Source organism: Liquorilactobacillus aquaticus DSM 21051, assembly GCF_001436755.1.
GTDB lineage: Bacteria > Bacillota > Bacilli > Lactobacillales > Lactobacillaceae > Liquorilactobacillus > Liquorilactobacillus aquaticus.
In genome coordinates, this window is record NZ_AYZD01000016.1 from 1 (window position 1) to 45,592 (window position 45,592).

Consider the following 45,592-nt stretch of genomic DNA (forward strand, 5'->3'; position numbering starts at 1 on the left):
AATCTTTGTCCCATCAATAAAAGATACATCGTCAACCATGCCATTTTGACGGAGATATTGGGTCAGTTGTGATAAACTATCAGCTGTTAAAGTAGTCAGTTCTTCAGAAATTCTAAACCGACAAATTGTTCGGTAAGACGGTACTTGATCGGAGATCAACCAACTAGCTGGCTTGTTTTCACGGGCAAAGCGTTCAATTTTTCGGCTGCTGAAAATACCATAACTGTACGCCAAAAGAACCAGCTTTAACATGGCACCGAGATTGTATTCCCGTGGGCGGCCAAACTGGTAATCATATTTTATTTTTAAGCTTTCAACCAACTGATTGATGTAACGAGCTGGATGGTTTTCTTCTGGCAGATAATCTAAAGCAATACTCAAGGTAGTTTGATTTATGTTATAATAGTCTTGCATATTAGGAATGTCCTTTCGGGGATAATTTCGTAGAGTATCGGGTGTGACCGATACTCTTTTTTATTTTCTATTATAACAAAGGCCAGTCTGGAAGAAACCAAAGATTTTTCCAGACTGGCCTTTGTTATGGAGACTTATGTCACAGCCTCTTTTTTGTGTATGCTAAGACTTAGCTTTATCATAATTCTTTATTCTTATACATGTTTGTGTTTTAGACCGGTACTTTATTATATATTTTATGGCTCATCAAAACGTGAAGAAAGTTTATTTCTGCTTTGAGCTATTGAACGATTAACCTTGATTATAGGTAAGTGTAAATCTGAAGAAATACGCTCAGGTGTATATTGTTCAAAAACAAGTAAATTAAAAATAGAGTATTCAAATTCGTTCATATCTTCCGCCATAGATAGAATTGTTTCTTTCGCTAAAATTACTGCTAATGTACTAGAAACCAATAAATCTGTTTCATGCGCAGATTCACCCTGTGTCTCTAAAAGTTGATTGTAAGACTCAGCATATATGTCTCCTCTTCTTTTTTTGGCTGTTTCTCGGCGTAACAAGCTGCAAAAACAATTAAGCAGACTTTGCTGAAAGAACCGTCCAAATGAAACGTTGTTTGAAACATCATAAGCTAAAGCTGTTCGATAACAAACTATGCGAGCTTCCTGGATCAAGTCTTCAGTTTCTAAAAGTCTGAAGTTATAGCGATTAATAACCTTATTAACCATAGGGTAGTATTTATGAAAGAGCTTATCGAAAGAAGCGCTCTCATTTCTAGTGCAAATAGCATCAATTAATAAATTGTCTTGCTTGGATGACTCTTTATTCATGTTTTAATCCTCCATTTATTATAATTTATGTTTCCATCAATTAATATACAGAGTTCCACATAAAAAAAAGAGAAGTAGGTTATGAAAACTAAAAAATATGCTAAAAAATTAGTTAAAAATTACAATTTTTTCTGAAATATATTTCAACAACATAAAAAGCACAAAGCAGAAGTTCAGATGCTTTGTGCTAAATAATAAGCCACTTACCGGATTTGAACCGGTGACCCCCACCTTACCATGGTGGTGCTCTACCTGCTGAGCTAAAGTGGCATGAATTGTTACCTTAGATAGTATATTATATCGTAGTTTTAAAATCAATAACAATTCAAAAAAAGTTAATTTCACCTGTGTATTTTTTAATTTTTATGTGGCAGAGTTACTTGATGTTCAATTGAAAAAAGTTTACTGGGAATGCTTTGAATTAAAGGAGATGTTTCACCGATACTCAATAGAACGAGTTCATGCATAGCACGTGAGCAAATCGTATATAGTGTCCCGAGCGAGTGCTCGTCTTGATAATTATTCGAAGATACATTATATGCAATCACAGCATCGAATTCGAGACCTTTTGCCAAATAAACTGGAAGCACTAAAACACCTTGAGGTAGTGAACGTGCAGTATTGTCGATCAGCGTTAAGGGACGCTTTGAATGGAGCTTGCGGTAAATTGTTTTGCATTCATTCATATTGTTGGTGATAATCGCAACTGTGGTGTTGGAATTGAGCAACTGCGATATTTGTACGTTAATCTTACTGAGAGCATCTGAATGATCAGTGGCAATCAGTACTTTCGGCTTTTTACCTGAGCGTGTAAACGCATGAATCTTGTTACCATCAGGAAGCAGAGCTTTGATAAAATTTGTGATGTTGCTTGTTGAACGATAACTTTTATTCAATTGAATAATGCGAGCTCTTTTTACAGTGAGCGTCTTTTTCAGATTATCCAGAAATACAGTGGGTTCTTGAACATCTGAAAAAAGTGCTTGTTCACTATCACCAAGTAATGTTAGTTTTGCTTGCGGAAAAGCAAATTTAAGATATTTTAACTGGGCTAATGAGTAATCTTGGATTTCATCAATAAACAAATGCTGAATTTTTTGATTTTGACCACCGCCGGTCAATAAATCTCTTAGATAAAGCAATGGCGCACAATCAGCTAGTGAAAGGCGATGAAATTCGACCTGAGTATTGAATAAAGTTTCTGAACCGCTTAAATTTTCCGTAAGAAAAGCGGAGTATTGACGATAAATATCCAAAAAATAGTTATTGTAAATTGCGTCGTAAACTGATTTGAATCTATCTTTTACTATTTTCAAAGCTAAATAATGTTCTTCCTCAGCAAGCTCCCCAAAACGAGAACGCTTGTAATCAGAAACTAGGTCTAAATACTCTTCATCACTCAAACTAGCAATCTTGTCTAAAACCCATTTACTGCGAGTTTCTTCAGATATAAAAAGTTTCAATTTCTTTATAAGCAGATTTTTGGTTTCAAGGAAACGATGTGAGGGAGATAGGGCTTCCGGTAGAGAGGAATATGTTGATTTTATCGATTCTTTATTGAAAATAACACGGTCATCTAACATAATATCTGTAAACTGCAAGTCATCTGCAGTTAAGTTAAGAACATAACTTCTTACATTTTCCATAAATGCTGTCGTTTCTTTTTTTTGAGTATACGCGTATCTTTTTTTAGATGAAGATAATTTTTTCTCATAACTGTCAAATAATGTTTCAACGTTCAACCCTTCAAAACGTTGTGAAAAAAACTCGGCTAAAGTAACTTGACGCATGTTGCGTTCACCTAAACTAGGTAGTACTTCAGAAATATAATGACTGAAGAGGAGATTAGGCGAAAAAAGAACGATCTGATCGGCATTTAAATCACTTCGACTGTGATAAAGTAAAAAAGCGATACGCTGAAGAATAGCGGAAGTTTTTCCACTGCCAGCTACTCCTTGAACGAGCAACAAATCACTGTGTGTATCTCGAATGATAACATTTTGTTCCTGTTGAATAGTAGCGACGATGTTTTTCATATATTCGTCGCTTGCACTACCTAGTATTTCTTGTAAAATATTATCGCCAACAGTTTCATTGGTGTCAAACATATTTTTAATTTGAGCATTTTGGATTAAAAATTGGCGTTTTTTGAGCAAATCGGTTTCTTGTTCACCAATCGGAGCGTCATAACTAACTTTTCCCAAAGTACCGTTATAAAAGATACTCGAGATTGGTGCGCGCCAATCATAAATCAGAAAATCTTGTTTTTCGTCGACAAATGAAGAAATACCAATGTAAAGTGTTTCGGGTATGTCTTCACCTTCATCAAGAATATCAACTCTTCCAAAATAAGGTGATTTTTTTAAATCTTTCAATGTTGTTAATTGTCGCTTTAAAATAGTCTCATTTTCAACATTTTTAGCAACCAATTGTTTTTGCTGTTGAATCTCAGCATTAGTTTCAATTCGGTCATCAATTTCAAAGGTATTTATTTTAGCATTTTGGACATAATTTTTTTCAACAGAAGATGTTTCTTGATGGGCTTTCAAATACTCTTTTTCTTTTTTATTTAAGGATTGTTTTATTTTTGCTACAACGTTATCGACTCTTCGTTGTTCTTGCAGACGTTCTTTATCCATACTTTAAGCCCTCCTGAATATTTTTTCATAGAAAGTAATACTAACACACTCTTTATCTAACAACAATTATTTGAGAAGGGCTGTTAATCTGCAGGTTTCTATGATTTTGACTTTACGATTTTTGTTGGGTACAATGGTGTTATTGAAGTATGCAGATTGAGTAGTCAGATTATCAAAAGAGATGTGTTGTTTGCTGAAAAACACAACAATCTGATGAATTGGAACTGCAAGGATAAATTAGTTCTAATTGAATAGAAGCTCAAGTGGCAGGAGTATCCTGCAATTTAGGTGGTACCGCGGTGAAAAAATCGTCCTATTGCTAGGTGGCAATAGGATCTTTTTATTTATAATTATTGGAGGAAAATTATGAAAAAAGTTATTTTAACAGGCGACCGGCCTACAGGAAAATTGCATATTGGTCACTATGTCGGATCGCTTAAAAATCGAGTTGCGTTACAGAATACCGGTAATTATGATCCCTATATTATGATTGCAGATCAGCAGGCATTGACTGATAACGCACGTGATCCTGAAAAAATACGCAACTCATTGATTCAAGTGGCTTTAGATTATTTAGCTGTTGGAATAGATCCTGAAAAGTCCACAATTTTTGTACAGTCACAAATTCCAGCATTAACAGAATTGACAAGTTATTATTTGAACTTGGTTACGGTCTCACGTCTTGAACGAAATCCAACCGTTAAGGCTGAAATTCAGCAGAAAAATTTTGAACGCTCTATACCAGCGGGCTTTTTTGTTTATCCAGTTAGCCAAACAGCTGATATTACAGCATTTAAAGCAAATCTTGTTCCGGTAGGTGACGACCAGGAACCAATGATCGAGCAAGCACGAGAGATAGTCAGAAGTTTCAACACAATTTATGGAAAAGATATCTTGGTTGAACCAGAAGGAATATTCCCTCCTAAAGGCGAAGGACGTCTTCCAGGATTGGATGGTAACGCTAAGATGAGCAAATCATTAGGAAACTGTATCTATCTATCAGATGATGCTGATACATTGCGTAAGAAAGTTATGTCAATGTATACTGACCCAGACCATATTCATGTTGAAGATCCGGGAAAGATCGAAGGAAATATGGTTTTTACTTATCTTGATATTTTTGGAACTGATAAGTCCGAGATTGCCGAATTAAAAAAGCATTATCAAGAAGGCGGACTTGGAGACGTTAAAATCAAACGCTACTTGAATGAAATTTTAGAAGCTGAATTTGCTCCTATCCGGAAAAAAAGAGCTGAATTTGCCCAAGACATCCCTGCTGTATATGATATTTTAAAAAAGGGCAGTGAAAAAGCCAATAAGGTAGCTGAACAAACTTTGGCTGAAGTTCGGGGTGCAATAGGTGTTAATTATTTTGGTTAAGTAAGCTGCATATGATGAGTGAAACTTGAGGAGAGGTATGGAGGGAAGTACGTTGGAAAATTTGGTTATTCTTGATTTTGGGTCAAATTCAGCACGGTTGGCGATTAATCGAATTTCTACTGGGGGAGAGTTTAAAGAAATAAAAAGAATCAAAGAAACAACTCGTTTGGCTGAGGGGATGGGGCAACAAAATGGTACAAAAAAAATGCTCGAACCGAAAGCTGTTGAACGTACTTTGAACGCGGTCAAATATTTTATTAAAGTATACCAGAATTATCCTCATAGCAAAGTTTGTGCAATTGCAACGGCAGCTGTCAGAGAGGCAGAAAATAGTGCTTTCTTCTTACAGTCAGTCAAAAAGATGACAGGTGTTGATGTTAAAATCCTCTCAGGTCAAGATGAGGCTTATTATGATTATCTTGGTGTTATAAATTCATTGCCTCTTAAAGATTGCATTATAGTAGATATGGGTGGAGGAAGCTGTGAGATTATTTTAGTTAAAGATAGAAAGGCACAACACTTGGAATGCATTCCTTACGGAGCAATCAGTTTGACTGAGCGTTTTGGTGCTGAAAAAGTAATGAGCGCAAAACAACTTTTTAAGTTTGAAACTTTTGTTCAGGAACAATATCAGAAACTAGGATGGTTAAACGAAGCACATGGTGTTCCTATCGTATTACTGGGGGGCTGTAATCGGACTGTTGCACGTATCCAAAAAAGAAGGTTGCATCAAGGCAACCTCGAACAAATCCATGGTTTCAAAATAACACGGAAAGATTTTACAGATGTTTATGCCGACTTACTGGGAAAGAACAGATATGAACGGAAAGCTGTCAATGGAATGGAACAAAATCGTGCGGATATTATTTTGGGTGGAATGACACCTATTGTTATGTTGCTTCAAATTTTACAGAGTTCAAATGTCTTTTTTTCTGAAAGTGGAGCTCGGGAAGGCTTCATGCATACTTTTCTTAATGAACAGAATTGATTTTTTAGATTGAAGTACATCTTCCTGAGTGTTTAGGATTTTAATATCTTTGATGTAGCGCTATAAAGTAAATCTTTGAATAAGTTATAGGTAGGTAAAAGATTTCTAGGAACATGTGGCTGCGTTAAATGCGAGTCAAACTCAAGGAGCCGTGACAAAACTTTTGTTTTGCTACGGCTCCTTCCGTTATGTCTGTCGAATTATGTTTTCAAGTTTAGCTGCGCTTTTTATAAAAGTGGTTTATTTTTGACCAGAAGAATACTTTGAAAGCTGAAATTTTGAACTCTGCAAAATCCAAAATAGTTGTGTTTACTGTTTTGACCAATCCTGTTTGAAGAATTTTTGTGAAAGACTGGCAAGTGTACCATCTTGTTCAAATTGGTTTAGGCTAGCATTTATTTTGTGAAGGAGTGCTTTATTGACAGGCATGATTCCAAATATTTTTTGAGAAATAATTGGTGGAAAAGGATTATTTCTGGATAATTCGTTTACAAAAAGTGGCTCTTTTTGCAGAACTGAAGAATAAGTATAATCACTCATGACTGCAGCTCTGACTTTTTTCGCAAGGACATCGTGTAACATTTTTTGCGGCTGGGAATATTGGACAAACCTTATGTGTTTTCCTTGCAATGTTAGTGGCACATCTAAATGAGCTGAAATTGCAACTTTGCGGTTTGCTAGCGTGTCTAAGTTGCTTATTTTATGATTAGACACAGTAAGCAGCAGATTTGGCTGATATAAATAAGTATTAGTTTTATAATATGAATCTTTATTTAACGTAGTAGGATTCTTATTAAGAAAAAGTAGCTGAATTTTCCCATGCTTGAATTTACTGTATAATTGTTCACGGGAACCCGTAATGAATTTTGTGCGCATATCATTTCTTTGGGCAATTTTTTTGGCAAGTTCAACATTAAAGCCAACTAATTTTTTTTTATGATTGTACCAGCTATAGGGTTTGTTTTGAGGAATGACACCAACAAATAAAACGTTCTTTTTTGCTGGTTCAGATTTAAAAATAAGATTTACAGCCACTATTAATATTGTACATAAAAAAAGAGCAGCTGCGGCTATAATCAAAGATTTATATTTTTTACGCATGATCAGCACACATTTGGCAATGGTGCCTACCTCCCTTTTATACTTTAATGATCTTAATATTATTATATAATGAAAGTCGGACAATTACACCCTAATGTATTTTTAGAGGAGAGAACATAATGAAAGGCTTTGAAAAATTTTACCGTAGAAAATTACAGGAAAGATGGGATATTTTACAGGATGAAGGAATACTGACAAAGGATGACATCAAATGTTTAAGGAACACAGTATCTTCATCTGAATTGGGAAACTCAATGATCGAAAATTTCATAGCCGATTATTCGATTCCAGAAGGAGTCAGTTTTCACTACCTAATCGATGGGCAAGAATATCTTGTCCCTATGGTAACAGAAGAACCATCGGTAATTGCCGCTAGCAGTCATGGGGCAAGCATAGTAAAAAAAGCCGGTGGTTTTAAAACAAAGATCAAGCAGCGTTTAATGCTTGGACAGATAATTGTTGAAAATTTTAAAAGTTTTGAAAAGCTGAATGAAGGAATCGAAAACGAACAGCAATCACTTCTTAGAATAGCAAATAAAGCTCATTATTCTCTGATTAAACGTGGCGGTGGTGCAAGATGGATTCGCTGCAGGCCATTAGCTGATGATTTGCTATCTATTGATTTAGCAGTGGACGTACGAGAAGCAATGGGAGCAAATATGCTTAATACAATGTTAGAAGCAGTTGCGGATCACATTCGGGCAGTTTTTGATGAGAATGTCCTAATGAGTATTTTGTCCAACTATGCTACCGAATGTTTAGCAATTGCTGAATGTAGTATCCCTCTTTCGGTTTTAGGAAAAGAAAGCTTTACTGGTGAAGAAATAGGGCGTAGGATAGTCCAGGCGAGTCGAGTTGCACAAGTTGATCCATATCGTGCAGCAACACATAATAAGGGTATTATGAATGGTGTTGACGCTGTTGCTTTGGCGACCGGAAATGATTGGCGTGCAATTGAAAGCGGCGCGCACGCATTTGCTGCGCGTGATGGACAGTATCGAGGGTTAAGTCAATGGACAATTTCAGATGAGCAACTAAAAGGTCGAATTGAATTGCCTTTGCCAGTTGGAAGTGTTGGCGGATCTATCGGAATTTTACCGCTTGTAAAGATCAATCAGAGAATCTTAAAGATAAAAAATGCAGAAGAATTGGAAAAAGTAATTGCTTGTGTAGGATTAGGACAAAATCTTGCTGCACTGTATGCTTTGATCTCAGAGGGAATTCAGAAAGGGCATATGCGACTGCAGTCAAAAACGTTGGCAATAGCTGCCGGAGCTAAGCCTGATGAACTCCAACAAGTCTTAGCTGTAATGAACAAGACCAAGGAGAAAAATTCAGCAACTGCTAAAGCAGCAATAGACAAGATTAGGAGGAGTAAACGGCATGACAGAAATTGAGTTAAATGAAGCGGCAAAAAGAGTCGTTGTGGAGCTAAAAAAAATTTATCCCAATAAATTAAATATAAAATATCATGATAAAAAAATCGGTTTCTTAAGGCATGATCAAGCACAGCAGTATTTGCACAATGGTGAGATGGTAATAGAGGTAAACGACGTAACAGAACCAAATTATACAGTTTCACATGAGTTACTGCATTTGTTACTGTTATTTAAGGGAGCCCCGCAGATTTCCTTTAATATCACAACAGGTAGTAAAGAACTGGACAATAAAATAATGGCCACTGGAATGGAACTTTACGACACTATTTTGCATTTTCTGGTGTATAGTCAGCAAAAAGATCGAGGGCTAATTAATGATGGTGTTAAAGAATTATATTTTAAAGGTGTCTTAGCAACACTAAAGCCTGAGCCTCAAAATAGCACAGATGAATGGATGGTTTTAAGAACATTGACGCTACTAGACACATTAGTTTTTTTTGAAGATGAGGAAGAGAGAATCTTATCCAAGTTAAAGACGCTATATCCGCGGACCTTTGCTGCTGCTCAAAAAATATATGCAGCATTAACAGTGAAGGAGATTAGTTCAGCATTTGAGATAAGAAGGGCAGTCGTTAAAGTATTTCGTCTGTTTGATCAGCAACTAGAACAATGGAAAATGCCACCAATGAATCTGCAAAATTTTGTAACCTTGACAGCGGTTTTGAGTAAAAGGCAGAAGCGCTTGGAAGTACGACAGTTATTTTCTATTTTTCATTCTGAATTGCATGAAAATTTGCAAGATACAACTGCTTATATTGGTATTTCAAAAGCTGATCAGCAAAATACTTTTGTTTTACCAACACCTCAAAGTAAAAAAACTGAAGAAGAATTCAAACGCATCTACGCGATGCCAATCGGAGACTTTATGGATGAACTTGCTATTCCTTATTTAACACGTTAAATCGTTGTTAGGAGGTTTGTAGTAATGACAGATTTACAGAGGATGCTGGATGATGCTCATAATATTGTTTTTTTAACGGGAGCTGGTGTTTCAACCCCTTCAGGGATACCTGATTACCGGTCTAAAAGTGGGTTGTACTCACAAAACTCGAATCCGGAATACCTTTTGAGCAAAGCTTGTTTAAAAAGGGAGCCATCGGTTTTTTATAATTTTGTAACAAAGCAGATGTATTACCCATCGGCCAAGCCCAATGCTATTCATAAAAAAATAGCGGCTGCTTCGCATGTTTACCATGTGAAAGTTATTACACAAAATGTTGACGGTTTACATTTAAGTGCGGGGACTGACGATGTTTTGGAGTTTCATGGAAATTTGTATCATGTATATTGTCAAAAATGTGCTAAAAGAGTAAGTTATCGCAGCTATCTGGACAATATGATTCACCAAAAATGCGGCGGGATACTTAGACCAGATATTGTCCTTTATGGAGAATCAATTAGTTCAAAATTGCTACAGAGAGCGATCGATATATTAGAGAAAGCCGATCTGATTGTTATTTGTGGTACTTCGTTGCGTGTTTATCCCTTTGCGGGTTTAATTCAGTATCGTTCCTCTAAAGCAAAAATAGTAGCAATCAACCGTGAGAGAATTGTTCTTCCTAACAATGGAGAAATGATTCTTGAAGATGCAGAACAGGTGTTTGTAAATTTAAAGTTTAGTGAGTGAAGGGGAGACTAAGACTCTACCAGGATGATATGCGAAAGAACGTGTACTATTAGTTTTTTACGCAAGTCAATGCTAAGAAATATGATATACTTACAGTAACTAACGAAAAATTAAAAACAATTTAAAGTGCAGATAAAAATATAAGTATTATCAGGATTAAAAAATAGCTAAGCTGAAGGGAATTGATCTAATGGGTGAAAAAAAGACGTTCTATATAACTACTCCGATTTATTATCCGTCGGGGAAATTACATATTGGGAATTCTTACACGACGATTGCGTGTGATGTTATGGCACGCTATAAAAGATTACAAAATTTTGATGTTTTTTTCTTGACGGGTACTGACGAACACGGTCTTAAGATTGAACAGAAGGCTGAAGAGCTTGGAACAACACCCAAAGCTTATGTAGACAAAATGGCTGCGAGCATAAAAAAGCTTTGGAAACTTTTGGAAATTTCAAATGATAAGTTTATTCGGACAACAGATGATTATCATGAAAAGGCTATTCAAAAAATTTTCCAGGCATTGTTAGATAAAGGTGATATCTATCTTGGTGAATATGAAGGCTGGTATTCTGTTTCTGACGAAGAGTATTTTACTGAATCGCAATTAGCCGAAGTATATCGTGATGAAGAGGGAAAGATTATCGGTGGAAAAGCTCCTTCTGGACATGAGGTTGAATTGGTTAAAGAAGAGTGCTACTTCTTTAAAATGAGCAAATATGCTGACAGGCTTGTAAAATACTATGATCAACATCCTGATTTTATCGTTCCAAGTTCACGCAAACATGAAATGCTTAATAACTTTATAAAACCGGGGCTTGAAGATTTAGCTATTACACGTACGACATTCAATTGGGGAGTCAAAGTCCCGAGCAATCCTAAGCATGTTGTTTATGTGTGGATTGATGCTTTGTGTAACTATATCACAGCCTTAGGTTATGGAACTGCTAATGATGAGTTATTTAAAAAATATTGGCCAGCTGATATTCAAATGGTTGGAAAAGAGATTGTCCGTTTTCACACAATTTACTGGCCAATTATATTGATGGCACTTGACTTACCTCTTCCCAAGCATGTCATTGGGCATGGTTGGCTTTTGATGAAAGATGGTAAAATGTCTAAATCTAAGGGGAATGTTGTTTATCCAGAGATGCTGGTTGAACGCTATGGATTGGATGCGTTAAGATATTATTTGATGCGGGTTGTTCCTTTTGGAAATGATGGTGTTTTTACACCAGAAGATTTTGTTGAACGTATCAATTATGACTTAGCGAACGACTTGGGTAATCTTTTAAATAGGACTGTTGCCATGATCAACAAGTACAATGATGGTGTTGTCCCCTCATTAAGCAAGGGAGAAGACATAACTGGCTTTGATGCTGATCTAGAAGTAAAAGCAACAGAGATAGTGGAAACTTATAAAAAAGAAATGGACTCAGTCCATTTTTCAAATGCCTTAGATGCCATTTGGCAATTTGTTAGCCGGACAAATAAGTATATCGATCAAACTGAACCTTGGATCTTGGCCAAAGACACAGAGAAAAAAGCTAAATTGGACAGCGTGCTTGCTCACCTAGCAGCTAGTTTGCGTGTACTTGCCATTTTATTGCAGCCAGTAATGACTCATGCGCCAAAAGAAATTTTCAAACAGTTAGGGCTGCCTGCTGAGAATATGAGTATCGAAGAAGTGACCTTCAATGAGTTTCCTAAAAAAGTTCAAGTTGTTGCCAAAGCGACACCAATTTTTCCACGGTTAGATGTTGAAGAAGAGGTTGAATATATTAAATCCAAAATGACAAAAAACGAAAAAGTCAAAGGACGCAAGGCAATTGCTGAGGCCAAACAGAAGGATTCAAATTCATTGAATTTAACTAAAAAGGAAATTCGATTTGATAAGTTTGATAAAGTTGAATTGAAAGTTGCTGAAGTTTTGCAAGTTTCGCACGTTAAAGGTGCTGACAAATTATTGAAGTTCCGTTTAGATGCTGGAGATAATGGCGATAGACAGATTCTATCGGGAATTGCTGAATGGTATCCTAATCCAGAAATACTTGTAGGTAAGAAAGTCATTATTGTTGCTAACTTGCAACCGCGTAAGATGCGTGGAGAACTTAGTCAAGGGATGCTCTTGTCTGCTGAATACGGAGATCAGGTCAAACTAATAACAGTGGACAATATTATTCCAAACGGTTCTTTAATCGGTTGAGGTTAGTTGTGGATAGATTGCTAAGTTAAGGTGAAAACAGTGAACCACGAAGACGGCTCAATTTTGATTAGATTATAAGTCGTTTATATTTAAGTGAAAAGATTTGACTTTGAGAACACATTAATGCAAAATTGCATGTCAAATTCAAGGGGCCATGACAAAATTTAGTTTTGTCACGGCCCCTCTGGCATAACTGGGCTTTACAATGATTTTTTTATTTAAGATAACGCTCAGTTTGTGGAGGAAATGAAAATGGAAATTTTTGATTCACACACTCATATTAATGCCCCTGAGTTTAATGGGGAAACTGCTGAGGTGCTTCAAAGAGCACAGGCGTTAAATGTGACTAAAATGCTCGTCATAGGCTATGATAAACCAAGCACGGGACGATTGTGTTCTTTAATGGAACGGTATAAAGGAATTGTGTATGGGGCAGTGGGATGTCACCCAGAGGATGCAGCAAATTATAATGATGGTCTGATAGAATACTTAAAAAGCAGTTTGGCTCATCCTCAAATGCGTGCTTTAGGTGAAATCGGTTTAGACTACCATTGTGATACACCGCGTGAAATTCAGAAAGAAGTATTTATATCTCAAATTAAACTTGCTAGGGAGTTGGACTTGCCCATTAGTGTCCATAATCGAGATGCGTTTGAGGATGTTTATACAATTTTGAAAGAAACAGGAGTTCAGAAAATAGGTGGTATTATGCATAGCTTCAACGGGGATGCGTTTTGGGCACAAAAGTTTTTACAGCTCGGCATGTCTTTGTCATTTAGTGGTGTGGCCACTTTTAAAAATGCCACTGATGTTCGGGAGGCATTTATAGCTACACCTTTAGAAAGAATATTGTTAGAGACTGATGCTCCCTATCTTACTCCAGTACCTTATAGAGGTAAGAAAAATGAGCCAGGGTACACACGCTATACGCTTGAGTATTTGGCTCAAGTTAGAGGAATAACTAATGAAGAACTCGCTGCTGTTTCTTATGAAAATACAAAAAAAATATTGAGGATCAAGTAAGATGAATAAACTTAAAGAAGTAATCATTGTGGAAGGTAAAGATGATACCAAGAGAATAAAATTGGCGGTTAATGCTGACACATTGGAGACAAGAGGCTCTGCCATTAGTGATGAAACACTTGAACAAATAGCTAAGCTGCAAGAAACAAGGGGAGTTATTGTTTTCACTGATCCTGATTTTTCAGGTGAAAAAATACGTAACATAATTACACGTGAAGTTCCGGGAGTCAAGCATGCTTTTTTGAATAAAAAAGATGCTGTGCCACATACCAAAGGGAGCTTGGGTGTTGAGCATGCATCTCCTGAAGCAATTCGCGAAGCACTTGCCCATTTATATACTGAAGTAACAGATGGAGAGCCTTTGATTTTACGGGAAGATTTAATGATGATGGGTTTAATGTCAGGACCAGAAGCAAAAAAAAGACGTGCTCTTTTAGGCGAAATCTTAAAAATAGGTTACACTAACGGCAAACAACTGTATAATAGACTGAATTTATTTCAAATAACGCCTGAACAGTTAGAGAAAGCTATGGTACAAATTAAGCGAATGGAGGGAAAAAACAGTGAGAAACGATGATAGACCTGAGATTGCATCTCCGGTCAGAACAAGGGCGATCATGGAAACCTATGGTTTAAACTTCAAAAAAAGTTTAGGTCAGAATTTTTTAACAGACGTTAATATTTTGAAAAAAATTGTTAATGCCGCAGAGCTCGATGAAAATGATGACGTAATTGAGATAGGACCAGGCATTGGTGCGTTGACTGAACAAATAGCTAAAAAAGCACATAGCGTTTTGGCTTTAGAACTTGATGACCGTCTAATCCCTGTGTTAGCCGAGACTTTGGAACCATATGATAATATTCAGGTAATTAAACAGGATGTACTTAAAGCTGATTTAAAACAATTATTGTCAAAATATTTTGACGGACAGCACCGTGTGAAAGTTGTCGCTAATCTGCCGTATTATATTACTAGTCCAATTATTATTCACTTGCTTGAAACAGGAATTCCTTTTGATTCGCTTGTTGTTATGATGCAAAAGGAGGTTGCAGAACGTCTCAGTGCACAGCCTGGAACGAAAGCTTATGGTTCATTAACAGTCCGTGTACAATATCAAATGCATGTTAAAGTGGCATTCACCGTTTCTAAAACTGTTTTTGTCCCTCAACCTAAAGTTGACTCTGCGATTGTTGTTTTAAGCCCTAAAGAAGTGCTCACCTTGCCTAAAGATGAACAGCTCTTTTTCAAAGTAGTTAAAGGTTGTTTTCAGCATCGACGGAAAACGATTTGGAATAATTTGCAGTCTTTTTTAGGCAAACAAGTAGATAAGGAGAAACTGCATCAATTACTTCTAGGACTCGACGTATCTCCGAAAACTAGAGCAGAAAAGTTATCGATTGACAAATTTATTCAGTTGACCAATAAAATTATTGATTCCAAGATCATTGAAAAATAATTATTTTTTAATTGAATTATGGTGTCGTAGTGTGGTATAATTGCTTTTTTTGTGAAACAATGTTATGATAGTTTCACAGAGGGGTGAAATCCATGCCAATAACATTAGCTACCATTAAAGAAAAACTTGATGACTATGTGGGGAAGAATTTAACAGTCATCGCGCAAGCTGGACGGAAGAAAACGATTAGGAGACATGGGATCCTACGTGAAACATTTCCAGCTGTGTTTGTGGTTGATTTGAATCAGGATGAAAATGCATTTGAACGTGTTTCATACAGTTATACGGATGTACTCACTAAAAACATTGAACTTGACTTTGAAAAAAGTTAAGATGCATTGTTGAATGAAAAAACTTATTGTTTGTCAGTCTTTATTGAAGCCTAGCTGGTTAATGATGCGTGGCTTTTTTATTTGTCATGAAAATACTCGAGTTTTTCTTTTCAAGTGACGGCGTTTTTAAGTATAATGATATTAAAACGTTTGAGTAGGTGACTGGATGGATATTTTAGAAAAAGCCCCTGCCAAAATCAACCTATGTTTGGATACTCCATTTCGTCATCGTGATGGAAGCCCGGAATGGCGAATGGTAATGACTTCGATTGATTTAGCAGACTACGTTCATATCGAAACTAGCAGTAGCTTAACTGGTATTTCAGTGGAAACTGATACTGGATTTCTTCCAAGTGATCATCGTAATTTAGCTTATAAGGCAGCTAAAGAATTACGGTGTTTGTTTGATGTTTCTGAAGGTGTGCATATCAGCATCAAGAAGAACATACCTGTTGCTGCTGGTCTTGGTGGAGGTTCGTCTGATGCCGCTGCAGTTTTACGCGGATTAAATCAGATATGGCATTTAAAACTTTCATTACGTGAACTAGCTAAAATAGGGTTGAAAATTGATTCAGATGTCCCTTTCTGTGTCTATAGCAAAACGGCGCTAGTGGAAGGCAAGGGTGAGTTGATCACACCCTTGGAAGAACTACCTCCGTTCTGGCTGGTAGTTGCTAAGCCGCGGGAAAGTGTTTCAACTCCGTCAATTTTAAAAAGAATATCGTATGAAAAAATAGAACATCCAAATGTTGATAATGTAGTAGCTGGTATCAAACAGGGAAATTTAACAGAAATTTGCAAATGGATGGGAAATGCTTTAGAACCAATAACTGTAAAGGAAATTCCGGAGATAAATAAAATCAAACAGAAAATGTATGATTTTGGTGTGCAAGCAGCTCAAATGAGCGGAAGCGGACCAACTGTTTTTGGAGTTTGCGCAAAGTATTCACGTGCACAACATGTTTACAATAGTCTCAAGGGTTTCTGTAATGAGGTGTACATAGTTCACCCCTGCAGTTTGGAAAAATCATTTGAACACAGATAGTTTTTGAAAGTTAAAGCAATTTAAGCGAACATTCGTTTTAATCTTTTTAAGCAATATGGAATAGGAAAACCAACATTCACATTTAAATGTAATTTGCCTAATTTGTTATTGGGACGAGTGATATTTGAGACACATCAATTTGAAAATACAGATTACGTTAAAAAGGGTCGCGACAAAATTTTTATTTTGTCGCGGCCCTTTGAATTTAGTTCCGAACTTTTAGTGTATTTGGAGGTGGGATATTATTAAAAATTCAGTTCTTTTTTAGCACTTTTTATCTGCTTTTTTACTTCGTCAAAGCCTGTACTGCCAGCTGAGTGCCTTCTTGCAACAGCAGTTTTAGATTTCAAATCTTCATAAACATCTTGCTCTATAAGAGGTGATATTTTCTTGAATTCTTCTAAAGAAATGTCCTGCAAATTGAAGTTATTCTGTGTACCTTTTAAAACAAGTTTCCCCACGATTGCATGGGCTTCTCTAAATGGAATGCCTTTATTTGCCAAATAGTCTGCTAGCTCTGTGGCGTTGGAGAAATCATGTTCAGTTGCGTGGGCCATTTTTTCTTCATTGACCTTTAGCGAAGACAACATGCCTGTAAAAACTTTTAGGCTGGGAACAATTGTCTTGATTGTATCAAACAGACCTTCTTTGTCTTCTTGTAAATCTTTATTGTAGGCTAATGGCAGACCTTTTAGGGTTGTCAGCAAGCCTAAGAGATGACCGAAGACACGTCCACTTTTGCCACGGATCAATTCAGCCATATCAGGATTTTTCTTCTGCGGCATAATTGAACTTCCTGTCGAATACTCATCGCTTAATTCAATATAGTTGAATTCGTATGAGCACCAGAGAATGATTTCCTCACAAAAGCGTGAAAGATGCATCATTAAGATAGAAGCATTACTGAGGAACTCAAGAACAAAATCGCGATCTGAAACGGCATCAAGCGAATTGGCGTAGATATCTTTGAATTCTAGTTCAGCAGCAGTAAATTGACGATCAATCGGGAAGGTTGTTCCTGCAAGAGCAGCTGCCCCTAATGGACTCAGATCAGTATGCTGCTGATTGAATGTAAAACGTTCAATATCACGCTTGAACATTTGATAATAAGCCATCAGATAGTGACCATATGAAATAGGCTGCGCATGCTGAAGATGAGTATAACCAGGCATTATCGTATAAATGTTCTCCTCAGCCTTTGCTACAATCGTCTTTTGCAGTTGTGTCAAAGTGTCAATTATTTCAGGAAGACGATGTTTGAGGTATAGATGCAAATCTGTGGCTACTTGATCATTGCGACTTCTTGCTGTGTGCAGTTTTCCAGCCACAGGACCAATTTTTTCTGTCAGAATGCTTTCAAGATTCATATGAATATCTTCATTTTTGACAGAAAAGGACAATTGATCCTTTTCTAATTCTTGTTGCAACTCGTGCAATCCAGCAATAATTTGATCAGCATCTGACTCACTTAGAATTTTTGTGTATTTGAGCATCTTAACATGCGCCAAGGAGCCTTCTAAGTCTTCATGTGCCATTAACTGATCGAATGAAATCGAAGCACCAAAGGCATCTATCCATTGGGCACTTTCAGTTGTAAAACGTCCGCCCCATAATTTTTTGGTACTCATTGTTTAACACCATCACTTGCGGTGTTTTTCTGAGCAGCTTGTTTATTTTTTGCTTGAACTTGTGCATAAACTTGTGAAGGAAGTCCCCATAGTTTGATGAAACCGGCAGCGGCTTCTTGATCAAACTCATCGGCAGATGTGTAAGTAGCAAGATTTTTATCATATAGTGAATTTGTGGATTTCCGTCCTTCACAAATAGCATTTCCTTTAAACAACTTAATTCTGACTACACCATTAACATCTTTTTGCGATTCCTTCAAAAAAGCAATCAATGCTGGCATGAGTGGTGAGAACCACAGCCCATTATAAATAATTTCACTCAATTTTTGTTCAATAACTGGTTTGAAATGAGCTAGGCCACGTTCACTGGTCAAATCTTCCAAATCTTTGTGTGCTTTGATCAAAACAGTGGCAGCAGGGCATTCATAGACCTCACGTGATTTAATTCCGACCAAACGGTTTTCAATATGATCAATCCTACCAATTCCATGCTTTCCAGCAATTTTATCAAGTTTCATAATCATTTCAGCTAAAGAATAATATTCTCCGTTCAAAAATGTTGGTACACCTTTTTCAAAGGTAATCTCAATTGTTTCAGGCTCATTTGGTGTATCTTCAATTGCTTGAGTTCGGTCATAAGCGTCTTCTGGGGCGCTCTCCCAAGGATCTTCTAAAATGCCGCATTCGTTAGCTCTCCCCCAAAGGTTCTCATCAATGGAGTAGGGACTTTTTTTATTGATTGGAACGGGGATGTTGTTATCTTGAGCATATTGAATCTCTTCTTCCCGTGACCAATGCCAATCTCTAATAGGATCCTCAATTTTCATATCTGGTGCCAAAGCATGAATTCCGACTTCAAAACGAACTTGATCGTTTCCCTTTCCAGTACATCCATGAGCAATTGCAGTTGCTCCATAGTGTTTTGCTACATCAACTAGTTTTGAAACGATTAAAGGACGTGATAGTGCAGAAACAAGTGGATACTTGTTCTCATAGTAAGTGTGACCCTGTAATGCAATCAAGGCATAATCTTGGGCAAATTCTTCTTTAGCATCGATTGTAATTGATTCAACAGCACCCACATCAACCCCTTTTTGTTTAATAGCTTCTAAATCTTTTCCTTCACCAACATCAATACAACATGCAATAACATCGTATCCTTTGTTTTTTAACCAAGCAATTGCAACAGAAGTATCTAAACCACCGGAATATGCTAATACCACTTTTTCGTTTGCCATCTGTATGACCTCCAAATACTTTTTTGATTGATAAAACAATAACATTTATATTCATAAAATGCAACAATATTTGTTAAATATGCTAAAAAAATGTTAAAAATGGTTTTTTATTCATTTTTAAGTGAATAAATACAGAGAGCAAAATCCTGAATTAAAGAAATATACTTTATTCAGTATATCTTAGTAAGTTTTTTAGGTTGACAGCTTAAAAATGATAAGTTATATTGTACTTATTCAATTCTAAGGAGTTTTTAATCATGCATAAACAAATAGGACTTACTCAACAATTGAATACTTTTTATTACTTTTGGTTTTTTCACAAGTGTTTGTAGTTTATCTGACGATGAGGTGCAAACACGTATGCAAAACGTATTTGCACCTGTGAGGAGAACGAAAGTTTGTTTGTTAACTAGAAATCAAACAAAGCCGCACAGATGTGACAATAGTCTGGCGGCTTTTAAATTAAGCAAGGTAATTTTTTTAAAGCCTAAGGACTGTTGAAGGTCCTTAGGCTTTTGTAATTTAATGTAAGAAAGGAAGTTTTTTTGTGAAATCATTAGCTGACAGTATGAAAAAAGAATTGCGGTTCTTAAAGCCTTCAGACATTAGGGCTTTTGATGAATTTGCCTCTCAAATTCCAGATATTATCAAATTTACGATGGGAGAGCCGGATTTCGCTACGCCTGAACACATTAAAGCAGCTGGGATAAAAAGTATAGCTGAGGATCAAACTCATTATGCGCCATCGAATGGAACAATAGAATTGCGAGAAGCTGCAAGTAATTTTTTGAAGCAGAAATATGGGCAAGACTATGACCCTAAGGATGAGCTTATTATTACAAACGGTGCAACAGAGGCAATTTATACAAGTTTAACTTCAATTTTAAATCCAGGTGACAAAGTAATTATCCCAACACCGATTTTTCCTTTATATATCGCTATCACGATTTTGAATCAAGCAACCCCTATCTTGGTGGATACATCCAAAAATAATTTCAGAATGTCTCCGGAAATGCTTAAAGCAGCATTAGATGAACATGGAGATGCGGTTAAAGCAGTTGTTTTGAACTATCCATCTAATCCTACTGGAGTTGCGTACCGACAGTCTGATTTAGACATGCTTGCTGATGTTGTTCGAGGAAAAAATATTTTTATGCTTTGTGATGAGATATACAGTGAACTGACCTACGAGGAGAAACATGTGTCGATGACAAAAAAGCTAAGAGAGCAGACGATTCTGATCAACGGGGTTTCAAAATCACATGCAATGACCGGATGGAGAATAGGAGTGATGTGCGCACCACGCGAAATAACAAGTGAATTAAGCAAGGTACATCAATTTACCGTGACGACAACGTCAACGATGACACAGGCTGCCGCTGCCGAAGCTTTTAAAAATGGTATTGAGGATGGATCTGCAATGAGGGATAAATATCGCGTACGCAGAGATTATCTGTATGCTCAAATGACTGAGCTGGGCTTTGAATGTGCAAAACCAGAAGGTGCGTTTTATCTATTTGCCAAAATACCAGGTGGACTGATTCAGGACGATAAAAAATTTATATACGATTTAGCTTCTAAGGCAAAGGTAGCTGTCATTAGTGGAAGCAGTTTTGGACCTGGCGGTGAAGGATATATTCGTATCAGCTATGCAGCGAGTCTTGAAAGTATTAAATTAGCAGTTGGACGAATTAAAAAATACGTAAAAGAAAACAAAAAATAAAGGGAGATCATATGAAATGAAGATACTAATGCTAAGTGTGCGTGATGATGAAGAAAATGCAATAAAAGAATGGTCGCAAAGAAAAGGAGTTCAGGTCGATACAGTCAAGTGGGATTTACATGAAGACACAGCTGATAAAATTCAAGGCTATGATGGACTGGTGATTCAGCAAAGAAGCAAAGTTGAGGCAAGTGTTTATCCTATTTTGAGAAAAGCGGGTTTGAAGCAGATTTCAACAAGAACTGCCGGCTTTGATATGATTGATCTTGAAGCAGCGCGAGAAAATGGTCTGCAAGTAACGAATGTACCCGCATATTCTCCAAGATCTGTGGCAGAATTAGCACTTACGCATACAATGAGACTAATCCGTAATCTTGAGATCTTTGATCAGAGAATGGAGAAACAAGACTATCGCTGGAATGGATTGCAAGCAAAGGAAATTCATTCTTTAACAATTGGGATTATCGGGGCAGGCAGGATAGGTGCAACGACAGCACGATTATTCAAAGCCCTTGGGGCAGAAGTAATAGCTAATGATCTAAAAGAACGTACTGATTTGAAAGATGTTGTGACGTACAAAAGCAAGGAAGAGGTTTTAGCTGAAGCAGACGTCATTTGTCTACATGTAGACTTAAATGAGACGAGTTACAATTTGATCGATGAAGAGGCATTATCCCTTATGAAACCGACGGCATTTATCGTAAATGAGTGTCGTGGGCCGGTTATTGACACAGACGCCTTAATTCAAGCTTTAGATCAAAAGAGAATTGCAGGCGCAGCACTTGATACTTTGACTGGCGAGGAAAATTTCTTTAATTTTGATTTGCAAGGCAAAAAATTACCGAGTGAACAACTAATCAGATTGCGTGAGATGGATAATGTAATTATCACTCCTCATATTGGCTTTTACACGAATATTGCTGTTAAGAACATGGTTGATATTAGTTTGGATGATGTATTAGCTATTTTGAACGGTAAATACAGCGTTCACCAAGTATCCTGAATGGAGTTTTATAAATGGAAATAAAAATGACCGGTAGACAATATACTATGAATATCTTGAATGGAATCAGTTTAGGTGTGGTAGTAGCATTATTGCCTTCAGCTCTTGTAGGTCAATTGATGCAGGCTATGCAAGAAAATTTTGCAGTTGCAGCACAAATAATTATGATGACTAATTTTGCGATGAGCTTACTGCCTGCAATTGCCGCTTTTTGTGTCGGAATGCAATTTAAGCTCAATCCAATTCAAAGTTCGGCTGTTGCAATTGCCGCAATGATTGGTTCTGGCGTTATGACTTCGAAAAATGGCCAATTTATATTGCAGGGAACGGGCGATATTATTAATACAGGGATAACAATTGCTTTGGCTGTGGGGCTGGCATTAGTATTGGGCAATAAGTTTAAAAATTACACAATATTGCTTTTGCCACTCTTAGTAATTGTGTTTGCTGGCGGGGCAGGTTTATTAATGCTCCCAAGTGTAAGGTTAATTGCAACATCGATTGGTGCGATGATTACTCACGTTACGTCATTACAACCGTTGCTCATGGGAACATTGATGGGAATTAGTTTTGCAGTTTTAATTGTGTCTCCAATAAGTTCGGTAGGAATTGCAACTGCAATCGGGCTGGCTGGGATCAGTTCTGGAACTGCAAATTTAGGAATTACTGCAGGGAGTTTTATGCTAGCTGTTTATGGAAGTTCTGTTAATAATTTTGGAACGACAGTAGCTCATTTTATTGGATCGCCAAAGATTCAGATGGGGAATATGTTGCGAAAACCGCGTCTATTTTTCCCATTAGCAATTAATGCAGGAATGATGGGACTGTTAGGAGCGTTATTTGAAATTAAAGGAACCCCAATGAGTGCTGGTTTTGGGTTCAGTGGATTGATTGGTCCTTTAACGGCCTATCGCCAAATGCCAGCAACCCTCCTTAATCTTACTGTAATATGTTTGCTTTTTGTTGTATTACCAGTTATATTGGCGTATGTTTCAAGGTATCTTTTTGTGGATCGTTTGAAATGGATAAAACCGCAAGATTTGCTGCTTGAAATATAAGATAGGTGGCGCGAATAATAGTTTTAAGAAGGCGTGTAAGAAAAGAATATAGGTTACTAAGAAAACCGGCTACTAGAATACGTTAATACAAATATTGAAACATCATGCAGACGGACTAGTTCAAAATGTGAGTTTTGGACTAGTCTTTTTTATGGAGACTTTTTGTTAAATGTCGAATGTTAGAGATTTATGAAAAATTTCTAATTAAGCGGGGTACAAAGTAGTTGATTGCACTTAAAAACGAACAATTTTCATTATAATGATAAAGTTACTATTCAAATCACGTAAAATAGATTATAATGATGCTTAGATTATTTTACAGCAGATTTTTTTATAGAAAAACAAACTTATGGAGGCATTGTTTTGAAAACTAGAAGAAGTGATCGTTTGATTGACATGACAAATTATTTGCTTGAAAGGCCACACACACTGATTTCATTAACATTTTTTGCTAAAAGATATGAGTCTGCCAAATCATCAATCAGTGAAGATTTGGCAATCATAAAACGGACGTTCAAGGTAAGAGGAATTGGTGTCCTCGAAACGATTCCAGGAGCTGCTGGTGGAGCACGTTACATACCATCTATTGATGAAAAAGAGGCACGTGCATTTATTGAGACTATGACAGAAAAGCTTTCTGAAAAAGATCGTTTACTGCCAGGGGGGTATGTTTATCTTTCTGACTTGCTAGGGAAACCTGAAGTCCTACGTCAGGTTGGTCGTGTAATTGCACGACAATATCTTGGTAAACAAATAGATGCAGTTATGACTGTGGCGACAAAAGGTGTTCCAATTGCTCAGAGTGTTTCCAGCTATTTAAATGTTCCGTTTGTTATTCTGCGGCGGGATTCAAAAATAACTGAAGGATCGACTGTATCTGTTAATTATGTGTCAGGCTCAAGTGAACGGATTGAAAAAATGGAACTTTCCAAAAGAAGCTTGAAAAGAGGGTCAAACGTCCTTGTCGTGGATGACTTTATGAAGGGCGGCGGCACAGTTAATGGGATGAAAAGTATGATTGAAGAATTCGAATCTAAAATGGTTGGAATAACTGTTTTCGCGGAAGCCTCATTTGAAGGGCATCGAATGGTAGATGATTATACGTCTCTTTTGAAGGTAGATAAGGTAAACACATTGGATAAAACAATTCAAGTCAGTGCAGGAAACTATCTTAAAAAAGTTTTTGATGAAGGAAAATAAGAAAAACTACACATTTTTTGCTGCTTACGAAAGTATCTGCGTTGGATGAACGAAAATAGACAGGATGCAAGAGTTTAAGGCGAAAAATGAGTTTCCATAGTTAAGCAAAGGCAAATTAGCTGTCCAAGATAGAATAAGAATGTACGCAACTAGAAAATTAGGGAGTTCTGGGACTGCCTGCCCTGTGATCTCAGACGGTAATTTATCTTAAGTTTTCCATATTAGTGCGTTTGCAAGACCAATCTTTTTTGTTTGGAGAGGGATTATTCACAGTCGAAGTAGAATTTTGTGCATAATTCATCGTTTCTGCTCAAAAATTCCCGTTATTTGCAATATTTCTGCCAGTCTGCTTTACTTTCCAAAAACAATAATCAGAATACATGGAAGTTTTGTTAAGTATCAGGCTGTCTTGCACACTAATTGCCACTACGGTATCATGTATTAGGAACATATCAAATTAGAGGAGATTAAGAAATGACGGCAAAATATGCAATTATTCTTGCAGCTGGGCAAGGTACAAGAATGAAGTCCAAACTGTACAAGGTTTTACACAAGGTTTGTGGAAAAACAATGGTAGAACATGTACTTACACAAATCGAAAAGAATAATATGGATGAAGTAGTGACAGTTGTGGGGCATGGGGCACAAAAAGTTGAAGAAACACTGGGTGATCGAACTGAATATGCTTTGCAAAAGGAACAATTGGGAACGGGTCATGCTGTACTCCAAGCAGAAAAGTTGCTCGGGCGAAAAAAAGGCATAACGCTGATTACTTGTGGTGATACACCGTTATTTACAACTCAGACATTTAATGAATTATTTGAATATCATCAGCAAAAAGGGGCAGTTGCTACTGTGTTAACTGCTACGGCTGAAAATCCATTTGGATATGGTCGAATTGTGCGAAACGACTTAGGTATTGTAGAGAAAATTGTTGAACAAAAAGATGCTACAAAAGAAGAAGCTGCAATTAAAGAAATAAATACGGGTGTTTATTGTTTTGACAATGAGGCTTTGTTTAATGCATTGCATAAAATAAATAATAATAATGTTCAGGGAGAATATTATTTAACAGATGTTATGGAAATTTTTAAGAAACAAAATGAAATAGTTGCAGCTTACAAGATGAAGGACTTCTCGGAATCAATGGGTGTTAATGATCGAGTTGCTTTGGCGGAAGCAACTAAATTGATGCGTCAGCGTATTAATGAGAAACACATGCGCGCTGGTGTGACTTTAATAGATCCAGAAACAACTTATATTGATACAGACGTAAAAATTGGTGCCGACACGATTATTGAACCTGGTGTATTTTTAAGAGGTGAGACTGTGATCGGAGAAGACTGTTTGATTGGTGCCAATTCCGATATTTCTGATAGTGTTATTCATAATGGTGTTACGATTACTGCTTCAACACTTGAAGATGCTGAAATGCAAGATGAAAGCAATATTGGACCATACAGTCATTTACGACCAGCTGCTCAGATTGGCAAAAAAGTACATATTGGAAATTTTGTTGAAGTTAAAAAAGCAGAAATTGGTGAGAATACCAAGGTAGGTCATTTGACCTATGTTGGAGATGCAACACTAGGTAAAGATATCAATGTTGGTTGTGGATGTGTATTTGTTAATTATGATGGTAAAAATAAGCATCACACAGTTGTCGGAGATCATTCTTTCATAGGGAGTGCGTCGAACATGATAGCACCTCTGCACATTGCTGACCATGCTTATGTTGCTGCAGGTTCAACCATTACAGATGACGTTTCTGCGCATGATATGGCTATTGCCAGAGGAAGACAGGTCAATAAAAAAGGATATTACGACAGATACCCTTGTGCAGAAACATCTAAAAATAATGTAAAGAATTAAATTGTTAAAAGATAACTACTAATAATCTTGATTTTAATCGCAAAAATGAATAGTATTATCTATAGATAAATATAAATTATGGAGGCTGTCATGTCTGGATATTATGCTGATCCGAAGCTCAAAATTTTTGCTTTGAATTCGAACAAACCTTTGGCTGAAAAAATTGCTGAAGCTGTGGGAGTTAAATTAGGAAAAACTTCCGTTGACCGTTTTAGTGATGGAGAAATAAGAATCAATATTGAAGAAAGTATCCGTGGAGACGAGATTTTCATTATTCAATCAACTTCAGCACCTGTGAATGATAACTTGATGGAGTTATTGATTATGATTGATGCTTTGCGGCGTGCAAGTGCATCGACTATAAATGTGGTTGTCCCTTATTATGGTTACGCGCGTCAAGATCGTAAAGCGCGTCCACGCGAGCCGATTACTGCAAAATTAGTGGCAGATATGATAGTGAAAGCTGGTGCAAGCCGTGTCGTTGCTTTAGACTTGCATGCGGTTCAGATTCAAGGCTTTTTCGATATTCCAGTTGATCATCTGATGGGAGCGCCTTTGCTGGCAGATTATTTCCTTAATAATGGACTTGAAAAAGATGCAGTCGTTGTTTCACCTGATCATGGGGGTGTGACGCGCGCGCGTAAACTTGCAGAATTTTTGAAAGCACCAATTGCAATTATCGATAAACGTCGTCCCAAGGCCAATGTTGCTGAAGTAATGAATATTATTGGAGCAGTGGACGGAAAACGTTGTATTTTAATAGATGATATGATTGATACAGCGGGTACAATCACATTAGCAGCACAAGCTTTGAAGGATGCTGGAGCAACTGAGGTTTACGCATGTGCAACTCATCCAGTATTGTCGGGACCAGCAATTGAAAGAATTGAGAATTCACCTATTAAACGTCTGGTAGTTACCGATTCTATTAAGTTACCAGAGGAAAAAAGAATTGATAAACTTCTCCAAGTTTCTGTTGGGCCACTGATTGGCGATGCAATTAAACGCATTCATGAAAACAAGTCTGTCAGTCCATTATTTAAGAATCGGTTTCATCGAGAATAAGCGGTGCTTTGAATTTTTTTACTAACTAGAATGACATGTTAAATCGAATATTTGAAGTTGATTAAAGCGGCTATGACAGATGTTAATTTTGTCATAGCCGCTTTAGGTTTAGTGTGGTGTATTTCTGTTTAAGTTGTTCTGTTCCGAAGATAAGACTGTCCATCTTTCTAACCCGTAAGTGACTAAACACAAATGTCACAATATATGGGAGAATATTCTTTGATCAATTCAGCAAGAATAGGGCAAGTTTAATTGATACATTTAATAATTAAAATTCTTGATAGGTCGCTGGATCTTGATTTTTGTTGCGCCCATCTGTTTTATCAAGATTCGTAATAGAATCCATTTCAGCAGTGGAAAGTTCAAAATCAAAGAGAGCTTTGTTCTGTAATTGCCGTACTTGCGAACTTGATTTAGGTATGACAGAGACCCCAAGCTGTATTTCCCAGCGCAAAATAATTTGACCAACCGTTTTGGAATGCTTTTGAGCAATTTTTTGGATAACGGGTTCACTTAAAACAGCATTTGCACGTCCAATGGGGCTCCATGCCTGTGTTACAATTTTATGTTCCGCATTGTATTTTCTTTGTTCAGATTGAGACCAGTAGGGATGCAACTCAATTTGGTTTATGGCCGGCAGCACCCCTGTTTCTCGTTCCAAACGATCAATATGTTCTGGTAAAAAGTTTGAGACGCCAATTGAGCGGACGAGACCAAATTTTTGAGCATCTATCAAGGCTTGCCATGCCTCAACGTAATTGTCTTCTAACGGATTCGGCCAATGAATCAAATACAGATCTAAATAATCAAGCTGCATTCTGTACAATGATTCTTGAATAGTAACGATTGCCTCATGATAATGGTGGTGACGTCCAGGCAATTTAGAGCTCACAAACAGCTGCTCTCTCGGAATACTTGAACGTTTAATTGCTTGACCAACTGTTCCTTCATTTTCATAATTAACGGCCGTGTCAAGCGCACGGTAGCCATTATTCAGTGCCTGTGTAATTGTATTAACACCTTGAGCACCGTTTAGTTTGTAGGTACCAAATCCGATTAATGGGACCATATTCTTGTCGTTAAGGATCAGTGATTGTTTAGATACCAATTAATATCCCCCCGAATGATGTTTTTTGATATTTATCAGTTAATCAAGATGTTTGATCACGCGATACTGTTTGGATTCCATGCTATTTTCTTGCGCAGTTGATTTGTCGAAAACACAATATAACTTACCGTCTTTTTCTTGAACAACAAGTAAGGGTTTATTGCTTTTCTTACGATAAATCTGGGCAGAAACGTAGGCTTCATTGAAATCAAAAGTACTGGAAATAGCCTGGCCAGGATTGAACAGTACATTTTCACTCATAAGAAATCACTCCTTGAATTGTTTTAGATATCACCTTAATCTTAACACCAATTGATTTAATTGCTTATTTTTCCGCTTGAAATCCATTCAAGATACTAGTTTTCAATTTTGGAAAAGGTATTACAGGGTCAACAGAAGCTTTATGCTGGCCAATTTGTTTTTCCATCCAAATCATATCGTACCAAGTAGAAAACTTATATCCACAATTGTGAAAATGTGCGGTTTGCTTGAACCCCATGTGTTCATGAAATGTAACACTGTCTGGTGGAAGGCGTGAGTCTTGCTTTGGTGAAACACCAATGCAGGCATTCAAATTTAAAATATGTTGCTGTTTGGCTGCTTTTTCCAGTAATGTGTAAAAACGACGACCTAGACCATTCCTCCGGCTGCTACTTTTTAGATAAATTGAAATTTCAGCTGACCAGGCATAGGCAGCACGAGGATGAAATGATGATAGATAAGCGTAACCTAGAATTTCATGATCTTGTTCAGCAATGATAAAAGGATAATTTAAGGAAATTTCAGTGATTCTATGCGCGAAGTCTTCGGCTGTGGGTACTTGATATTCAAAAGTAATAGCAGTTTTTTTGACATAGGGAGCGTAAATTTCTAGTAGTTGCGGAATATCTTTTCGTTGTACTTGACGAAAAACTATTTGTGAATTTTTAATTTCGGGCATGCGATCCTTCCTAACTCTTTCTTGAATGTTATAGCTTTTTTATAATAATAGGGTGTTTAAGAAAAAAAAGCAAAGATAGAAAGCAAAAAAAGTTCTTGCAGGTTAAGACAAGATTTATGAAGGTGGGAGCAGACGACATGATTAAGTTGAAATTGATTTTGCTTAATCATGACTCAAAAATTTCTGCTTGCTGTCATACTCTAATAAATTTGCAGAATATAAAAGTAAAACCACTCGAGTCCCAAAAAAAGAGAATGGGTATGAATCAAAGTGATTTTTGATCTATACTCATTCATTTATTTAGTACAAATTAAAGTATTTCAATAGTCAGCTTTGTGACTAACAACAAGTTACTTATATTAAAAAAACAGACTATCTTTGTAATTCTAATTTTAGTGTTTGAAATTTTTTGATTCCTAGTCAATTGCTGTTTTGTAAGTAAAGTGTATGAAACATTTATTCCAATATCTTATTATTTGTCTCTGGGCCGAAAAAGAGGACCACTACACCGGCAATAAGTGCAAAAAGGCTTATTAAAATGAAGATCATAGTCGGATTTGAGACAGCAATTAACCACGAAACAACGAAGGGCATCCCAACAGTTATTAATTTTGAGACACCATTAGCAACGCCAGCGCCTCGGAAACGATACTTTGTTGAAAAAAGTTCTGAAACATAGACCCCCACAACCGATGCCATTAAAATGTAGAAGCAAGAGGTAAGGCAGAAACCAAGCAGCATAACTAATATTGGCTGTGTTTGATGTCCATAAAGTATGCCGAGGATTGCTGCAAGAGTAAAGGCAGAAACAATGGTAGGCTTTCTACCTATGCGGTCGACAGCTAAAGCACCGACAAATGCTCCAAATGGTGCTCCCATCAGCATTACTGTGGTGAAACTTAAGGATGAAACAATATTGATGCCTTGTTTGACAAGCAAGGTAGGCACCCAAGAAGTGAAGGTGTATTGACATACAATCGTTGCGGAAACAGCAAAAGTTGCAACAAGTAAATTCCGAACGAAGTGTTTGTCGGATTCGGCTGAATTAAGCGCCGCGGTTTTCGACGAAACGGGTGCCGCGGGCCGTGTATTTTCCGTCTTCATCTCATCTTCGATACTTTCAATTACTTTTTGAGCATCTTTATATTTATTATGCGCTATGTACCAGCGTGGGGATTCAGGTAAATTACGTCTGAAATACCAAAGAACTAATGCAAGAGCACCAGAGATAACAAACATTGCACGCCAAGAAAAACGTGGAATGATTAATGTACATAGCAGCATTGTTATCGGAGCGCCGCAGTTTGCAACGAAAGAGGTTAAAGCGCACCATTTACCGCGTGTCTTAATGGGTGAGAATTCGTTAATCATGGCATATCCGGTAACGATTTCTGTACCTAGTCCGATGCTTGCAATAAGGCGACAGATAATCAGAAAAGGCATGTTAGGAGAAAATGCGCCCAGCAGGGTGAAAAATCCAAAAACCAGTAAATTAAGCTGATAAGCTCTTTTACGACCAAATAAATCACCGATTAAACCGGCAAAAATTGAGCCGAGAAAGAGTCCAAAGAAACCGACGGAAAGAAAAGCTGAATTTAAGGAAAGTGTTGACCAACCGTCTTTTAATAAATAGCTGCTGACACCACTTGCGAGATAAACGTCAATTGCATCGAGGAACATTCCAGCTGAAACTAAAGTGAAGATCTTATAAAATGTTTTAGTTGGTTGAATTTTATCCATTCTAACATGCAGGTTTTGTTTCATAATATAGTCGGTGTTGTTTTGTGATAAAGCGTTAGTGTTGTCCAATCATAAGTCACATCCTTAAGAAAATGAGGGCATCGAATTTTCAAATTCAGAAATTTTATCTGAGTAGTCCAAAGTAACATCAATATCATCTGTGCCATTAATAAATTTTTTCTTCCAAGTTGAATCAATATCAAAATGGTATTTTTCACTTTTGCATTCTACTGTTTGTTGCGGGAGGTCTACTGTTATTTTTTCCTCCGGTGAGATAGCAGCCATTTTTTGACGTGCTTCAAGAGGTAAAATAATGGGAAGAACACCATTTTTTGTACAGTTCATAAAGAAAATATCACTGTAACTTCCAGCAATGACGATCTTAAAACCCCAATCTTTCAATGCCCATGCGGCATGCTCACGTGAGGAACCACAACCAAAATTTTCGCCACTGATTAAAATGGTCGCACCCTGCCTTTCGGGCTGATTCAAGATGAAGTTCGGATTGGGGCGCCCGTCATCTAAAAAACGCCAATCATGAAAAAGATGTTTCCCATAACCAGTTTTTAAGATATTTTTTAAAAACTGTTTTGGAATGATCTGATCTGTATCAATATTATTATTCATCAATGGAATCGTTGTTCCCTTGTGTATTGTGATAGCTTCCATTTAAATTACCTCTTTCTGTCTAATATCAACAAAATGTCCATGAATGCCGGCAGCAGCAACCATTGCTGGACTCGCTAAGTGCGTGCGGGCATCTTTTCCTTGACGACCTTCGAAATTTCGATTGGTAGTCGAGGCACAATGAATACCAGCTGGTATCTTATCAGGGTTCATGGCTAAACAAGCTGAGCATCCTGGATCACGCCATTCGCAACCTGCGTCTTTAAAAATTTTATCGAGCCCGAGTTTCTCAGCATCATTCTTAACGGTTCTTGATCCCGGAACAATCCACGCGGTCACATTTTTAGCGAGGTGATGACCCTTCAAGACACGTGCAGCTTCCTGCAGATCAGCTAAACGTCCGTTTGTACAAGACCCAATAAAGATCCATTGAATAGGGATGGCACTAGCAGCCATATGTGGCTTAAGATCCATGTAGTCATACGCACGTTGAAAATTCATGTCGGCGATATCAGGTAATTTTCCTGATATTGGCACAGACATCGAAGGATTAGTTCCCCAAGAAACATAAGGGGCTAAGTCACTGACATCAAATTCTAAGACTTTGTCGTAATCAGCAGGACTGTCAGTGTAAAATTGCTTCCAGTAGTCAATTGCTTCTTCCATTTTTTTAGGAGCATATTTACGTCCTTTAACGTATTCAAAAGTAGTCTGATCGGGTTTCATCATCCCCATTTTTGCACCGCCTTCAATAGCCATGTTACAGATTGACATTCTGTTTTCCATTGAAAGGCTGTCTACTGTATCTCCGTAAAACTCAAGAGCGTAACCTGTCCCAAAGTCGACACCATAAGTGGCGATTAACGCCATGATAATATCTTTAGCTGAAACACCTTCTTGCAATTTCCCACGCAAATGAATACCCATTGTTTTGGGCTTTAATTGCCAAATCGTTTGTGTAGCTAAAACATGCTCAACTTCGGATGTCCCGATTCCAAAAGCAATTGAACCGAAAGCACCATGCGTTGCTGTATGCGAATCGCCACAGACAACTGTTTGCCCAGGCTGAGTTAACCCCAATTGAGGTCCTATGACATGGACAATGCCTTGATCTTCAGATCCTACTTCCGCTAATCGAATTCCGAATTCGTTGCAATTCTTTTTAAGTGTTTCAATTTGTTTAAGTGAAATGGCATCCTTGATATTGAAGATATCTTTGGTAGGAACATTGTGATCCATCGTTGCAAATGTCCTTTCAGTGCGCCGGACATGGCGATGGTTCACTCGCAATCCCTCAAATGCTTGTGGAGATGTAACCTCATGTACTAAGTGCAAGTCGATATAGATCAATTGCGGTTCTCCTGGAGCACCTGTGATAACATGTTTTTCCCAGAGTTTATCAAATAATGTCTTTCCCATTTTGTTCATCCTTTCAAGTTCTTTACAATATTAGTTGTAACTTCTTGTGTTGTCGCAGTTCCGCCTATGTCGGGGGTAGTTATTCCTTCTTCAATCGTTTTTTGAACGGCTTCCGCTATTTTGTCAGCAATATAGCTCTCATCAAAGGATTCGCGCAGCATCATCTCAATACTTTGAATCATTGAAATTGGATCGGCAATTCCTTTTCCGGCGATGTCCGGAGCAGATCCATGAATTGGTTCATATAGGTTAGGGCCGGTTGTGCCTGCGCTCATTGATGGAATTGTTCCTAATGATCCTGTCAGCACCGAAGCTTCGTCACTTAGAATGTCGCCAAATAAATTAGCAGTAATCAGGACATCAAAAGAGGTAGGATGTGTAATAATTTTCATGGCAGCGGCATCAACGTAGCAATAATCGACTGTTACTTCAGGATATTCTTGTTTGAATTCTTCTGTGACTTTGCGCCAGAGCCTTGAAGTTGCGAGAACATTTGCTTTATCGACAACCGTCACGTGTTTTCGCCGACGCATGCTCATGTCAAAACCAATTTTCAAAATACGTTTGATTTCTTGCACTGTATAAGTTGAAGTATCAAGTGCATCTTGTGAATTTTGTTTCCGTGGTGTTCCAAAGTAGATGCCACTGGTTAATTCACGGACAATCACAAAATCAGTATTGTCGAGTACTTCCTGCTTTACAGGTGAAAAACGAGACAAATTGGGATCAACCTTGGTAGGACGTATGTTGGAAAAAAGTCCTAATCTGTTTCTGATCTCCAAAAGCCCTTTTTCAGGACGCTTGCTGGCATTATCCCATTTAGGGCCACCAATAGCACTCAATAATACAGCATCTGCTTGTTTACAGCCTTCAATAGTTTGTTGAGGAAGGGGATCGCCGTATTTATCAATGGCTTCACCGCCGAAAGGATAATCAATCGTTTGATATTGAAAATTTGAATCTGCACTAGCAGCTTTCAGAACAGTCAAACCGGCTTCCATTATTTCTGGTCCAATGTAGTCTCCACGAAGAATTGCTATTACTTTTTTAGACATTGCTGAACACCTTTCTGGATAAAAATTATTGTACTACTTTATTTTTTTTCATAATTTGTTCTAAGTCTGTATCAGAGACTAATTGCTGGTTATCAGCAATTGCTTTGAAAATAGGAAAAATGCGCCGCATGTCTTCCTTAGTAACCTGGTAACCCATCTCGTTCAATTTAACAGCAACAGCATGGGAACCAGACAATTTTCCCAGTGGGATTGATGCATGTGCTATCCCCACAGTTTGAGGAGTCAAAATTTCGTACGTAGCATGGTTTTTTAAGAAGCCATCTTGATGAATACCAGATTCATGGGAATAAGCATTTGAACCAGTAATAGCTTTATTACTTGGGATAGGCATCTTTGTTTTCTGACTGACCATAGTAGCCGTTTTGAATGTTTGCTTAAGATCAATATTGTTTTCTGCGTCGTAATAGTCCTTGCGGACATACATAGCGGCTGCAACTTCTTCCAAGGCGGTATTGCCAGCGCGTTCGCCGATACCGTTGACTGTACCTTCGATTCTGGTTGCGCCATGTTTAATTGAAGCTAATGCATTAGCTGTAGCCATACCCAAGTCATTATGACAGTGAACAGAGAAAATCACAGCATCAAATTCTGGGATGTTTTCACGCATATAGTCAAACATAGCAGCAAATTCATGCGGGTTTGTGTAACCAGTTGTATCAGGAATATTAATGACGGTTGCGCCAGCATGGATAGCAGTTCTAATTGCTCTCACCAAGAAGTCCCATTCTGTTCTAGTGGCATCCTCCGGTGAAAATTCAACATTATTGAAGCTTTTTTTTGCGTAGCTGACAAAATGTTTGATTGCAGCGATCACTTCATCTTGGGTCATATGCAATTTAGTTTTACGGTGAATTGGACTGGTTGCAATGAAGACATGTATCTGACCAGTAGGCGCGTCTTTTAAAGCTGCGGAAACTGCATCAATATCTTTTTGGACACAACGAGCTAAACCGACAACATTAGTTTTCCTTATTTCTTGTCCAATACGCCGAACGGCCTCAAAATCATTTTTTGAAGCAACAGGGAAACCAGCTTCGATTACGTCTACTCCCCAAGATTCAAATTGATGAGCTAATTCTATTTTGTCATCAATTGAAAAGTTAACACCAATTGTCTGTTCACCATCACGCAAGGTTGTATCAAAAAATTGAATTTTTTTTGTCATAAGTATAACCTCCCAGTTATTTTTGAATCATGTAATATATTTATTTATAAAAAAAACGCCTCATTCGTTAAGAATGAGACGCTAACCATCTTAGCTCGAGCCCCATTCCCATAACGCTAAATAGGACTCGACACATTTCGTCAGAGTCCTTCGTCATAGTAGTAGGGCGAATTCAATTGTTGCAGTTGCAGTGTATTCGTAAACCATGTTGAGGACTCCTTTCTTTATTTGTCTATCAATTTAACGTATTTTTAATCCTATGTCAATTACTTTTTTATAATTTTTTATGATTTGCTAATTTTATTAGATGATACTGTTTAAAATCCGTAGCAATAACGGATTTTTTTCATCTGCGCTTAAAAAAGCTTAAATATACTTTTAAATATTTACAAACGCTTACAGAGATGGTAAAATTATTAATAGAAACAGTGGTGTTTGGCGTTAGTCATCGTTATCAAAAAGGAATAAGCTTTTTTGCTTGCAGTTTTGGTATAGCCCAATTATAATAGGACTATACCAATTTACTGGAGGTAAATTCTGATGAAAATTATTGTTGTTGAAGATAAAAAACAAGGTGGACAAACTGCTTATGAGTTTTTTAAGAACGAGTTGGCAAAAAAGAATGATGCTGTTTTTGGATTAGCAACTGGAAGCACACCGGTGACGACCTACGAAGCGATTGTGCGCAGCAATTTGGATTTTAGCAGCAGCATTTCGGTTAATTTAGACGAATATGTTGGTTTGAGTGCAAGTCATCCGCAGAGTTACAATTATTACATGCAGCAGAACTTGTTTCAGTATAAACCGTTTCACCATTCTTATTTACCTGATGGAGAAGCAACCGATGAAACAAAAGAAGTCAGCAGATACAACTTGATTATTAAAAAAAATCCGATTGATCTTCAATTGCTGGGGATTGGAAGGAATGGACATATTGGTTTCAACGAGCCGGGAACAGACTTTGCTTTAAAAACGCATAAAGTGAAGCTTACAGAATCAACAATTGCTGCAAATTCTCGTTTTTTTGATAATGAACAAGATGTTCCACGTTATGCATATTCGATGGGAATAGGATCAATATTAAGGTCTAAGAAGATTATTTTAGAAGCTTTTGGAGAATCAAAAGCAGAAGCTGTTAAAAATATGATTGAAGGTCCTGTAACACGGCAGTGCCCAGCCAGTGTGCTGCAACAGCATTCTGACGTAACTGTCATTTTAGATGAAGCAGCTGCGCAAAAATTAAGGTAATAAATTATTTAAACTCAGTCTTAATATGGCCCAAAAGCCAGTAGCTTGTGTTCGAACAAAAAAATAAAAGGAATAACGCATTCTCCCAACCCCTTTGAAAGTTCGAAGCATAAGTATACTGCCTTTTGGGCCATATTGTTGTTTTAGAAGATGTAAAAAAATTTTGTATTTCAAACTCAATTGTTCCTCAAAATGTAGAATTACGCTAAGGCTGTTAGCTAAATTTACATGGTGTAAGTTTAAATTGAACGATTATTTGTTGAAATAAAGCCAGTAGATTTTACTTACCTAGCTGATTTGTATTGCTGGAGTAGGAGCCTAAGCTCTGTGTTAGTTGATGAATAAGGTTTTGCTTGGTTTGAGATAGTAGCTGTGATTGGCGGAAAACCAGCGAAATTAAGAATTCGGGTTGGAATGAATCGGTTAGATCCAAACTGATTATGTCATCCTGGGGTGTAATTGCTGTTTCAGTCAAGAATCCAATACCGATATTCTCGTGGATCATGCTTTTAAGCAACGCAATATCACCCGTTTTATAGATAATTTGTGGGTCAATACATGAGATTTTATTTAGCGCACCAAAGGCAGTAGGGTGAACAAAGTCTTCAGTCTGCATAATGAATTTCTCATTGTGCAAATCTTGAAAAGCAATTTTTTTTAACGAAGCTAAGTGTGATCGAGGACTGACAATTATCTTGAAATGATGCTTTGCTAAGAGCGTTGCACTCAAGCCATCATTATTGAGGGAATGTGTGGAGCCGAGTAAAGCAATATCAAGTTTGCCATTTTCTAAGGCTGCCAATAATTCACTAGACCCTGCTTCTGTAACTAACAGTTGATCAAGTAAATTAGTTTTGGCTAACTGTGAAGCAGCTTTTGGGAAAAAATAATTACCGATGATCGGTGGGAGCCCAAAGCGGATTTGTTCAGTTTTTAATGAAGCCATGTCAAGGTTAGTTAAAGCAGCTTCATCAATTATGCGATTGGCATGTTTCAGAAGTTGTTGCCCACTAGGGGTAAGCAAAATTGATTGATGTGATTGATCACGATGAAGTAAAACGGTGTTGAATTCATCTTCCAAACGTTTGATTGCCATAGTAATTGCTGGTTGACTGACTGAGAAATAGTCAGCAACAGCAGTGAAATTTTTTAAAGATACTAACTTTGAAAAGTAAGTTAAATCACGAATTTTCATAAAAACCTCCTGAGAACTTAAAAGCAATTGGGTTCAAAAAAACTAAGAGCACATAACGTAATTTTAAGAATCACTTTTACGTTATGCGTTTTTTTATTTCTGTAAGATGTGCTGCGAGTTTCTCTTATAAATTTATTTTATCACACCTACAAAGTTTGACTATAGTTTTTTGGGAATGCTATGCTTTCACAGCAATTAATTGAATTTACACAAAGGAGATTTTTTTGATGCATGAAAACGCACAACAAATTTTAAATAACCCGTTTCTCAACAAGGGGACTGCTTTTACCATGACTGAACGTCAGCAACTGGGATTAGTAGGTTTATTGCCACCGCATGTCCAAACAATAGATGATCAAGTTAAACAAACTTACGCACAATATTTGACGAAACCATCAATGTTAGAGAAACGTATTTTCTTAATGTCAATTTTTAATGAAAATCGTGTTTTATTTTATAAGCTTTTTAGTCAGCGCATTGCTGAATTTATGCCAATTGTTTATGATCCGACGATTGCTGATACGATTGAAAATTATAGTTCGCTTTTCGTTAATCCTCAAAATGCGGCTTTCTTGTCGATTGATGATCCTGATTCAATGGCCGCAGCTTTAAAAAATACTGCTTCTGGTCGAAACATTAAGCTTATTGTGGTAACCGATGCTGAAGGTATTTTAGGTATTGGTGATTGGGGAACACAGGGAGTTGATATTTCTGTTGGTAAATTAATGGTCTATACTGCTGCTGCAGGAATCGATCCTAGTGAAGTTTTACCCGTTGTTTTAGACGTCGGAACTAATCGTCAGAGTTTGCTGGAAGATCCGTTGTATCTGGGCAACCGTCACGAACGTGTTCGTGGTGATCGATACTATGATTTTGTTGATCGTTTTGTTCAGACAGCTGAGGAACTTTTCCCAGATTTATATTTGCACTTTGAAGATTTTGGTCGCAGTAATGCTGCTAATATCTTGAATAAATATAAAGATAAGATCGTAACGTTCAATGATGATATTCAAGGGACTGGTATCATTGTTTTAGCTGGATTATTGGGTGCATTAAATATTTCGGGTGAGGCTTTCACTGATCAAGTTTACATGAGTTTCGGTGCTGGAACAGCAGGTGCAGGAATTACACAACGTATTTATGAAGAAATGTTGCAACAAGGTTTGTCAGAAGAAGAAGCACGTTCACGCTTCTACATGGTTGATAAGCAGGGTCTATTATTTGATGATGATCCGGACTTGACACCAGAACAAAAACCATTTGCACGCAAGCGTAGTGAATTTGCTAATGCAGACGAATTAAAAACCCTTGCAGATGCGGTCAAAGCAGTACATCCAACAATATTGGTGGGAACTTCAACTCAACCGGGTGCTTTTACGGAATCGATTGTTAAGGAAATGGCAGCCCATACTGCGCGACCAATTATTTTCCCATTATCTAATCCAACTAAATTAGCTGAAGCGAAGGCTGAAGATTTATTGAAGTGGACAAATGGCAAAGCATTAGTTGCAACAGGCATCCCAGCTGCGCCAGTTGAATTGGATGGAGTTACTTATGAGATAGGACAAGCTAATAATGCTTTGGTTTATCCTGGACTGGGATTGGGAACAATTGCTGCTAAGGCACGGTTACTTAATGACGAAATGATCAGCAAAGCAGCCCATTCACTAGGCGGGATTGTTGACCCAACTGAACCAGGAGCTGCTGTTTTACCACCAGTTACTAAGTTAGATATTTTCTCGCAAACTGTCGCCGAAGCAGTTGCAAAAAGCGCAGTTGCTCAAAACTTGAATAAGGAGCCGATCGACAACGTAAAGAAAGCAGTTGCTGACTTGAAATGGGTTCCTGAATATAAAGAATTAACAGATTGATAAAAAACTAGGAGTGTGGTTGTTTTGGCAGCATTTTTAACTTCATTATCAAGTGTCGGTCAAATTATCTTAGTGATTGCATTAGGATATTTTCTAAGACGTAAGGGCAAGTTCGATGATAGTTTTAAGGGCAGTATTTCTTTTTTAATTATGAATGTTGCTTTGCCGTTATCGATATTTGTTTCAGTATTAGATAATCTGACGCGTAGTAAATTAGTTAGTCTATCCAGTGGACTCATTTATGTGTTGATTAGTTTTGTTACTGGATACTTAGTCGCGTGGATCTTGACAAAAGTATTGCGTGTACGGCCTGGTCGTCGTGGAACGTTCATCAATATGTTCGTTAATGCCAATACTATTTTTGTTGGATTGCCGTTGAATATTGCATTATTTGGCAATGTCAGCTTACCGTATTTTCTAATTTACTACGTAGCTAATACAGTTTCAACGTGGGCAATTGGTGTTTTCTTTATTTCTAACGATGATCCGACGAAACAGGGAAAAAGTCAAAATGACAGTAAATTCAATTGGAAAAAACTATTACCAGCGCCGCTTGTTGGTTTTCTAGTGGCCTTGGTATGGTTGCTACTTGGGTTACCATTACCGCAATTCTTTGACAAGACATTTTCAATGGTTGGTGGGATTGTTACTCCAATGTCTTTGATTTACATTGGAATTATTTTGGCGGATGCAGGGTTGAAGTCAATTCATTTTGATAAGGATACAATTTTTGCGCTGCTCGGGCGTTTTGTTGTGGCACCAGCAATTATGATCGTTATCATGATTATCTTCAAAAATATGGGACAAGCAATTCCCAATATTGAGCAAAATACTTTGATCATACAAACTGCAACCCCAGGACTGGCTGTTCTGCCGATCTTGGTCGGTCAATCTCACGGCGATGTTGAGTATGCCACCAATGTTGTTACGACAAGCACGGTTTTATTTGTTATAGTTGTACCGATATTAATGGAAATAGTTAATTTCATTTAGTAATTAGTAAAATCAAAATAAATCTGCTAAGAGATTTTGTAGGCAATAAAGATTAAGAAGAGAATGAAAAGCCAAACAGAGGGTTTGGTCTTTCATTCTCTTCTTTTTTAGTTAGGAATAGGAGTCAATTAAGCTTGCCTAGTATGAAGAAAACATTGGTCAGTAAAACAGATTTAGAAAATATAGTTTTTCATATATACATGTAGTTGCTGCTGGTTTGTTAAATTTGATTAATTTCTGTTTGTTTAAGTGCTTTTTTCATATTACTGACATAATCAATCAACTTTTCTTCAGCATGCATTCCTTCTTGTGCAATTATTTTGACGATTGCAGAACCCACAATTACCCCATCGGCAGTTTGGGTGATTTTTGCGGCTTGCTTAGGCGAGTGAATTCCAAAACCAACCGCAATAGGAGTATTTGTAAATTTTCTAATATCAGAAACTAATGTATCTAGATCAGTTGTGATCCTGTCCCGGGCTCCAGTTACCCCAAGTGATGAAACAGCGTAAACGAATCCATTAGCCTCAGCAACGATTTTTTTTATGCGATTTCCTGAAGTGGGAGCTACTAATGGGATCAATGAACAATCGGTTTTTTGGGCAAAACATGCAACCTCCGAACGTTCCTCTACTGGAAGATCAGGGATGATAACGCCATTGATATTTAATTGATGGCAGGTATCAAAAAAATTAGCATAACCATACTTGAAAACGTTGTTTAGATAAACCAAGAGGACTAATGGAACAGAAGTCCTTTTGCGAATTTCGGCTACCATTTCAAAAACGCGCTTTGTTGAAACTCCATTTTTAAAAGCCCGCAGCCCAGCTTCTTGAATTACTGGACCATCAGCAATTGGATCACTGAAGGGAACACCAATCTCAATTAAATCGGTTCCAGCATCGGCCAAGGTTTCTACATAGTCAATAGATTTTTCAAAGTTTGGATCGCAAGCAACAACGAAGCCAATGAAAGCTTTTTTATTTTTAAAAGCATCACTAATATTAGTCATAAATTTTCTCCCCTCGATAACGTGCAATTGCAGCTACATCTTTATCGCCACGTCCAGAAAGATTGCAAACAATAATTTGGCTCGAATTCATCTGAGGTGCAATTTTTTTTACGTAGGCGACAGCGTGACAACTTTCAATTGCCGCAATGATTCCTTCCTCGCGTGCGAGATATTCAAATGCTGCGACAGCTTCATCATCTGTGATGCCCACATATTCGGCACGATTTTTAGCTGCTAATTCAGCATGTTCTGGGCCAATTCCAGGATAATCAAGCCCAGCAGAAATTGAATAAACTTCATCAATTTGACCGTCATCATTCTGTAAAAATATGGATTTCATACCGTGAAAGATGCCAGTTGTTCCACGTTCTAAAGTTGCTGCATGTTTTTGAGTGTCAACACCTTTTCCAGCAGCTTCACAGCCGATCAATCTTACATTTTTGTCTTTAATAAAATGATAGAAAGCACCTATAGCGTTACTGCCGCCACCCACGCAAGCAACGACGGCATCAGGTAGTTTGCCCGTTTCTTTGATTAGTTGGTTTTTTATCTCGGCACTGATACATGCTTGGAAATCACGGACCATTGTTGGAAAAGGATGGGGTCCCATAACAGAGCCGATGACATAATGTGTATCTGCGGTCCTGCTTGCCCATTCCTGCATGGCTGCATTAACGGCATCTTTAAGCGTACCAGTCCCAGTTGTGACGGAATGAACTTTAGCACCAAGAAGCTGCATGCGGTAGACGTTGAGAGACTGTCGTTTAATGTCAACTTCTCCCATAAAAATTTCACATTCCATTCCCATAAGTGCAGCAACTGTCGCTGTAGCCACACCATGTTGCCCAGCACCAGTTTCGGCAATTACTCGTGTTTTTTTCATTTTCTTAGCCAATAAAATTTGTCCTAAGACATTATTGATTTTGTGAGAACCAGTATGATTGAGGTCTTCACGCTTAAAATAAATCTGTGCACCGGCAAGATCGTTAGACATTTTTTGAGCATGATATAAAAGGGAGGGACGGTTTGCGTATTTATGCAGTAAATCAGTGAGTTCTTTTTTAAAAGTAGGATCATTTTTGTAATAATTATAAGCGTTTACTAACCGATCGATCTCGTGCATTAAAGTTTCAGGAATGTATTGACCACCAAATTCACCAAAACGGCCTGCTTTCTGTTCTTTTTTCAGATTACTTTGCATTTCTAACACTCCTTATAAATTCTTTTATTTTCTGAGGATCCTTTTTCCCGTTTGTTTCAATACTGGAACTGACATCAACGATATCAGGATGGAATTTTTCGATAACTTGTGTAACATTGCTGGAGTTGAGACCGCCAGCAATGACGAAGGGACGTTGCTGGCGAGGTATCTTATCTAAATCAGCGGTCTTTCCAGAGCCCGGGTTAGGAGAATCAAACATAACGTATTCAGCTGGAGAATTTTTAGCTGAACGTGCATTTTTTACAACATGAATAGTTTTCAAACCATTTTTTTGTAAAAAGTTGATTTGTTTATGAGCAATATTTCCATGAAGCTGTGCAATTTGGATAACTCCCATCGAATATAGAGCTAGCACATCTTTATTTGATGGTTCAACAAAAACTCCAACGGTTTTGATTAAAGGTGAGAGCAAAGAATGTAGTTTTTTTGCTTGTTCAAAAGAAATTTCCCGTTGGCTGGGAGCGAAGACAAAGCCAATAAACTCTGGGAGCAGTTTATTTACAGTGTGAATATCTTGGTTCCGCTTTAAGCCGCATATTTTGATTTTAGTCAAGATTGCCTACCTTTCTGAGGTCAGCGATTGTTGTTTTTTTATCAGATGCGTGCATCAAGTACTCGCCGACTAGGATGCCGTTAATCCCAGTATGCTTTAGCGCAGAGATTTCATTTTTACCTTTTATGCCACTTTCTGATATGAGTAGGACATCTGTCGGAATATATTTTTTGAGTTGGACAGTTGTTTGGATATTGACATCGAAAGTTTTTAAATTTCGATTGTTGATCCCGATAACACGAGCTTTGGCCTTGAGTGCTCGTTCTATTTCCTGCTTATTATGAACTTCAACAATTACAGACATTCCCAGATCATCAGCTAGTTTGAGGAAAGCCTTTATTTGGCGATCAGTTAAAATCGCAACAATCAACAGAATAATACTTGCACCACTCACTTTTGCTTCGTAAATCATATAAGAATCGATGATAAAATCTTTTCTGAGTATTGGGATACTTGTTGAAGCGGCAACTTCTTGCAGAATTTTTATATTTCCCTGAAAATGATCTTTTTCAGTTAGAACTGAAATAGCAGTAACGTCAGCTGCAGCATATTCTTCAGCAATTTGCAGGTAAGGAAAATTGTTGACAAGCACGCCTTTGGACGGTGAAGCTTTTTTTATTTCGGCAATAATACTCAAGTTGTCATCAGCTAGTTTTTTTTCAAAGGAAAAGTTTTTTGTAATGGGAATAGTTGTGACTTTTTTTCTTAAAGTATCTAATTTAAGGGCTTTTTGCCGTTCCTGCATATTCTTTTGGGTAGATTTGACAAGTTCGTCTAAGATCATGAAGCAATCACGTCGCTATTGGATAACTTGACAAAATTTTCTAGTTTTTGTTTAGCTAAACCGGAATCGATTGCTTTTTCAGCAAGTTTTAAAGCATCCTTCAATCGAACTTGGGGTTTGGCAATATGAATAGCTGCTGCTGCGTTCAGCAACACAACATCTCTTTTAGGCCCTTTGGATCCTGCAAGAATATTACGTGTGATTTCTGCATTTTTCTGCGCAGAGCCACCAATTAAATCCTCAGGGGTGCAACGGGTTAAGCCAAACTGTTCAGGAGTTACTTCATACTTTTGTAAGTTCCCGTTTTGGAGTTCAATTACATGTGTCGGTGCGGTTAATGATATTTCATCTAAACCATCTTGCCCATGGACGATCATTGCTGAGGTTACATTTAACTTCTGTAAAACAGAAGGCATTATATCCAGTAGCTTCTCATCATAAACTCCTAGAAGCTGCATTGATGCATGAGCTGGGTTAGCTAATGGCCCCAAAACGTTAAAAATTGTCCGAATACCTAATTCTTTACGTACAGGAGCGACAAAACGCATTGCTTCATGGTATTTCTGTGCGAATAAAAAGCAGATGTTTTCTTGTTGCAATATTTGTTGTGAGCGGGCAGGTGAAATAGTAATGTTTATTCCTAAGGATTCCAAGACATCAGCTGCTCCGCTCAGCGAGGAGGCTGCTCGATTTCCATGTTTAGCAACTGGAATACCAGCGGCTGATACGACAAAGGCTGAAGTAGTTGAAATATTGAATGAATTTGAGTGATCACCACCAGTCCCAACGATTTCTAATACGGGCTGCAATGCGTTAAATGTGTGAGCATGTTTTCTCATAACTGCAGCAGCACCGGCTATCTCGTCAATTGTTTCCTTTTTCATTGTTAATGCTGTTAAAAATGAGGCGATTTGAATATTGCTTGCTTCACCGTTCATGATTTCATTGGTAGCAGTCTGAGCTTGTTCAAACGTCAAATTTTCGTTATTAACAACTTTTTTGATGATTTCGTTAATCATAAGTTATTCCTCCATTTAGTTGAATATTGCTTTGTCATTGACTTAACGTTCTAGAGCAAGGAAGAATACCATCGCTTTTTAGATTCCATTAGGGTCTCCTTTCAAAAAAACTACAAAAAAATCCGTCCATAACATGATCGTTAAGGACGGATTATTCCGCGGTGCCACCTTATTTTGGAATCAAAGAGAACGCAAATAAAAGTGAATGCGAATTTGATCCCACGCTTACTAGAGTGCTAACACACTCCTGATAACTGACGTATATCGTACGTTGCGAAGTACTAATGGGATTGACCCGGTTTCATCGCACCCTCAGTGGTCCATTTAGCGGTCTGCGTTCAGCCAAATT

The 45,592-nt window shown here is 37.5% G+C and carries 40 protein-coding genes and 1 tRNA gene; 20 read left to right on the forward strand and 21 right to left on the reverse strand.

What is annotated here, in order from left to right; all coding sequences use genetic code 11:
• The 4 genes from FC19_RS05450 to helD all read right to left on the reverse strand — a co-directional run.
• On the reverse strand, window positions 1-414 hold a 414-nt coding region (locus tag FC19_RS05450; RefSeq protein WP_162261183.1), incomplete at its 3' end, for a transposase.
• Between the two features lie 236 nt (window positions 415-650).
• Window positions 651-1,244 (reverse strand): sigma-70 family RNA polymerase sigma factor, encoded by a 594-nt coding sequence (locus FC19_RS05455; protein WP_057875990.1) that lies wholly within the window; start codon window positions 1,242-1,244, stop codon window positions 651-653.
• A gap of 197 nt (window positions 1,245-1,441) precedes the next feature.
• A tRNA-Thr gene (locus FC19_RS05460) sits at window positions 1,442-1,514 on the reverse strand.
• 86 nt (window positions 1,515-1,600) lie between these two features.
• Window positions 1,601-3,883 carry an RNA polymerase recycling motor HelD gene (helD, locus tag FC19_RS05465; RefSeq protein ID WP_057875991.1) on the reverse strand — a complete coding sequence of 761 codons (2,283 nt, stop codon included), beginning with the start codon at window positions 3,881-3,883 and terminating at the stop codon, window positions 1,601-1,603.
• A 363-nt stretch (window positions 3,884-4,246) separates the two neighbouring features.
• Between helD and trpS the strand changes: the two genes are divergently transcribed.
• Window positions 4,247-5,263, forward strand: coding sequence for a tryptophan--tRNA ligase (gene trpS, locus FC19_RS05470; protein ID WP_157061270.1), 1,017 nt, complete (start codon window positions 4,247-4,249; stop codon window positions 5,261-5,263).
• A 52-nt stretch (window positions 5,264-5,315) separates the two neighbouring features.
• Window positions 5,316-6,251, forward strand: coding sequence for a Ppx/GppA phosphatase family protein (locus FC19_RS05475; protein WP_057875993.1), 936 nt, complete (start codon window positions 5,316-5,318; stop codon window positions 6,249-6,251).
• A gap of 309 nt (window positions 6,252-6,560) precedes the next feature.
• Here the strand turns inward: FC19_RS05475 and FC19_RS05480 are convergent, their stop codons facing one another.
• Complete coding sequence (locus FC19_RS05480; RefSeq protein WP_057875994.1) at window positions 6,561-7,352, reverse strand: substrate-binding periplasmic protein; 792 nt, start codon at window positions 7,350-7,352, stop codon at window positions 6,561-6,563.
• A gap of 119 nt (window positions 7,353-7,471) precedes the next feature.
• Between FC19_RS05480 and FC19_RS05485 the strand changes: the two genes are divergently transcribed.
• The 9 genes from FC19_RS05485 (at window position 7,472) to ispE (ending at window position 16,484) form a co-directional block, all read left to right on the forward strand.
• Window positions 7,472-8,749: a hydroxymethylglutaryl-CoA reductase, degradative gene (locus FC19_RS05485; protein ID WP_057875995.1), complete on the forward strand. Its 1,278-nt coding sequence runs from the start codon at window positions 7,472-7,474 to the stop codon at window positions 8,747-8,749.
• The gene (locus tag FC19_RS05490) at window positions 8,736-9,692 is read left to right on the forward strand and encodes a hypothetical protein (RefSeq protein WP_057875996.1); all 957 of its coding nucleotides are present in this window, start codon (window positions 8,736-8,738) and stop codon (window positions 9,690-9,692) included. Before FC19_RS05485 ends, FC19_RS05490 begins: the two co-directional genes overlap by 14 nt.
• A 24-nt stretch (window positions 9,693-9,716) precedes the next feature.
• The gene (locus tag FC19_RS05495; protein WP_057875997.1) at window positions 9,717-10,418 is read left to right on the forward strand and encodes an NAD-dependent protein deacylase; all 702 of its coding nucleotides are present in this window, start codon (window positions 9,717-9,719) and stop codon (window positions 10,416-10,418) included.
• Between the two features lie 190 nt (window positions 10,419-10,608).
• Entirely contained in the window at window positions 10,609-12,627 is a 2,019-nt protein-coding gene (gene metG / locus FC19_RS05500) for a methionine--tRNA ligase (protein WP_057875998.1), read from the forward strand.
• Between the two features lie 252 nt (window positions 12,628-12,879).
• Window positions 12,880-13,650 (forward strand): TatD family hydrolase, encoded by a 771-nt coding sequence (locus FC19_RS05505; RefSeq protein ID WP_057875999.1) that lies wholly within the window; start codon window positions 12,880-12,882, stop codon window positions 13,648-13,650.
• A 1-nt stretch (window position 13,651) separates the two neighbouring features.
• The gene (gene rnmV, locus FC19_RS05510) at window positions 13,652-14,227 is read left to right on the forward strand and encodes a ribonuclease M5 (protein WP_057876000.1); all 576 of its coding nucleotides are present in this window, start codon (window positions 13,652-13,654) and stop codon (window positions 14,225-14,227) included.
• 40 nt (window positions 14,228-14,267) lie between these two features.
• Window positions 14,268-15,107 (forward strand): 16S rRNA (adenine(1518)-N(6)/adenine(1519)-N(6))-dimethyltransferase RsmA, encoded by an 840-nt coding sequence (gene rsmA, locus FC19_RS05515; protein WP_057876066.1) that lies wholly within the window; start codon window positions 14,268-14,270, stop codon window positions 15,105-15,107.
• 92 nt (window positions 15,108-15,199) lie between these two features.
• The gene (locus tag FC19_RS05520; RefSeq protein ID WP_057876001.1) at window positions 15,200-15,439 is read left to right on the forward strand and encodes a Veg family protein; all 240 of its coding nucleotides are present in this window, start codon (window positions 15,200-15,202) and stop codon (window positions 15,437-15,439) included.
• Between the two features lie 166 nt (window positions 15,440-15,605).
• Complete coding sequence (gene ispE / locus FC19_RS05525) at window positions 15,606-16,484, forward strand: 4-(cytidine 5'-diphospho)-2-C-methyl-D-erythritol kinase (RefSeq protein WP_057876002.1); 879 nt, start codon at window positions 15,606-15,608, stop codon at window positions 16,482-16,484.
• 245 nt (window positions 16,485-16,729) lie between these two features.
• Here the strand turns inward: ispE and argH are convergent, their stop codons facing one another.
• Both argH and FC19_RS05535 read right to left on the reverse strand, forming a co-directional pair.
• A complete protein-coding gene (gene argH / locus FC19_RS05530) occupies window positions 16,730-18,112 on the reverse strand; it encodes an argininosuccinate lyase (RefSeq protein WP_057876003.1) in 1,383 nt (460 codons plus the stop codon).
• Entirely contained in the window at window positions 18,109-19,350 is a 1,242-nt protein-coding gene (locus FC19_RS05535; protein WP_057876004.1) for an argininosuccinate synthase, read from the reverse strand. The genes argH and FC19_RS05535 overlap by 4 nt, the downstream gene beginning before the upstream one ends.
• Window positions 19,351-19,897: 547 nt before the next feature.
• Between FC19_RS05535 and FC19_RS05540 the strand changes: the two genes are divergently transcribed.
• The 6 genes from FC19_RS05540 (at window position 19,898) to FC19_RS05565 (ending at window position 27,271) form a co-directional block, all read left to right on the forward strand.
• Window positions 19,898-21,073: an aminotransferase class I/II-fold pyridoxal phosphate-dependent enzyme gene (locus tag FC19_RS05540; protein WP_083488375.1), complete on the forward strand. Its 1,176-nt coding sequence runs from the start codon at window positions 19,898-19,900 to the stop codon at window positions 21,071-21,073.
• A gap of 16 nt (window positions 21,074-21,089) precedes the next feature.
• Window positions 21,090-22,076, forward strand: coding sequence for a D-2-hydroxyacid dehydrogenase (locus FC19_RS05545; RefSeq protein ID WP_057876005.1), 987 nt, complete (start codon window positions 21,090-21,092; stop codon window positions 22,074-22,076).
• Window positions 22,077-22,090: 14 nt separating this feature from the next.
• Window positions 22,091-23,134, forward strand: a complete 1,044-nt coding sequence (locus FC19_RS05550) for a PTS sugar transporter subunit IIC (protein WP_057876006.1) — start codon at window positions 22,091-22,093, stop codon at window positions 23,132-23,134.
• Window positions 23,135-23,497: 363 nt separating this feature from the next.
• Complete coding sequence (gene purR, locus FC19_RS05555) at window positions 23,498-24,334, forward strand: pur operon repressor (RefSeq protein ID WP_057876007.1); 837 nt, start codon at window positions 23,498-23,500, stop codon at window positions 24,332-24,334.
• A gap of 474 nt (window positions 24,335-24,808) precedes the next feature.
• Window positions 24,809-26,206, forward strand: coding sequence for a bifunctional UDP-N-acetylglucosamine diphosphorylase/glucosamine-1-phosphate N-acetyltransferase GlmU (gene glmU, locus FC19_RS05560; RefSeq protein ID WP_057876008.1), 1,398 nt, complete (start codon window positions 24,809-24,811; stop codon window positions 26,204-26,206).
• A 90-nt stretch (window positions 26,207-26,296) separates the two neighbouring features.
• Window positions 26,297-27,271 carry a ribose-phosphate diphosphokinase gene (locus FC19_RS05565; RefSeq protein WP_057876009.1) on the forward strand — a complete coding sequence of 325 codons (975 nt, stop codon included), beginning with the start codon at window positions 26,297-26,299 and terminating at the stop codon, window positions 27,269-27,271.
• A 268-nt stretch (window positions 27,272-27,539) separates the two neighbouring features.
• On the opposite strand, the gene FC19_RS05570 is transcribed toward FC19_RS05565, so the two are convergent.
• The 8 genes from FC19_RS05570 to FC19_RS05610 form a co-directional block, all read right to left on the reverse strand.
• A complete protein-coding gene (locus FC19_RS05570; protein ID WP_057876068.1) occupies window positions 27,540-28,340 on the reverse strand; it encodes an aldo/keto reductase in 801 nt (266 codons plus the stop codon).
• A gap of 78 nt (window positions 28,341-28,418) precedes the next feature.
• Complete coding sequence (locus tag FC19_RS05575; protein WP_057876010.1) at window positions 28,419-28,640, reverse strand: hypothetical protein; 222 nt, start codon at window positions 28,638-28,640, stop codon at window positions 28,419-28,421.
• A gap of 64 nt (window positions 28,641-28,704) precedes the next feature.
• Complete coding sequence (locus FC19_RS05580; protein WP_057876011.1) at window positions 28,705-29,319, reverse strand: GNAT family N-acetyltransferase; 615 nt, start codon at window positions 29,317-29,319, stop codon at window positions 28,705-28,707.
• 456 nt (window positions 29,320-29,775) lie between these two features.
• Window positions 29,776-31,083 carry an MFS transporter gene (locus tag FC19_RS05590; protein WP_057876069.1) on the reverse strand — a complete coding sequence of 436 codons (1,308 nt, stop codon included), beginning with the start codon at window positions 31,081-31,083 and terminating at the stop codon, window positions 29,776-29,778.
• 60 nt (window positions 31,084-31,143) lie between these two features.
• The gene (gene leuD, locus FC19_RS05595; RefSeq protein WP_057876013.1) at window positions 31,144-31,728 is read right to left on the reverse strand and encodes a 3-isopropylmalate dehydratase small subunit; all 585 of its coding nucleotides are present in this window, start codon (window positions 31,726-31,728) and stop codon (window positions 31,144-31,146) included.
• Window positions 31,729-33,105 carry a 3-isopropylmalate dehydratase large subunit gene (gene leuC / locus FC19_RS05600; protein ID WP_057876014.1) on the reverse strand — a complete coding sequence of 459 codons (1,377 nt, stop codon included), beginning with the start codon at window positions 33,103-33,105 and terminating at the stop codon, window positions 31,729-31,731. It lies immediately after the preceding gene.
• Between the two features lie 5 nt (window positions 33,106-33,110).
• Window positions 33,111-34,160, reverse strand: a complete 1,050-nt coding sequence (gene leuB, locus FC19_RS05605; RefSeq protein WP_057876015.1) for a 3-isopropylmalate dehydrogenase — start codon at window positions 34,158-34,160, stop codon at window positions 33,111-33,113.
• A gap of 25 nt (window positions 34,161-34,185) precedes the next feature.
• The gene (locus FC19_RS05610) at window positions 34,186-35,346 is read right to left on the reverse strand and encodes a 2-isopropylmalate synthase (protein ID WP_057876016.1); all 1,161 of its coding nucleotides are present in this window, start codon (window positions 35,344-35,346) and stop codon (window positions 34,186-34,188) included.
• A 540-nt stretch (window positions 35,347-35,886) separates the two neighbouring features.
• Here FC19_RS05610 and nagB point away from each other — a divergent pair.
• Window positions 35,887-36,594 carry a glucosamine-6-phosphate deaminase gene (gene nagB, locus FC19_RS05615; RefSeq protein ID WP_057876017.1) on the forward strand — a complete coding sequence of 236 codons (708 nt, stop codon included), beginning with the start codon at window positions 35,887-35,889 and terminating at the stop codon, window positions 36,592-36,594.
• Between the two features lie 280 nt (window positions 36,595-36,874).
• Here the strand turns inward: nagB and FC19_RS05620 are convergent, their stop codons facing one another.
• Window positions 36,875-37,789 carry a LysR family transcriptional regulator gene (locus tag FC19_RS05620; RefSeq protein ID WP_057876018.1) on the reverse strand — a complete coding sequence of 305 codons (915 nt, stop codon included), beginning with the start codon at window positions 37,787-37,789 and terminating at the stop codon, window positions 36,875-36,877.
• Between the two features lie 227 nt (window positions 37,790-38,016).
• Between FC19_RS05620 and FC19_RS05625 the strand changes: the two genes are divergently transcribed.
• Together FC19_RS05625 and FC19_RS05630 are read left to right on the forward strand one after the other, a co-directional pair.
• Window positions 38,017-39,660, forward strand: a complete 1,644-nt coding sequence (locus FC19_RS05625) for a malolactic enzyme (RefSeq protein WP_057876019.1) — start codon at window positions 38,017-38,019, stop codon at window positions 39,658-39,660.
• A gap of 24 nt (window positions 39,661-39,684) precedes the next feature.
• Window positions 39,685-40,653, forward strand: coding sequence for an AEC family transporter (locus tag FC19_RS05630; protein WP_057876020.1), 969 nt, complete (start codon window positions 39,685-39,687; stop codon window positions 40,651-40,653).
• Window positions 40,654-40,873: 220 nt separating this feature from the next.
• Here the strand turns inward: FC19_RS05630 and trpA are convergent, their stop codons facing one another.
• The 5 genes from trpA to trpD are packed head-to-tail and all read right to left on the reverse strand — an operon-like array spanning window position 40,874 to window position 45,243.
• The gene (gene trpA / locus FC19_RS05635) at window positions 40,874-41,665 is read right to left on the reverse strand and encodes a tryptophan synthase subunit alpha (protein ID WP_057876021.1); all 792 of its coding nucleotides are present in this window, start codon (window positions 41,663-41,665) and stop codon (window positions 40,874-40,876) included.
• On the reverse strand, window positions 41,658-42,866 hold the full coding sequence (trpB, locus tag FC19_RS05640; protein ID WP_057876022.1) for a tryptophan synthase subunit beta: 1,209 nt from the start codon (window positions 42,864-42,866) through the stop codon (window positions 41,658-41,660). The genes trpA and trpB overlap by 8 nt, the downstream gene beginning before the upstream one ends.
• Window positions 42,856-43,440: a phosphoribosylanthranilate isomerase gene (locus FC19_RS05645; protein ID WP_057876023.1), complete on the reverse strand. Its 585-nt coding sequence runs from the start codon at window positions 43,438-43,440 to the stop codon at window positions 42,856-42,858. The genes trpB and FC19_RS05645 overlap by 11 nt, the downstream gene beginning before the upstream one ends.
• Window positions 43,433-44,224, reverse strand: a complete 792-nt coding sequence (gene trpC, locus FC19_RS05650) for an indole-3-glycerol phosphate synthase TrpC (protein WP_057876024.1) — start codon at window positions 44,222-44,224, stop codon at window positions 43,433-43,435. The genes FC19_RS05645 and trpC overlap by 8 nt, the downstream gene beginning before the upstream one ends.
• Window positions 44,221-45,243: an anthranilate phosphoribosyltransferase gene (gene trpD / locus FC19_RS05655; RefSeq protein ID WP_057876025.1), complete on the reverse strand. Its 1,023-nt coding sequence runs from the start codon at window positions 45,241-45,243 to the stop codon at window positions 44,221-44,223. Before trpD ends, trpC begins: the two co-directional genes overlap by 4 nt.
• Window positions 45,244-45,592: the final 349 nt, after the last annotated feature.

Bases quoted from the DNA above. Each gene is read 5' to 3' on its own strand.
- glmU (WP_057876008.1), top strand. From the start codon at position 24,809: ATGACGGCAAAATATGCAATTATTCTTGCAGCTGGGCAAGGTACAAGA.
- FC19_RS05455 (WP_057875990.1), bottom strand. From the start codon at position 1,244: ATGAATAAAGAGTCATCCAAGCAAGACAATTTATTAATTGATGCTATT.
- leuC (WP_057876014.1), bottom strand. From the start codon at position 33,105: ATGGGAAAGACATTATTTGATAAACTCTGGGAAAAACATGTTATCACA.
- FC19_RS05570 (WP_057876068.1), bottom strand. From the start codon at position 28,340: ATGGTCCCATTAATCGGATTTGGTACCTACAAACTAAACGGTGCTCAA.
- FC19_RS05520 (WP_057876001.1), top strand. From the start codon at position 15,200: ATGCCAATAACATTAGCTACCATTAAAGAAAAACTTGATGACTATGTG.
- FC19_RS05580 (WP_057876011.1), bottom strand. From the start codon at position 29,319: ATGCCCGAAATTAAAAATTCACAAATAGTTTTTCGTCAAGTACAACGA.
- trpB (WP_057876022.1), bottom strand. From the start codon at position 42,866: ATGCAAAGTAATCTGAAAAAAGAACAGAAAGCAGGCCGTTTTGGTGAA.
- nagB (WP_057876017.1), top strand. From the start codon at position 35,887: ATGAAAATTATTGTTGTTGAAGATAAAAAACAAGGTGGACAAACTGCT.
- FC19_RS05620 (WP_057876018.1), bottom strand. From the start codon at position 37,789: ATGAAAATTCGTGATTTAACTTACTTTTCAAAGTTAGTATCTTTAAAA.
- FC19_RS05495 (WP_057875997.1), top strand. From the start codon at position 9,717: ATGACAGATTTACAGAGGATGCTGGATGATGCTCATAATATTGTTTTT.
- FC19_RS05490 (WP_057875996.1), top strand. From the start codon at position 8,736: ATGACAGAAATTGAGTTAAATGAAGCGGCAAAAAGAGTCGTTGTGGAG.
- FC19_RS05565 (WP_057876009.1), top strand. From the start codon at position 26,297: ATGTCTGGATATTATGCTGATCCGAAGCTCAAAATTTTTGCTTTGAAT.
- FC19_RS05610 (WP_057876016.1), bottom strand. From the start codon at position 35,346: ATGACAAAAAAAATTCAATTTTTTGATACAACCTTGCGTGATGGTGAA.
- trpC (WP_057876024.1), bottom strand. From the start codon at position 44,224: ATGATCTTAGACGAACTTGTCAAATCTACCCAAAAGAATATGCAGGAA.
- metG (WP_057875998.1), top strand. From the start codon at position 10,609: ATGGGTGAAAAAAAGACGTTCTATATAACTACTCCGATTTATTATCCG.
- FC19_RS05535 (WP_057876004.1), bottom strand. From the start codon at position 19,350: ATGGCAAACGAAAAAGTGGTATTAGCATATTCCGGTGGTTTAGATACT.
- rsmA (WP_057876066.1), top strand. From the start codon at position 14,268: ATGGAAACCTATGGTTTAAACTTCAAAAAAAGTTTAGGTCAGAATTTT.
- FC19_RS05590 (WP_057876069.1), bottom strand. From the start codon at position 31,083: ATGAAACAAAACCTGCATGTTAGAATGGATAAAATTCAACCAACTAAA.
- FC19_RS05485 (WP_057875995.1), top strand. From the start codon at position 7,472: ATGAAAGGCTTTGAAAAATTTTACCGTAGAAAATTACAGGAAAGATGG.
- FC19_RS05480 (WP_057875994.1), bottom strand. From the start codon at position 7,352: ATGCGTAAAAAATATAAATCTTTGATTATAGCCGCAGCTGCTCTTTTT.
- rnmV (WP_057876000.1), top strand. From the start codon at position 13,652: ATGAATAAACTTAAAGAAGTAATCATTGTGGAAGGTAAAGATGATACC.
- trpA (WP_057876021.1), bottom strand. From the start codon at position 41,665: ATGACTAATATTAGTGATGCTTTTAAAAATAAAAAAGCTTTCATTGGC.
- FC19_RS05575 (WP_057876010.1), bottom strand. From the start codon at position 28,640: ATGAGTGAAAATGTACTGTTCAATCCTGGCCAGGCTATTTCCAGTACT.
- FC19_RS05545 (WP_057876005.1), top strand. From the start codon at position 21,090: ATGAAGATACTAATGCTAAGTGTGCGTGATGATGAAGAAAATGCAATA.
- helD (WP_057875991.1), bottom strand. From the start codon at position 3,883: ATGGATAAAGAACGTCTGCAAGAACAACGAAGAGTCGATAACGTTGTA.
- leuB (WP_057876015.1), bottom strand. From the start codon at position 34,160: ATGTCTAAAAAAGTAATAGCAATTCTTCGTGGAGACTACATTGGACCA.
- trpD (WP_057876025.1), bottom strand. From the start codon at position 45,243: ATGATTAACGAAATCATCAAAAAAGTTGTTAATAACGAAAATTTGACG.
- FC19_RS05625 (WP_057876019.1), top strand. From the start codon at position 38,017: ATGCATGAAAACGCACAACAAATTTTAAATAACCCGTTTCTCAACAAG.
- FC19_RS05505 (WP_057875999.1), top strand. From the start codon at position 12,880: ATGGAAATTTTTGATTCACACACTCATATTAATGCCCCTGAGTTTAAT.
- ispE (WP_057876002.1), top strand. From the start codon at position 15,606: ATGGATATTTTAGAAAAAGCCCCTGCCAAAATCAACCTATGTTTGGAT.
- leuD (WP_057876013.1), bottom strand. From the start codon at position 31,728: ATGGAAGCTATCACAATACACAAGGGAACAACGATTCCATTGATGAAT.
- FC19_RS05550 (WP_057876006.1), top strand. From the start codon at position 22,091: ATGGAAATAAAAATGACCGGTAGACAATATACTATGAATATCTTGAAT.
- argH (WP_057876003.1), bottom strand. From the start codon at position 18,112: ATGAGTACCAAAAAATTATGGGGCGGACGTTTTACAACTGAAAGTGCC.